This window comes from Micromonospora phaseoli (assembly GCF_900109115.1).
Classification (GTDB): Bacteria; Actinomycetota; Actinomycetes; order Mycobacteriales; family Micromonosporaceae; genus Micromonospora; species Micromonospora phaseoli.
The window spans coordinates 57,672-109,566 of sequence record NZ_FNYV01000016.1; the positions used below are offsets into that span (position 1 = coordinate 57,672).

44 protein-coding genes are annotated in these 51,895 nt (G+C 67.0%); 13 read left to right on the forward strand and 31 right to left on the reverse strand.

The window, feature by feature from the left end; all coding sequences use genetic code 11:
* Positions 1 to 419: 419 nt before the first annotated feature.
* The gene (locus tag BMY89_RS31405; RefSeq protein ID WP_269766894.1) at positions 420 to 548 is read right to left on the reverse strand and encodes a hypothetical protein; all 129 of its coding nucleotides are present in this window, start codon (positions 546 to 548) and stop codon (positions 420 to 422) included.
* Positions 549 to 834: 286 nt separating this feature from the next.
* Between BMY89_RS31405 and BMY89_RS27670 the strand changes: the two genes are divergently transcribed.
* On the forward strand, positions 835 to 1,296 hold the full coding sequence (locus tag BMY89_RS27670) for a hypothetical protein (RefSeq protein ID WP_232521581.1): 462 nt from the start codon (positions 835 to 837) through the stop codon (positions 1,294 to 1,296).
* A gap of 225 nt (positions 1,297 to 1,521) precedes the next feature.
* Here BMY89_RS27670 and BMY89_RS27675 read toward each other — a convergent pair whose 3' ends face one another.
* From BMY89_RS27675 to BMY89_RS27685, 3 genes are all read right to left on the reverse strand, one after another.
* Entirely contained in the window at positions 1,522 to 2,280 is a 759-nt protein-coding gene (locus tag BMY89_RS27675) for a hypothetical protein (protein ID WP_232521582.1), read from the reverse strand.
* A 131-nt stretch (positions 2,281 to 2,411) separates the two neighbouring features.
* Positions 2,412 to 2,996, reverse strand: coding sequence for a DinB family protein (locus BMY89_RS27680; protein WP_092383110.1), 585 nt, complete (start codon positions 2,994 to 2,996; stop codon positions 2,412 to 2,414).
* Positions 2,997 to 3,327: 331 nt separating this feature from the next.
* Entirely contained in the window at positions 3,328 to 3,756 is a 429-nt protein-coding gene (locus tag BMY89_RS27685) for a hypothetical protein (RefSeq protein ID WP_232521583.1), read from the reverse strand.
* 98 nt (positions 3,757 to 3,854) lie between these two features.
* Between BMY89_RS27685 and BMY89_RS27690 the strand changes: the two genes are divergently transcribed.
* Complete coding sequence (locus BMY89_RS27690; RefSeq protein ID WP_232521584.1) at positions 3,855 to 4,196, forward strand: hypothetical protein; 342 nt, start codon at positions 3,855 to 3,857, stop codon at positions 4,194 to 4,196.
* A 209-nt stretch (positions 4,197 to 4,405) separates the two neighbouring features.
* On the opposite strand, the gene BMY89_RS27695 is transcribed toward BMY89_RS27690, so the two are convergent.
* The 8 genes from BMY89_RS27695 to BMY89_RS27715 form a co-directional block, all read right to left on the reverse strand.
* Positions 4,406 to 4,759 carry a TIGR02391 family protein gene (locus tag BMY89_RS27695; RefSeq protein ID WP_092383112.1) on the reverse strand — a complete coding sequence of 118 codons (354 nt, stop codon included), beginning with the start codon at positions 4,757 to 4,759 and terminating at the stop codon, positions 4,406 to 4,408.
* Positions 4,760 to 4,869: 110 nt separating this feature from the next.
* Positions 4,870 to 5,106 carry a hypothetical protein gene (locus BMY89_RS30120; RefSeq protein WP_139218026.1) on the reverse strand — a complete coding sequence of 79 codons (237 nt, stop codon included), beginning with the start codon at positions 5,104 to 5,106 and terminating at the stop codon, positions 4,870 to 4,872.
* Between the two features lie 15 nt (positions 5,107 to 5,121).
* Positions 5,122 to 6,438, reverse strand: a complete 1,317-nt coding sequence (locus tag BMY89_RS27700) for a hypothetical protein (protein WP_139218027.1) — start codon at positions 6,436 to 6,438, stop codon at positions 5,122 to 5,124.
* Between the two features lie 478 nt (positions 6,439 to 6,916).
* Positions 6,917 to 7,948, reverse strand: coding sequence for a LacI family DNA-binding transcriptional regulator (locus BMY89_RS27705; RefSeq protein WP_092383116.1), 1,032 nt, complete (start codon positions 7,946 to 7,948; stop codon positions 6,917 to 6,919).
* Positions 7,949 to 8,010: 62 nt separating this feature from the next.
* Positions 8,011 to 8,226, reverse strand: a complete 216-nt coding sequence (locus BMY89_RS30125) for a hypothetical protein (RefSeq protein WP_139218028.1) — start codon at positions 8,224 to 8,226, stop codon at positions 8,011 to 8,013.
* Positions 8,205 to 8,537: a hypothetical protein gene (locus BMY89_RS27710; protein ID WP_092383117.1), complete on the reverse strand. Its 333-nt coding sequence runs from the start codon at positions 8,535 to 8,537 to the stop codon at positions 8,205 to 8,207. Before BMY89_RS27710 ends, BMY89_RS30125 begins: the two co-directional genes overlap by 22 nt.
* Entirely contained in the window at positions 8,531 to 8,962 is a 432-nt protein-coding gene (locus BMY89_RS30600; protein WP_170147779.1) for a hypothetical protein, read from the reverse strand. The genes BMY89_RS27710 and BMY89_RS30600 overlap by 7 nt, the downstream gene beginning before the upstream one ends.
* Before the next feature lie 10 nt (positions 8,963 to 8,972).
* A complete protein-coding gene (locus tag BMY89_RS27715) occupies positions 8,973 to 9,236 on the reverse strand; it encodes a hypothetical protein (RefSeq protein WP_175510441.1) in 264 nt (87 codons plus the stop codon).
* A 527-nt stretch (positions 9,237 to 9,763) separates the two neighbouring features.
* On the opposite strand from BMY89_RS27715, the gene BMY89_RS27720 reads away from it, so the two are divergent.
* A complete protein-coding gene (locus BMY89_RS27720) occupies positions 9,764 to 10,174 on the forward strand; it encodes a peptidase inhibitor family I36 protein (RefSeq protein ID WP_092383119.1) in 411 nt (136 codons plus the stop codon).
* A 573-nt stretch (positions 10,175 to 10,747) separates the two neighbouring features.
* On the opposite strand, the gene BMY89_RS27725 is transcribed toward BMY89_RS27720, so the two are convergent.
* Genes BMY89_RS27725 through BMY89_RS27740 form a run of 4 tightly spaced genes read right to left on the reverse strand, consistent with a single transcriptional unit; the run spans position 10,748 to position 14,554 of the window.
* A complete protein-coding gene (locus BMY89_RS27725) occupies positions 10,748 to 11,548 on the reverse strand; it encodes an ABC transporter permease (RefSeq protein ID WP_170147785.1) in 801 nt (266 codons plus the stop codon).
* A 5-nt stretch (positions 11,549 to 11,553) separates the two neighbouring features.
* Positions 11,554 to 12,390, reverse strand: a complete 837-nt coding sequence (locus BMY89_RS27730) for an ABC transporter permease (RefSeq protein WP_092383123.1) — start codon at positions 12,388 to 12,390, stop codon at positions 11,554 to 11,556.
* A complete protein-coding gene (locus BMY89_RS27735) occupies positions 12,390 to 13,406 on the reverse strand; it encodes an ABC transporter ATP-binding protein (RefSeq protein WP_232521585.1) in 1,017 nt (338 codons plus the stop codon). The genes BMY89_RS27730 and BMY89_RS27735 overlap by 1 nt, the downstream gene beginning before the upstream one ends.
* Entirely contained in the window at positions 13,394 to 14,554 is a 1,161-nt protein-coding gene (locus tag BMY89_RS27740; RefSeq protein WP_092383125.1) for a glycosyltransferase family 2 protein, read from the reverse strand. Before BMY89_RS27740 ends, BMY89_RS27735 begins: the two co-directional genes overlap by 13 nt.
* Positions 14,555 to 14,853: 299 nt before the next feature.
* Between BMY89_RS27740 and dcd the strand changes: the two genes are divergently transcribed.
* The 4 genes from dcd to BMY89_RS27760 are packed head-to-tail and all read left to right on the forward strand — an operon-like array spanning position 14,854 to position 17,409.
* A complete protein-coding gene (dcd, locus tag BMY89_RS27745) occupies positions 14,854 to 15,381 on the forward strand; it encodes a dCTP deaminase (RefSeq protein ID WP_092383127.1) in 528 nt (175 codons plus the stop codon).
* On the forward strand, positions 15,378 to 15,902 hold the full coding sequence (locus BMY89_RS27750; protein WP_092383129.1) for a dCTP deaminase: 525 nt from the start codon (positions 15,378 to 15,380) through the stop codon (positions 15,900 to 15,902). Before dcd ends, BMY89_RS27750 begins: the two co-directional genes overlap by 4 nt.
* A complete protein-coding gene (locus BMY89_RS27755) occupies positions 15,899 to 16,987 on the forward strand; it encodes a glycosyltransferase family 4 protein (RefSeq protein WP_092383131.1) in 1,089 nt (362 codons plus the stop codon). Before BMY89_RS27750 ends, BMY89_RS27755 begins: the two co-directional genes overlap by 4 nt.
* Complete coding sequence (locus BMY89_RS27760) at positions 16,984 to 17,409, forward strand: HIT family protein (RefSeq protein WP_092383133.1); 426 nt, start codon at positions 16,984 to 16,986, stop codon at positions 17,407 to 17,409. The genes BMY89_RS27755 and BMY89_RS27760 overlap by 4 nt, the downstream gene beginning before the upstream one ends.
* A gap of 14 nt (positions 17,410 to 17,423) precedes the next feature.
* Here BMY89_RS27760 and hppD read toward each other — a convergent pair whose 3' ends face one another.
* From hppD to BMY89_RS27795, 8 genes are read right to left on the reverse strand one after another with little or no spacing between them, the layout of a single operon-like run.
* A complete protein-coding gene (gene hppD / locus BMY89_RS27765; protein WP_307818729.1) occupies positions 17,424 to 18,506 on the reverse strand; it encodes a 4-hydroxyphenylpyruvate dioxygenase in 1,083 nt (360 codons plus the stop codon).
* Between the two features lie 29 nt (positions 18,507 to 18,535).
* Entirely contained in the window at positions 18,536 to 19,372 is an 837-nt protein-coding gene (locus BMY89_RS27770; RefSeq protein ID WP_092383135.1) for a phytanoyl-CoA dioxygenase family protein, read from the reverse strand.
* Complete coding sequence (locus tag BMY89_RS27775; protein ID WP_092383137.1) at positions 19,303 to 20,955, reverse strand: condensation domain-containing protein; 1,653 nt, start codon at positions 20,953 to 20,955, stop codon at positions 19,303 to 19,305. Before BMY89_RS27775 ends, BMY89_RS27770 begins: the two co-directional genes overlap by 70 nt.
* A gap of 42 nt (positions 20,956 to 20,997) precedes the next feature.
* Positions 20,998 to 22,296, reverse strand: coding sequence for an aminotransferase-like domain-containing protein (locus BMY89_RS30730; protein WP_232521586.1), 1,299 nt, complete (start codon positions 22,294 to 22,296; stop codon positions 20,998 to 21,000).
* Positions 22,297 to 22,305: 9 nt separating this feature from the next.
* Positions 22,306 to 23,379, reverse strand: a complete 1,074-nt coding sequence (locus BMY89_RS30735; RefSeq protein WP_111313877.1) for an alpha-hydroxy acid oxidase — start codon at positions 23,377 to 23,379, stop codon at positions 22,306 to 22,308.
* Positions 23,294 to 24,184, reverse strand: coding sequence for an HAD family hydrolase (locus BMY89_RS27785; RefSeq protein ID WP_170147784.1), 891 nt, complete (start codon positions 24,182 to 24,184; stop codon positions 23,294 to 23,296). Before BMY89_RS27785 ends, BMY89_RS30735 begins: the two co-directional genes overlap by 86 nt.
* Complete coding sequence (locus BMY89_RS27790) at positions 24,181 to 25,095, reverse strand: ROK family protein (protein ID WP_092383141.1); 915 nt, start codon at positions 25,093 to 25,095, stop codon at positions 24,181 to 24,183. The genes BMY89_RS27785 and BMY89_RS27790 overlap by 4 nt, the downstream gene beginning before the upstream one ends.
* Entirely contained in the window at positions 25,092 to 26,840 is a 1,749-nt protein-coding gene (locus BMY89_RS27795) for a non-ribosomal peptide synthetase (protein ID WP_092383143.1), read from the reverse strand. The genes BMY89_RS27790 and BMY89_RS27795 overlap by 4 nt, the downstream gene beginning before the upstream one ends.
* Before the next feature lie 337 nt (positions 26,841 to 27,177).
* Between BMY89_RS27795 and BMY89_RS27800 the strand changes: the two genes are divergently transcribed.
* A complete protein-coding gene (locus tag BMY89_RS27800) occupies positions 27,178 to 28,128 on the forward strand; it encodes a glycosyltransferase family 2 protein (protein ID WP_092383145.1) in 951 nt (316 codons plus the stop codon).
* A 64-nt stretch (positions 28,129 to 28,192) separates the two neighbouring features.
* On the opposite strand, the gene BMY89_RS27805 is transcribed toward BMY89_RS27800, so the two are convergent.
* From BMY89_RS27805 to BMY89_RS30605, 3 genes are all read right to left on the reverse strand, one after another.
* Positions 28,193 to 28,933, reverse strand: a complete 741-nt coding sequence (locus BMY89_RS27805; RefSeq protein WP_175510442.1) for a class I SAM-dependent methyltransferase — start codon at positions 28,931 to 28,933, stop codon at positions 28,193 to 28,195.
* Positions 28,934 to 29,696: 763 nt separating this feature from the next.
* Positions 29,697 to 30,992, reverse strand: a complete 1,296-nt coding sequence (locus BMY89_RS27810) for a helix-turn-helix domain-containing protein (protein ID WP_170147782.1) — start codon at positions 30,990 to 30,992, stop codon at positions 29,697 to 29,699.
* Between the two features lie 510 nt (positions 30,993 to 31,502).
* Complete coding sequence (locus BMY89_RS30605; RefSeq protein ID WP_175510439.1) at positions 31,503 to 32,036, reverse strand: hypothetical protein; 534 nt, start codon at positions 32,034 to 32,036, stop codon at positions 31,503 to 31,505.
* Positions 32,037 to 32,840: 804 nt separating this feature from the next.
* On the opposite strand from BMY89_RS30605, the gene BMY89_RS27815 reads away from it, so the two are divergent.
* The 5 genes from BMY89_RS27815 to BMY89_RS27835 all read left to right on the forward strand — a co-directional run bounded on the left by BMY89_RS27815 (position 32,841) and on the right by BMY89_RS27835 (position 38,872).
* Positions 32,841 to 34,403: an MATE family efflux transporter gene (locus BMY89_RS27815; protein ID WP_170147781.1), complete on the forward strand. Its 1,563-nt coding sequence runs from the start codon at positions 32,841 to 32,843 to the stop codon at positions 34,401 to 34,403.
* Positions 34,400 to 35,509, forward strand: coding sequence for a glycosyltransferase family 2 protein (locus BMY89_RS27820; RefSeq protein ID WP_092383153.1), 1,110 nt, complete (start codon positions 34,400 to 34,402; stop codon positions 35,507 to 35,509). Before BMY89_RS27815 ends, BMY89_RS27820 begins: the two co-directional genes overlap by 4 nt.
* Before the next feature lie 72 nt (positions 35,510 to 35,581).
* Positions 35,582 to 36,931 carry a DegT/DnrJ/EryC1/StrS family aminotransferase gene (locus BMY89_RS27825; RefSeq protein WP_198414146.1) on the forward strand — a complete coding sequence of 450 codons (1,350 nt, stop codon included), beginning with the start codon at positions 35,582 to 35,584 and terminating at the stop codon, positions 36,929 to 36,931.
* Complete coding sequence (locus BMY89_RS27830) at positions 36,906 to 37,820, forward strand: HAD-IIB family hydrolase (protein WP_092383157.1); 915 nt, start codon at positions 36,906 to 36,908, stop codon at positions 37,818 to 37,820. The genes BMY89_RS27825 and BMY89_RS27830 overlap by 26 nt, the downstream gene beginning before the upstream one ends.
* Before the next feature lie 14 nt (positions 37,821 to 37,834).
* The gene (locus BMY89_RS27835; RefSeq protein ID WP_092383159.1) at positions 37,835 to 38,872 is read left to right on the forward strand and encodes a Gfo/Idh/MocA family protein; all 1,038 of its coding nucleotides are present in this window, start codon (positions 37,835 to 37,837) and stop codon (positions 38,870 to 38,872) included.
* Between the two features lie 653 nt (positions 38,873 to 39,525).
* Here BMY89_RS27835 and BMY89_RS27840 read toward each other — a convergent pair.
* The 4 genes from BMY89_RS27840 to BMY89_RS27850 all read right to left on the reverse strand — a co-directional run bounded on the left by BMY89_RS27840 (position 39,526) and on the right by BMY89_RS27850 (position 51,053).
* Complete coding sequence (locus tag BMY89_RS27840; RefSeq protein WP_175510443.1) at positions 39,526 to 39,996, reverse strand: hypothetical protein; 471 nt, start codon at positions 39,994 to 39,996, stop codon at positions 39,526 to 39,528.
* Positions 39,997 to 40,299: 303 nt separating this feature from the next.
* Positions 40,300 to 40,725: a hypothetical protein gene (locus tag BMY89_RS30140; protein ID WP_139218030.1), complete on the reverse strand. Its 426-nt coding sequence runs from the start codon at positions 40,723 to 40,725 to the stop codon at positions 40,300 to 40,302.
* Between the two features lie 47 nt (positions 40,726 to 40,772).
* Entirely contained in the window at positions 40,773 to 47,216 is a 6,444-nt protein-coding gene (locus tag BMY89_RS27845; protein WP_232521587.1) for an RHS repeat-associated core domain-containing protein, read from the reverse strand.
* A gap of 231 nt (positions 47,217 to 47,447) precedes the next feature.
* A complete protein-coding gene (locus BMY89_RS27850; protein WP_092383179.1) occupies positions 47,448 to 51,053 on the reverse strand; it encodes a LamG domain-containing protein in 3,606 nt (1,201 codons plus the stop codon).
* Between the last annotated feature and the right edge of the window lie 842 nt (positions 51,054 to 51,895).

Below are 51,895 nucleotides of genomic sequence, written 5' to 3' on the forward strand. Positions count from 1 at the left end.
CGCGACGGTGTGCAGGATGTGGCCGCGGCCGCCATCGGAACTGCGATCCAGCCGAGATCCACGAGCGGACCACTGCCCATCGCGCCCTCGATCAGCTCACGGATGATGACGGATGGCACCACCACGCCGAACACCAGCAGCGCGGCGATCAACGTACGGGTCGCTCGCCTGAGTGGTGGGCGCGAGCTGAGCGGATCACCGGGCATGGCCCGCAGGATACGAGGAAGCAGCAATCGCCAACGCAGGGCAGCCGTCACCTCTACAAGTCCGAGGCTGCGCCGGGCCATCCACGGGGCAGTGCTCGGGAAACGCGGCGGTCACGAGTGGGCACCAGGGACACAAGATCCACCGCCGGCCGCAGGCGTTTCGGGCATCACAACCGGTTGTGCACGCTCTTCCAAACAGACGGTTCGGACGGATCACGGCAGCAGGCCGCCCGCTGAGCGGAGTGAGCGATCATACTGAGCCATGGTCATCACGTCTGACGGTTGTTCGACCATGGCGAGGACTTGAACGATCTCGCCGAGTGGATCAATATGCGAGATCATCCGATCCTCACCTCCTGCAGCAGGTCTAAGCCTCGCCTGCCGAAGGCCCTCCCAGCATCCGCAACTCGGCATGACCGCACGCTGGACGCCGCGGCCCTTGGTCACGTTCTGTGACGCCCGGTCGGCGGCGTGCCCGGACGTCAGGGTGCCCGGGTCCGTCGTGCCCGGCTACCCGGCAACGTCCTGAGTACGCGGACAGATGCACGGTTGCGGGCACCGATGTTTTCCTGAGGCGATGCCACAAGACACCGCTGCCACCCGACGGCCCTTCGCTTCGGATCAAGGGATGGTGACAGTCGCATGTGGGTTGCTGGCCTGCCTCGTCGTGCTGTCATCGGCTGGTTGCGCATCCGCCTCCGACCGTGCCCGTGAGCAGGTGCTGCAGCGGGCGAGGCAGATCGCCCACGAGACCGAGCCGTGGGCCACCGACTCGCACAACTTGGAGGGCTGGAAGAGCAACGAATCGGTACTCAACCGGCTGGTCCTCCAGACAGGTGGCACGCAACTCACGTCCGTGGTGCACAACTTCGATGACCACGGGGTTGGTCCACTGGCCACGGTCGAGGTCGTGATGACGGGCGCGGCCTCTGACGGTTGGTTGAGTGGGCAAGACGTCCACTACAACATCTGCGTGCGTTTCGTGATCAGCCGGGAAGTCACCGGGCCACGCGAGATCACTCCGACCACGATCCAATGCCCACCCACGGTCCCCGCTACTGAGTCACCCCGTGACGCCTATGACAACTGACACCGCGAACTCAGGTGACGTCCTATGCGTAGTCGTCCCAGTCGTCCGAGCGGAACCGGTGTTACCGGCACGGCGGCACGCTGTACATCTCATTGGCAGTTCCTGACCCGGGCGGCTGTCGCGTGTCGTAACACCACGTGACGCGCGGTCGGCGGCCAGAAGAGGATACTGGTCCACCGTTCGCCAGCGGCCGACCGAAGGCCGGCAAGAAATGCCTCGATTGCGCTAGATGTCGCCAGTCCAGGGTTTCCCGACGCCGGCGCGTACCGCGCTGCGCCCGGGCGGCAGGTCAAGAATGTTGATCAGGCTGGGGTCCTCGTCGACGGCATGGTGCAGGTGCCCGAGTTTGCCGGTGCTGCCTGTCGCGTCGGTGGCTCCGATCAGCTGCCAGACTCCGTCGTCCGCGTCGTGACTGATCAGCAGAACAGGCTCGTGGCGTTCGAAGACTTCAGGGGTCTGGATACAGGTGGTGCCCAGTAGCCAGTGCCGCATCCACCAGGCTCGCCGATCGTGTTGCATAACGTGGTCGGTGACCCACCAGACGAACGGCAGATCCTCGTGGGCGCGCGACTGGTCTGCGGTCAGGTCCGGACCGCCCTGCGGGACCCGCTCGAACGGCTCGTCGACGAGCGAGAACGCGTGCGCATCCTCGTTCGCGAACATGACGGCGTGGAAAGTGCCACCGCCAGGATTGCCGGCACCAATCCCGATGGACAGGCGGGCGACGTGCGGGTCCGAGCCGGTGGTCCAGCCGAACGCGTACGAGGCCAGCTCACCACCCGGTCCCACGAACTCGCCGAACGCACGCCGGTCCATGCCCGTGCCGTCGCCCGTCGGCACCTCAACGAGCGCACCCTCCAGCACCTGGATCTCCACGCCGGCAACATAGCTGATCGAGAACATCGCCCCGCAGGCGCACGCCACCGCCACCCACGACGCCGACTCGGCGACGATCACCGGCACAACGCCGAGCCGTTCTCTCACGGCTGTCGCTGCTCCGAAGCGCCCCGACTGCCAGATGAGTGCGGGCGTCCTCGTACTACTGAACCAGGCGCCGAACCCCGATACGGGCCCCGGACGCTTCGTCGCTGCGAACGGCGCGGGCCCTGTCTCAACTAGGCCTTGACTGGTGCGGCCGACCTGGCGGCCTGCTCGATCTTCGCGCAGTAGGCTGCACGGGCTTCCTCGTCGATCTGCTTCTCGTGTTCGGCGCGCAACCCGGTCCGACCGTCGAGGCCCTCGCGCAGGATATCGGCGTGCCCGGCATGCCGGATGGACTCGCCGAGGACATGAACCATGATGGCGAACAGGTTCGTGTCGGCATAAGACTCCGGCCACCACGGCACGTGGCCGGGGGCACCGAGGGGAAGCTCGTTGATCGTCGCGTCCGAGTGTTCCCACGTGCGCCGGTAGAATCCGATGATCTGATCGCGGGTCTCGTCCTCAGTCGCCCACAGATCGCTGCCGTTGGAGTCCTGCCACCGGGGCAACGGCTCCGGGGAAGGGCGGTCGAAAACCTCGCCGAAGTACCTGGCCTCGACGGTGGCCACGTGCTTGACCAGGCCGATAAGGTTGGTCCCGGTCGCTGTCAAAGGTCGGCGGACGTCGTATTCGGACAAGCCGTCGAGCTTCCAGAGCAGCGCCTTGCGGTCCCGCCGCAGTCTCCCGTGCAGGTTGTCTTTCGCGAATTCGTCGATCATGCGACATGAGCCTGCCATGGGCTGCTCGTGGTCTCAAGATCCCATACGCGGTCCGCAACGACTGGCAGAGCCGATCCTGGCCCTGCCCTGCCCTGCCCTGCCCTGCCCTGCCCTGCTACAAGAAGCTCGCGAAACTTGCCACTTGAGACAACCTCTAACGCTGCGACGACATGCAGGACGAGCCAACGCGCTGCCATCGGCACGTCCGGATGCACACCGTGAGCTGCTTACCTTGCGTGACGAGCGCTTCGCGGCATAGATGCGGATGTTTCCGTCTGCGTGGTCCGCCCATCCCAACCGGCAGTGTGGACCTGGTGCCGGCTGGCCGCTGTTAGAACCGCGCGGGTCGCCAGGACGGCCCCGCGATCTTCGGCGGCTTGATCAGCGTGGGCTTGATGGCGTGCCAGGTGGCGCGCCACTCACTGGGAGGAAGTGCCAAGGTGACGCACACCTCGCGCGCCACCTTTTCGGGGCTACGGCCACGCCACAGGGTGTCGACGAAGACCTGGTAGTCACCGTCGATTTGAAGGGCGACCCGGAACAGTTCGTGATCGCGGTCGTTGGCGACCCAACTGGTTTTGAGGACGTGAGCGCGCAACCGTTCGCGGTCCACGTCCGTCAGGACACGTCGTCCGGCTGTGCGCTCCGCCGTCTCCCACGAATGATCCGCGGCCACCCGTGCGACTTCAACGTCGTACTCGGCGGCCGAGAAGGAGACGCCGTGGTTCATGGGCACCTCGATCGACCAGTCCCAGTGCACCAGTCCGCCGTCCCGCGTAATGGTGACGTCTGTGGATCCACAGCGATACACGCCGCATCGCAGACGCCGGAGGCGACCCCGCCACCGTCGCCGCATGGATGACCGATGTCAACGCCCAACGGGCCGTCGCCGTCACTCAACGCGACCAAGCAGCAGCACAAGCACAAGTGCCACGCCGCCTCACCGAGGACGACATCCGGCACCTCATCGGCAGCCTCGACGACATCCACAACTCCCTGCGGAACGCCCACCACCAGGACAAGAGCAACGTCTACCGCGAGCTCCGACTCGCCCTCACCTACAACCCCGGCCAAAACAAAATCAGCGTCGAGGCTAAGCCTGACGCTGATTACTGTGGGGTATCTGTACGTGTCCGAGGATCGACACAAACCGATACCCAACGCGGATTGCGCCTTGTCGGGGCTATCCCGCTCGCCTGAAAATTACCTACCTTGATGGGTCCCGAGCCTCCGCCCGGGACCCATCTCGGCACGAGAGCGGCATCGGCCGCACGCGCCTCAGCGAGCCGATCCCGCGCACGCTCATAGCCGAGATGAGTATGCCGAAGCCCGAGCCGCAGCGATGGCAGGCAACCCGGCCAGACACCGTGAGGCGGGATCGCCTCCGACGGCGGGGTTCTGATCCGAAATCAGATTCGGTGCAGCAGCGCACTCGCCAACGCCAGGTACTCGATCGCTTCCGCTTCGGAGTCGGGCAGGTCCGCACCATGCGCCCGGGGATTACGAAGGCCAGCCATCGCCCCAGCGAATAGGAATCGGAATCCCTCGCGTTCGTCCTGCGCGTTGCGGCCGTCGTGTCGGGCGACGTCGATGATCGGGCTCTGGGGGTTGAAGGCGCGATGCATGAGCGGGACACCGGTTTCGGTCAGGCCGGATTTCGTCTGGACCTGCAGCTCCACGGCTTGAAAAGCGGCCAATACGGCCTTGCTGTAGTGGACGTCTGCGAACAACGCGCCTGCCGCCTGGTACACGGTGGGGTGCATCCCGGGGATTTCTACCCGCCGGTCAGCGGGTGCGGGCCGAGTTGTAACGGGCTCGATTTCGGCCGTTACGCGTTGGGCGGATTCCGGTAGTCCGCGCCGGCTGTGGTAGGTCACCCGTGTCGCTCGATACAGCTTGGCCTTTCCCGAGGGAGGGCGCTGCTCGATGAGATCCCCTCCTCAAGGTCGGTGTCGAGCAGGAATGTAGCCGTCTTGGCTGACATCAGGGCAAAGACATCGACACATGTCTCACCCTTGGAGCTGCGGCGGACGATGGCGACTTCTTCCATGTGACGCCCGAGTGGTCCGTTCAGCCGGGCGGCACGCATCTCCCCTGCGGGGGTACTCATCTTGTTCTCCTTGCCTCATCGGGGCGCGGACGGTTCGACGAAATACGAACCGCCCCGGCTCTCGACGGTCACCGCACCGCCGCCCATCGTGGTCGCCACCATCACATCGTCGGCCGGCAGCGCATACACCCGCGTGACGGCGGATCCGGTCGCGGTGGTGCCCGGATCGATCAGAACGGCGTACGTGCCAGCGGCCGGGATCGTGAACGGCTCGATGAGCATCGATGAGTAGAGGCCGGCCCCACCGACCAGCGTCGTCCCGTCCGGGCGACGCACCGACACCTGGGGAGTACCGCCGATGGTGTGGTTGGGCACCTGGACGCTGATCCGCTGTCCGGCCGGGGCGGTGAAGGTGACGGTCGCGTTCTGGCCCGGCATCGTGGTGGTCACGGTGGCCGGCGTTCCGTCCAGGGCGGCCACGGCGGTCGCGTCCGACGAAATGTCGAACACCGCGACGTCCACCTTCCCGGTCGCGCCCTTCGCCGGGTCGATGAAGATCGAGTAGGTGCCGGTGGAGGGCAGCACGAACTGATCGAAGAAGCGGCTGCCACTGACCAGTTGCCCGCTGACCAGCGTCATACCGTCCGGCCGCCGGAAGCCGACCTGGAGGCCCGAGGCGCCGTAGGTCGACCCGCTCACCGCGACACTGAGCCGCTGGCCGGCCGTGCCGAGCACCTCGACCGTCGCGTTCTGGCCGGGCACGGCCGTTGTCACACTGACCGCCGATCCATCCGCGGCGGCTCGCACCGTGACGTCGGCGGGCACGTCGTACGCGGTGACGACCACCTGCCCGGTCGCACTGCCCTGCGAGTCGATCAGCACGGAGTAGGCGCCTGCCGTGGGATGCGGCAACGGCTCCAGGAAAATGCCCGCGCCGCCGAAGCCGGTGGCGGAAACCGCCGTGGAGCCGTCCGGCCGGAAGATTGAGACGCGGGCATTCGAGGTGGAGGATCCGAAGGTGCTGCCCGTCAGCACAAGGCTGGTACGCCTGCCCACGGGGGCGGCGACGGTGAGCAGCGCGACCCGATCGGCCACTGCCACCGCAGCCGTCGCCGGTGTTCCGGTAAGCAGCCGACTGGTGAACTCAACGTCGGTCGCGCGCCAGGGCGAGCGCGCCACGTAGAGGTCGGCGCCGGATGTCCCGTTGCCTGCCGGCGTGGTGACCACCACCGGTCCGGACGTGGCCCCGGCTGGCAGGGTGATGGTCAGCCGGTCATCGGCGACCGGGGACACCACCGCGGGCACGCCGTTGACGGTCACCCCGCTGGATTCGACCACCACCGGGGCAAGCCGCGCCGTCGCAGGATCCGGTACGGCAAGGATCGACACCACGGTGGAATCCGAAGGTTCGGCCCGTGCCCGCTCTGCCAGGCATCGCCCGCCGCACCACCCAGCCGGACAGCCCGGCAGCCTAAACAAGATCACCACAGCGACCCTGTCCGTCGAATCGGGTCAAGCCCACTCACCGTCAGGTTCGCGCTGCGTGCCGGTAATGGCCACCGCACCAAAGACGGTTGGCTGTTCTCCGCGCCCGGCGACGGCGCCCGAGGAGTAGGCCCTGTACGCCAGCGGCCCCGGCGGCGAGTGCCATCACGGTCCCCGCCGGAGCTGCGGACACCCGCGCACTCACCGTGCCGTCCGCGACGGAGTTGACCGACTTCACCCGCGTGGCCTGGCACTCAGATGCGGCGGGTGTCGTCAGGGCGCAGACGGAAGGGCCCACAACTTCAGCCGGGACGACCAGTCTCCGTAGGCACGACAGAACGGCTTATCCTGACCATCGCCGGCGCGGTTGCATTTTCCCCATTCGTCATGCCGATTGCCGGAGGACCAAGGAGACGGGTAGTACGACCGCCGGTTCCACGACCTCGCCGCAACTGAGCCGCAATATCTGACGCACCAGTGTTCGGCCCATCTCCACGATATCCTGACGAATCGTGCTCAGCGGGGGATCGCTATACTGACAAATTTCCACATCGTCGAAACCAATGACAGCGACATCGTCGGGAACTCGACGGCCAGCCGCCTGCAGGGTCCGTAAGGCACCGTGAGCCATAAGATCCGACGCAACGAACACGGCGTCCAAGTCCGGCTCATCGGCCAACAACTCACGCATCGCAACCTCGCCCGACTGACGGGTGAAGTCGCCGGTTGCGACGATCGAGGAGCCTCCGGTCCGTGCGATCTCCCGTCGGTAGCCGATCAGGCGATCGATGCCAGCACTCATGTCCTGCGGACCGGCAATCGTGGCAATTCGCCGCCGTCCGGTCCCTACGAGGTGACGCACCGCCGCCGCTGCTCCCCCAACCGCATCGACTCCAACGTACGGAAAGTCGACGTTGTCGAGCACGCGCTCGTTGGAGATCACAGGGAGATCGGTGCCCCCCAGAGTGCCGGGCAGCGGATCTCCGCGGTGCGCGGACGCCAAGATGACGCCGTCCACATGCCCACCCAGGAGGTAGTGCTCGATGCGGCGGTGGGCAGCGGCATCCGACGACATCAGCAGCACAAGCTGCTTGTCAGCCGCGCCGAGTTCCTCGCTCAGGCCGCGAATCAGGCGAGGAAAGAACTGGTCGTCAGAGAAAACGCGGGTATGCGCCTCCGGCAGCACCAGAGCGTACGAGTTGGTGCTGCGCGTGACGAGGCTGCGCGCGGCGGCATTGGCGACGTAGCCCAGATCCTTGACGGCGCGCAGGACCGAATCGCGGATCGCCGGCTTGACTGTCTGCGAGCCGTTCACGACGCGAGAGACGGTGGCACGAGAAACGCCGGCCCTGAGCGCAACATCCTCAAGGGTGACTCGCGGACGCACGTTACTCCCCTTCCGCACTCCGAACACCATACAGCTTCGTAGGCTCGTGTCGGGAACAGCTTGAGCCCCAGGCCCCGAAGCCAGGGGCTTTGTTACGCCGGCGGATCGGCAGCGCACTCGGCCAAGGCTAAGATATTTGGCTCCTGAATCAGGTGGCCACGCTCCAGATGGGAAGCGGCAGGGAACACCGCGCAGGGCGACTGAAGTAAGCGCACCGGATGACGAAGCCGGCCCAACAGGCTCTCGTAGAGCAGCCGGCTCACCTCCGCGCCCGAGCCGCCGCCCATTACACCGTCCTCGATGACCATGACGCGTCCCCGCCGCGGCGAGACGGGACAGAACCGGATACAGCTAGGACGGAATCCAGCAGCTCGCAGGTCAGTTCCAGCTCCAGCAGTGCACGCCGCATCGCAGTCAAGGCCCGGGATGCCATGCCGCCCGGCGCGACGATCGCCCAGTCCGGTGGCGCGTCTTCGTCGAGGCCGACCCGTGCCCAGGTGGTGTCCGGCCCGACCGACCGGCTCCGGAACAGTCCGTCCCAGCTGCCGTTGAGATGCGCGGACTCGGTGTAGAGCACCTTGTCCTCGAAGAGGATGGCCGGTGTCCCGGAGTTCAGCATTTCGTCGAAGATCGGTCGCGGATCATGAACGCGGACAGTTCGTACAGGGCCAGGTGCGGCACGCCGACGAGGTGCTTCTGCGGACTCTGGCTGTGGGTGGGCCCGTAGCCGCGGTTGCCGCCCACCGGGCAGCGGAACACCACACGCGTCGGCGACCCGACGACTCGCGGGGCGGCGGCTTCACCAGCCCATCCGACGAAGGCGCCTTCGACGACGTTCGCGAGTCCTCGCGCCGCAACGCCTCCCCCTCCGACGCCCATTCTGCCCCGAGGTGATCGAGTCCAGTACAGGTCCCGGCAGGTCGACAGCGCCGTTGTGGCCGGACCGCCCGACGACGGCGCGGCGAGGTTCTCCGCGACCGCAGCACCTTCCGAACTTCGGCCGTGACCGGCGGTCGGCCCGGCCGCCGCGTCACGTAGGTCCATCGCCGGGTGATCAGATCCCCGGTGCCACCGCAGCAGCGTCGCCGGGGTGACGCAGAACGGCGCCCACCGCACCCGCGGCAGCAATGCGACAAAAGCCTGCCAGCACCACCGGGTCGGGTGGCTCCAGATCCAGGCGATGCACCTGGCGGCGTAGCACCGCGACCTGATGGCGCAAGACCAAGACCGCGACCGCGTTGGCCCGATCGTCGCGCGCCATCAGAATGAACAGCTGCAGTACCTGGCGGAGGATCAGGTAGTCAAGGGACAGGATCATGGCCGGCAGTTGTCGATCTTCCGGCGGACAAAGTCGCACCTCAGCACCCGTGACCGAGCTTCCGAACGGCACAGGACTGCTGTCCCGTGTCAACATTCTGGCAAGTCCTACAAACTTCCAGGACTTTTTAGGCACATGGAGTTGCCCAAGCTTGGCAGAATGGAGCTTGTGTGATATTTTCAGTCCTCGTCACGACGTCGGAATGATCGGTTCGCTGACCTCAGAAGTAGAGCGAGCCGTAGAAGTGCGGCAAGCAAGTGGATACGTGGACCGCCGTGGCCGTCGGCCCTGCGGTGATGAGGAGCACGCTTCGCATTCTGGCGGAAGCGCGAGTCTCGACGGCCCGACGCGCGGTCGCAGAGAATCCGCACAACAGCGTTTAATAGTACGAGAAAGCGAGACACCGGTGACCAACTGGCAGCCTCGTTACCGCAAACCGGCAAAGGCGTTCTGAGGCGATTACCCTTGACCGTCCTGGTGTCTTAATTCCCAATGTCGACCAGCAATCAACTGTCAAAGGAGTAACGATGAAGATCGGAACCAGGACAGCCTACCGGCTGGCCGGCACCGCGCTGTGCGCCGGCATCTCAGCACTGCTCCTGTCAGTAACGGCCTCCGGCGTGAACGCGGCTGCACCCGCACCCGCGCTGGAGATCAACAACACGTGCTCGTTCAGCCGTACGCTCTGCCTTTGGGACAGCGCGAACTTCACCGGGCAGCGCTTCACCGTACAGGCGATCGATCCCTCGGTCGGTGCTTGTGTGAACCTTGCCGCCTCCGGCTGGGGCAGCGGGCGGGCGAAGTCTGCTCGCAACACCGCCAGCCAGCCCGCTCGCCTGTACACCACCACAGACTGCACCGGGACCCCGTACGCGATCATGCCCGGCGGTGCCTACGGCTCGATCAGCTTCAACTCCAACAGCGTCTTCGTCCACTGATTCCCTATCGAGGATCGGGTGTCAAGAGGGCGCGGGTTGCTTGACGGTCCGTGCCAGATCGCGGGGGATTTGGGTGGGGGAGGGTCGACGCGATCGTACGCTTCGAGCGTTCTTGGGAATTATCCCGTAAGGACTTGGCGAGGAGCCTTCCCCACCCTAAGTTTGTCGTTGCCGCCGACGCGGATCCCGGACTGTCGTATAAGGTCCGCATCCCCTGGCCGGGATGACCTGAACAGTACCTTGCGCAGAGCAGCCACCTCATTGGCAGTTTCATGGCGATATGCATTGACCAAAGAGCGCTGGCCCCCGTGTCGATTGCGACTGCCGGTTGTCGGGAGCTGGGGCGCAGGCCAGGGAAACGGGCTAACGAACGCCGCCGAACGAGCTGTCTGCCGCTCGATGCCGGTCAGGTCGTAGACGATCTGATCGTGGTCGGCGGCGCGCAAGGCCGACCGTAGGTGTTCCGGCTCAGACATGGCCGTTCACTCCGTGATCATGACGAGAATTCACCACTACCACTACCACTGCCTGGTTAGGGCAAGCAACGGGCCTTGTATTGCCAAATATTGCTTGTCAGGCACCGACGCTCTGATATCCGCGCACCTGGTAGTGCCACCACCGGTAGGCGACGAGGAACCCGCAAAGGCCGACCAACGGCGCCGCGACCGCCACCGGCCCTGGGATGTGCAGGTCCCCGGTCCGCCCGAGGAGCACACCGGCCGGCAGGTAGGCCACCACGGCGACCGGCACCACCCAGGTCAGGGCCCAGGACATCATCGGGCCGAAGATGCTGGTCGGGTACGACCCGAACATCAAGTAGATGTTATCGGCGAGACGGCTGGCCGCCCAGGTCTGCACGAACCGGAAGCTCAGCGACGAGACGAACACCTTCGCCGCCCCCTCGGCCAGCGCTCCGCCAATCACGGCGAGTATGAGGTAAAGGATGTGCACCGGCGAGAAGTCGATCGAGACCAAGTTGACCGCGAGTACGAACATGACGACCGCCGCGAGCACGTCGCCGATCACGTTCATCTGGAACCGGGTGGTGATGACCTGGAGAAACGGGTTCAACGGACGGACCAGACAGCGGTCGAAACGCCCTTCGCGGATCGTGTCGTCCATGAACTCGAGCTGGTGGAAGGGCACCGCCCAAGCCGCGTGCGCGAGCAGCCGCAGCGCGTAGAGGAACGCCATCTCGCCGAACGTCCAGCCGGCGATAGTGTCGAAGGTCCGCAGCATAACCCAGACGGTCGCAATGCCGCTGCACTGATAGACCACCCCGAGCACGCACATCAGCAGGAAGTTGAGCCGGTACTGACGCTCGGCGCGGACGGCGATCCGGTAGAGCTCCAGGGTGAGCCGGAGGTCGTTCATCGCCGTCATCCGCCCTGCACCACGACGCGGTGCTGCGCCCGGGACCAGACCAAGCGGGCAACCAGCGCGAGCACGGCGATCCACACCAGCTGGACGCCGATCGCGCGGATCGCGTCGGCGCCTTCCAGATGTCCAACGTAGATAGCAACCGGCGTGTAGGTCGTCGCTTGGAACGGCAGATGCTCAGCAACCACGCGTAGCAGGCCCGGGAAGAAACTCAGCGGCACGAAGACACCGGCGAAGAACTGGCTGATCAGGGAAAACAGCATCATGGTCCCGTTGATCTCGGTGGTCCAGAATGCGCTGAGGCAGACCAGCAGGTTCAGCATGACGGCGACGCCGATGCCGCACAGCAGACTCACCAGCCACAGGCAGAACGCCGCGAGGGAGGCCGGCGCGCCGAGCGTACCGATGACCGCGATCACTGGCAGCGCCACTATGGCGAACGTCGTCATCATCAGCGCGCTGCCGACCAGTTGGGCGATGACCTGCGGGATGAACCCGGCGGGCCGCAGCAGGTCGAACGCGATCCGCCCCTCGCGGATCCGTTCCCACAGGTAGGAACAGACCGTCGAGTCCTGCACCGCCCACCCCTGCAGGTTCGCCAGCGTAAGGTAGAGCAGCATCTCGGACAGGGGGATCCCGTTGACCGTCCCGGCAGCGCCATACAACGCGGTCCAGACCCGGCTCAAGATGAAGATCTGGACGACCACGATGCCAAGGGTGAAGACGACGTTCTGACGGTAGGTCACGGCCGTCTTCATCCGGCTTCGGATGATCTGAGCGTACGCGGGAATGTTGCGCCCCGGCCCACCACGACGGGCCGCGGCTTCGATCGGCATCAGGCGGCCCCGCGGTCGCCGTAGAGAGTGCGGACCACGTCCTCGAGGTCGGGTTCGAGGATCGTGAGGTCGGCCATCGGGCAATGGTCGTTGACCGCGGCGATGATTTCCTGGGCGCTGACCCGGGCCGCCTCGAAACGGACCCGGAGCACACCGTCCTTTTCGGAGATCACCTCGCCGGGGAAGCGGGAGGACCGCAAGGTATCGGCGCGGGTGCCGGCCGGCACCGGTTCGGGGGCGAGCTGGGCGACCAGGATACGGTGCGGGGCGTACCGGGCCTTCAGGTCGGCGAGCTTCCCGTCGTACAGAACCCGACCGCTGTCGATCACCACGACCCGATCGCAGAGTGTCTCGACGTCGACCAGGTCGTGCGTGGTCAGGACCACGGTGGTGCCGCTATCCCGGTTCATCTCGGCGACGAAGTCCCGCATCCGGACCTTGGCAACCGCGTCCAGACCGATGGTCGGCTCGTCCAGGTAGAGGATCCGCGGCTCGTGCAGCATGGCGGCGACGAGGTCGCCGCGCATACGCTGGCCCAGGCTGAGTTGACGTACCGGCTGGTGCAGGAACGGCGTGACGTCCAGCAGTTCGACCAGGCGGTCCAGGTTGCGGCGGTACGCGACGCCCGGCAGCCGGTAAAGCTTGCCGAGCAGGGCCAGCGAGTCGATCAGCGGCAGGTCCCACCAGAGCTGGCTGCGCTGGCCGAACACCACGCCAATGTGCATCGCGTTGCGTTCGCGGTCGCGCCAGGGAACCGTGCCGTTGACCTCCAGCAGACCGCCGGTGGGGACCAGCACGCCGGTCATCATCTTGATCGTGGTGCTCTTGCCGGCGCCGTTCGGCCCGAGGTAGGCGACCAACTCCCCGGCCGACACCGTGAAGTCGACGCCGTTCACCGCCCGGGTCTCCTCGTACTGCCGAGTTACCATGGTGCGCAACGTGCCGAAGGGACCGTCGAAGCGGCGGGGCCGCCGGAAGTGCTTGGTCAGGCCCTCGGCACGGATCACTGGTGGCACGCGGTATCTCCTGACGGCGCGGTGATCCGGTGGGCCGCCAGGATCGCGGCGCGTTCCTCGTCCGCCGGGCGGTTGAAGTACGACAGTTCCCGCGGCGAGTCGAGACACTGGACTGTGACGGCGAGCTCGCTGTCACCGGTGTGGTCGAGCACGAGCAGATCCGCGTTCTTGGCCCGCTCCGGCAGACCGGACAGCACCTCGGCGAGATTGCCCGTGTTGACCTCGATCAGCTCGTAGTTGGCACGTTCCGGCAACCTGCCGTCCAGGGCCCGCACCGCCGCCTCGAAACGACGACAGCACTCCAGCCAGGTGAGGTCGCCGTTCACCGGATCGAACACCCGGTCCATCACCCACTGCGCGACGACGGCGGGGTCGTTCGAGTGTTTGCCGGTGAACCGGACAAGGTTGGCACGCCAGTCTCGGTACATGTCGTCGTTCATGATTTGGGGATGCTGGTGGAAGACGATGGTGTCCCGGCTATAAGCGAACGAGAGCCCCAGCCGGTGCAGGCGGTAGCCGAGCTCGCTGTCCTCCAGGCCCCAGCCGGTGAAGCTCTCGTCGAAGCCGCCGGAGGCAAGCAGGTGCTCGCGGCGCACCGAGACGTTGCAGCTGAACATGAAGTGCCAGGCCGTCGCCAGGTTGTTCAGGTTGTCCGATAGCGCGGCGAACACGTGGTCTCGTAGGTCCGCGCCGGCGAGCGGGACCAACTTCGCCCAGGCCTCGGCGCTGTCCGGGCCGTCCGGGCCGATATCTACACCGGAGAACCAGCCGCGCGGCCCGGTGACCACCAGATCCGAGCGACGGCGGTGGTAATCGAGGTGGGCAGCCAAGGCGCCGGGCGGAAGGAGCACGTCGGCGTCGACGAGCACCACGACCTCGCCGCTGGTCTGCCGGATGCCGTGGTTGCGTGCCGCGGAGCGCCCGGACGCCGCGGTCCGGGGCAGGAACTGGTAGCGCAGGTCGAAGGTCGGGCCTTGGCGGCTCGCCACATCCTGGACGACGTCCGCGGTGCCGTCGTCGGAACCGTCGTCGACGACCACCACCTCCAGCGCGTGCCCACTGCCCAGTTCTTGCCGGGTCAAGGTTGCCAAGCAGGCACGCAGCTGCGGGCCGGCGTTGTACGAGGGGATGACGACGCTGACCTTCATTTCCCAGCTTTCCCTATCGGTGGCTCACGGCGCACGCCGGCGGATCACCACGACCGATCCGCATCGCTGGATCATACCCGATTCCCCAAATGCTTCCAAGGTCCACGATGGATTGCACGTCGGATGCAATCCCGTTATCGACAAAGATCCATAACGGCTGTAGTATGCCTCCAGCTCTGCCATACACGGGGAGGTACGCCGATGCGGCGACGTTCTACGGCAGCCAAACGACTTTCACGAGGAACCGCGGAAGCAAACTTCCAGCAGAACGCAGGTGCCGGGAAAGCCATGAGGCCCGCATGATTCTCACTGGTCCACAAATCATCGATTCCACGACAAGCGGGCGCATCCGAATCTCGCCGTTCGAGGTTGCCCAGGTAAATCCGAACAGCTACAACGTGCGTCTCGGCAGCACGCTGCGGACATACCAGACCGACGTCATCGACGCCTACCGGCCAAACCCTACGCAATCGATCACGTTGGACAGCGACGGCTACGTGCTGCACCCCGACGAGCTGTACCTCGGGCACACCGTGGAGGAGGTCGGTTCCGACCACTACGTTCCGCTGCTGTTCGGCCGTTCCTCGGTCGGCCGACTCGGTCTCTTCGTGGAGATCACCGCTCCGATTGGGGACATCGGCTTCCACGGCCAGTGGACCCTGATGCTCTCCCCGGTACGTCCTCTGCGGGTCTACCCAGGCATGAAGATCGGCCAGATCATGTTCTTCGAGGCGTACGGCGACATCGAGCTGTACTCCGGCAAGTACCAGCGGGCCGCCGGCCCCCAGGAGTCGCGGTACTGGCACGACGTTGTGGGGACGATGTGATCCTGACCGGACCGGAGATCCGCAACGCCGTCAGTTCCGGCGACATCACCATCGTGCCGTACGACGCAGGCCGGGTCTCGCCGAACGCGTACGACTGGAGGCTGGGCGACACGATTCAGGTCTGCGACTCGGACCTGGACGCGGCCCGGCCGTCGACGTTCGTCGAGAAGGTGATCCCCCCGGACGGCATGGAACTGCAGCCGGGGAACCTGTACCTCGGCGTGACGCACGAGCGCACCCATTCCGAGCTTTACGCCCAGCTCATCAACGGCGACCACAGCCTCGGCGCCTTGGGCGTGTGGGTTCACGTGTCGGCACCGCTGGGCCACACGGGTCACGGCATCCGCTGGACCTTGGAGATCCGGGTGGCCCGGCGTACCCGGATCTACCCGCGGATGACGTTCGGGAAGATCATCTTCCTGCGCACCAGCGGTGCGATCGTCAGCTACCAGGACATTGGGCAGAAATACGTCGCCAGCACCGGTATCGACGTGTCGCGCCTGTACGAGGAAATGCGATGAGGATCCTCACCGGGATCGACCTCCCGTACGGCACGCCGGGCGGCAGCGTCGAGCTGCTACAAGACCTCTACCTCGGCGACTGTCCGCTGATCCGGTCGAACGTCTTCATGCTGGCACCGGCGGATTCCGGGGTTGCCGTCCCCGAGACCGGGCCCGTGGTGCTGGAGGTGGAGGGCAAGACGCTGGACGGCGCGGCGTTCCGGGCGTACACCGAGAAACTCGCTGCGGCCGTGGGCGAGCGTTTCGAGCCGGGGCAGCACGATGTCCTGCACCTGCAGCACCTGGCGTTCGGCGCCACGCCCGCGCTGCGGCGCGCGTTCCCTGGTCTGCCCGGGATCGCAGTCGTGCACGGCACCGACCTGCTCTTCGCCGAGAGCCACCCCACCCAGGCCGAGGTGCTGCGCCAGACCGCTGCGGAGGCGGACGCGGTCGTCGTGCCGACCCTCGCGATGGCCGACCGGCTGATCGCCCTAGGCGCGCCGCCGCACGGGCCGATCGTGCACATTCCGTGGGGCGTGCCGGACGCATTGATCGCCGCCGGGGCGGACGAACCCCGAGACCGGGAGGGACCGCTGCGGATCCTGTACGCGGGACGGCTGACCGCCGAGAAGGCGACCACGCCTATCCTCGCCCTGGCCGCTGGGCTGGATGGGGTACGGCTGTCGGTCGCGGCTCCACCCGGTGAGTACGCACGACTGGCCGCCACCCACAAGCTCGGCAACGTCTCCTACCTGGGCTGGAAGTCGCGTCCCGAGCTGTGGCGCGAGTTCCGCCACCACGACCTGCTCATCGTCCCGTCACTGCGGCTGGAGGCATTCGGCCTGGTCGCCGTCGAGGCGCAGGCGTGCGGTCTGCCGGTTGCCTACCAGGCCGTGCCCGGTCTCTCCGAGGTTCTCGCGGACAGCGCCGTGACCGTGGACTTCACCAGGCCCGCCGAGGTGGCGGCGCTGGTCGGCCGACTCCGGCGCGACCCGGCGTTGCTCCACGACCGGCGCGCCGCCGGGCTGGCGAACAGCGCCCGTTTCCCGCTGTCGGCGACCGCGGCCTCGCTGCTGACCCTCTCGGCCGAGCTCGCGCGCGCATGACCGGCGACTGCGTTTTCTGCGCGATCGCCGCCGGCACGCACCCAGCTCCGGTGGTGTACGAGGACGAGGACACCGTAGCGTTCCTGGACATCACGGCGGTGACGCCGGGACACACGCTGGTGGTGCCCCGGCGGCACGCGGCCGACCTGTGGGAGATCCGGCCGGAGGACTGGGCGGCGGTCGCCCGGACCGCACACCGGATTGCCTCGCGGATTCGCTCGGAGCTGGACCCGGACGGCCTGACGCTGTTCCAGGCCAACCGCGCGGCCGGTTGGCAGGATGTCTTCCACCTACACCTGCACGTGGTGCCCCGGGCCACGAACGACCGTCTGCACCGGCCCTGGGTGGCGTCTCCTGTCCCGCTGGAGCGCCTGGAGGGCATGCGGCGGCGCCTGGACCTGCGGACGACCGCCCAGAACTGACCCGCGAAAGCGGGTCAGTTCTGGGCGGCGCTGTGCGCAGCCAGACGTTCCGCCTCGACGGCTTCATAAAGGGCCTTGATGTTAGAGCTGCCGAACGTCTCGGCGCCACACCGCTCGATCAGTTCGAAGAACAGCGTGCCCCGATCGTGCCTGGACTGCGTGAACAGCTGGAACAACTGACCGCCGTGGTCCTCGTCGACCAGGATGTTCAGCTCCCGCAGGTCGTCCAGGGCATGCTTGCGTAGTTCCAGGCGTTCCCCGATTCGGCCGTAGTACGCCGCCGGCGTGCTCAGGAACCTGACGCCGCGGTCGGACAGCGTGCGGACCGCACGGGTGATGTCCTCGGTCGTGAACGCGATGTGCTGCACGCCCGCCCCGCCGTGGTTCTTGAGGAACTCGTCGATCTGGCCAGGATCGGCGCTCGGATCCGGCTGGATCATGGTGAAGGTGATCTGGCCGGTACGGCTCTGCACGACCTGAGAGATCATCGCCTGCGAGCCCACCACGATGTGCTCGGCGAAGATGTCGTCGAATCCGAAAGCCGCCCCGTAGAAGTTCACCGCCCAGTCCAGCTGACCCGTACCCAGGCAGATCGCGAAATGGTCCATCGTGTACAGCTGGGCGCCGTCGCCGGCCGGATCGTCCTCCCCGGTGGCCGGCAGCGCACGGAAGCCGGGAAGCAGACCGGTGCCACGCCGCTCGACGAGTGTGTGCACGACGTCGCCGAACCCGGAGACCACCGCGGTGACGGCCACGTCATCGCGGTCTCCGTACTCCTGGGGTTCGGCGACCGCCCGGGCTCCGCTCGCCACGACCTGCTCGTACGCGGCACGGACGTCGGAGGTGCCGAAGGCGATGTCGGCGACGCCGTCGCCGTGCGCCAGCACGTAGGCGGCGGCGGGATGCCCCTCGTCGGTCGCCTCGGTCAGCACCAGGCGCATGTCGCCCTGGACCATCAGCACCGAGCGGAAGCCCTCCGCCGGCGACCCGGCCACGGCCGCCTCCCGGAATCCGTAGTGGTCGTGCCACAGGGTGGTCTGCCGGTCCAGGTCCTGGACGTACATCACCACGTGGTCCAGCTTGAAGTCGTCGATCACGTCGTTTCTCCTTGTCGAACTCGGTGGAGTCACCAGGGGTCCACGCCAAGCAGCCGGCGACCGAGTGGCGTCATGGCGGCGAGCTGCGCCGGGCCGAACCCATTGGCACCGGGCCGGTCACCGGGGCGCTCCCCTACGCTCCACGGGGCGTCGTCGCGGGAGTAGCGCAGGAACTGGGCCACCCGGGTGGTGGAGTTGCGGTTGTGCGAGGCCGCGTGCGGCATCAAGTGGTGCATCAGTACGAAGTCGCCGGACGACCCGGTCACCTCGACTGTCTCCAGGCCGGGGATGTCGCGCCATTTGTCGTACAGCTGCCGGCCGGCCGAGACGCCCCGGGCTTTCTGCTCCACGAACCGGTGACCGCCGGGGACGACGTGGATGCCGCCGCCGCCCGGCTCCACGTCAGTGAAGTAAAAGCATCCGCCGATCTCGATTTCCTCCGGCGTGAAGAGGAAGTCGTCGACGTCCTCGGGCACCGCCGGGTCGAGGTGCAGGCGCTGACTCAGTTCGCCCGCTCGCCTCGCGTCGTTGCGCATCGTGATGGCCAGCGAGCCGTCCCGGACCAGCAGGCGCTCGGAGCCGAGCAACTGGGTCATCACCGCGTACAGCCGTTCGTTCTGGAACAGCGGGATGAAATCCGGGCCGTCGAAGGTCTGAACGCCGGGGGCCTGGAAGGGCTTGAGCCGGCCGTCGAAGGCCTGCCAGTGCTCCGGTATCCGGAAGTCGCCGGGCAGCAGGTCCCGGATCAAATCGGCGTAGTGCCGGGCCTCGTCCTGGCTCAGGGCGCCCCGGACGATCAGGAAGCCGTCGGACCTGAAACGGTCGACCTCCTCGGGAGTGATGACAGGTTCGGTGGTGACGGGCATGCGTTCTCCGTTCGATCGGTGATTTCGTAGCGGTCCGGGATGACCAGCAGGGAGCCGGTCCCGACCGCGGGAAGCAGAGCGGCATGCAGGTCGTCAGGGCGGGGATTCGTGCCGGGAGCGGCCATGACGTAGGCAATCAGCCGCGCCTCGTCACCGGGGTCGGTGCGCACCTCGGCACTGACGACATCGTTCCGCTCACACAGCATCCGGCTGATCGGGTCGACGTCGATCCAGCGGCCGCCGGCCCGGATCGCGGTGCCGGGGCGTTGCGGTGCGCTCAGCCCCGTCTCCCCAGCGATCCGTTCCGGCTCGCTGTCCCGGCCGTCCGCCCAGCGGACCAGCATCAGTTCGATGCCGCGGAGCAACGCCGCAGCATCACCGGGCGGCAGTGCCTCGGAATCGCCGTGGATCGAGATCCGGCCGGCACGGGCGTCCGCCCAACGCATTGACAGGCTGGCCGCGTACTCGTAGGAGACTTCCCCGGTGGTGGACCCCGTGATCGTCCCGTCCTGCACCGGCAGCGGCCTGGTGGCCCCAGTCAGTAGCGAGGTCCATCCCTGCGGCGGCGGTACGAAATTGAACGCCAGGTCGGGGGTTAGGCACATCCCCCGGCGTCGTTGCGCCCCGTCACGTTCCGCGATCAGGTCCAGCGGGTCGTACCGCCCGTACACAGGGTAGCCGTCCACGAGGACTCGTTGCACGTCGGCGGCGTGGGCACGCAACGTCCGGCCGGCACCGGAGAGCGTGACCGGGACGCGCTGCGCCGTGGCGCACAGAGTCAGCCGCAGCTCCCGGTTGTGCCGGTTGTCCATCGAGACGTTGACCGTGCAGTCGTCCTGGTCGCTGCGGACGCACATCAGCTGGGTGAAGGCCGCCAGGACCAGCGCCGACGGTAGCGTGTCGCCCGCCGCGAGAAGCTGCGCGAACAGCCGGTCGGCATCGGGAATTTCGAGCACCCTCCGGTAATAGCGGCCCTCGGCCGTGGCCCCGGGCGGCCGGCGCCGGTGCATGCGCGGCGGAGCGGTCGCGAAGTGGCAGCGGAGCATTTCGGCGGCGCGTTCTCGGTCCCGCGTGCCCCGCGTGCCGGCCTCGAGGGCGGCGGCCGCGAGCGGCTGGATGCCCTCCGCGCCGCCCAGGACGTCCGGCCCGGCGGGCTCGCCGAGAATCCGGCTGGTCTCCTGCTCGATTACCCGGTGGAAGGCGGCGTCGACGGCGACGTTGTCGGCGACCATGCCGAGCCACCCGCTGTCCGCGGTGCGCAGCAGGAAGAACCGGGCCAGCAGCGCGCCCGGACGGCCCTGCTGCTCCAGCCGGAACTCCTCGGCTAGCGCGGCCATCCGAGGCCTGAGCTCGTCGGGCGTGTCTAGGTCGATCACCCGGAGCGGGTCGCCGGTGTCGTGCAGGACCTGTCGTGGCTCGCCGTCGATGTGGTCGATCGAGGTGCGCAACACCTCGAACCGGGCCGTCAGGGCCGCCACCAGATTCCGGGCACCGGCCACCGAGGGATCGGGCAGCGCATGTACGCCTTCGGCGAGTCCCTTCTCGAGGTACCACTGGAACTTCTGGGCCCTGGTCAGGTTCATCGCCGTTCCTCCGGCCGTCCGGTGGAGCTCCCGTACCGCATGTCAGAGCAGCGAGGCCCGGTGGTCGCGAACGAGTTCGGCAAGACGGCGCACCCCTTCATCGATCTCCTCGGCGGACAAGGCGCTGCACGACAGCCGTATTGAATTGCGGCCGCCGTCGCCGAGATAGAAGAAACTCATCGGGGTCCACAGGACGCCGTATTCCGAAGCGGATATCTCCAGCAGTTTCTCGTCGGCCGTCATCGGAATGTCGACAACCATGAAGAAGCCACCGGCGGGTGCGTTCCAGCGCGCATCGGACCATGTGCCCAGATGGCGTTCCAGCGCGTCCTTGAGTGCCCGGAGGTTGCGACGATAGAACTCAATCTTGGAAGTGTTGGCACGGCGCAGGCTACAGTCCGATTCGATCAGCAGACCGCCGATGACGCCCTGCGCTATCGGTGAGGTGTTCAAGCTCAGCATGCTCTTGACCGTGGCCAGTTCCTCGGCCAGCAGCCTCCGGGTGCCGTCTGCGCCGACCACGGTCTGGTCGGCGATCAGGAAACCCACCCGGGCGCCCGGAAAGCACGACTTGGCAAACGATCCGAGATAGATGACCCGCTGATCGGTGTCAAGGGACTTGAGTCGCGGCCGAGGACGGTCGTCGGCGCCAAACAGCCCGTACGCGTTGTCCTCCAGCACCAGCAGATCTTCCTCGGCGGCGACCCGCAGCAACTCCCGCCGCTGGTGCACGTCGAGGCAGGCGCCGGACGGGTTGGCGAAGTCCGGGACCAGGTAGAGCACCCGGGGGTTGCGGCCGCTCGCGCGTACCGCGCGGGCAACCCTGGTCACGTCCGCCGGGTCGAGCCCGCCGGCGGCCTCCGGCACCCCGACCACCGGCACCCCGATCAGCCGCGCGGCGCCGGTGACGCCCACATAGCAGGGCTCGGAGACCAGAAGCACGTCCGCCGGATCGGCGAACAGCCCGCGCAGCACGATGGCCATCGCCTCTTGACAACCTGCGGTGATCGCTATTGCCTGGTCTGGTACATCGATATCCTCGTCGGTGCGCAACAGCCGGCTCACCAGTGGCTGTAGCTGCCCGTTGCTGGGCCCGTACTGCATCAGCGAACGGCGTACCTGCTCCTCGCCGTGACCCGAGTCCTCCAGGTGCCGGGTGTAGATGTCCAGGTAGCGGGTGATGTCCGCAGTCCGGTAGAACCCCTCGTACGGCCGCCCAGCAGCCAGGGAGATCGCGTCCGGGTACCGGTTCGCCACCTCATTGAGGAAGTTCATCGATGAGGCCACCGGATCCGTGACAGAGGCGTGCAGGGAGTCGCGGGACAGCTCAACGGTCGTCATCGCGGCATCTCAGGCGATCGCGGAGTCGTCGATGTCGGCCACCCGTGGACGTCCCGTCAGCGCCATGGTCTGCACGAATTCCCGGGTGAGAAGCCGCAGCATGTCGGCGACGCCGTCACCACCGCCGACCGCGAGCGACCACAACACCGGCCGGCCGACCAGCACCGCACGGGCGCCGAGGGCCAGGGCGACGAAGACGTCGCGGCCGCTGCGTACCGAGCCGTCGACCAGGACCGGGATCCGCCCGCCTACCGCGGCGACCACCTCACGGAGCGCGACCAGGGACGGTACCGCACCGTCGAGCTGCCGTCCGCCGTGATTGGAGACAATCACACCGTTCATCTCGGACTCTACTGCGAGCAGGGCGTCCTCAGCGGTCAGCACGCCTTTCAGCAGGATCGGCAGGGTGGTTAGCCCTCGCAACCACGCCAGGTCGGCCCACGTGATCGAGGCGTCGAAGGCCTGCGCGGCATGCCGAGCCAGGGCGGATTCGCCGTCGCGACCTTGGTGCTGCAGGTTCGCGTCTTGGTCGTCCAGGTTGGCCGGTGCGAGCTCCGGGTCGAGGGCAAATCCGTTGCGGAGGTCCCGGCGGCGCAGGCCGAGATGTGGCGTGTCCACCGTGAGCACCAGCGCGCTGAAGCCGGCCGCCTCGGCGCGCCGCACCAGGCGCGTCAGCTTCGCTCGGTCGCGCAGCCAGTAGAGCTGCAGCCAGAGCGGCCCGGCGGCGGACGCCGCGATGTCCTCCAGCGTACGGCTCGCGAAGGTGCTCACCACGAAGAGCGCACCGGCCACTCCGGTGCCGCGGGCGGTCTCCACCTCCCCGTCCGGGTGTGCCATCCGATGGTACGCGGTGGGTGCCACCCCGACCGGCACGGACAGCCCGGATCCGATCAGCCGCACGGCGGGATCCGGCTCCGCGACGTCCACCAGCACCCGAGGGCGCAGGCGTACCGCGTCGAAGGCGGTCCGGTTCGCGTCCACTGAGAGCTCGGAGCCGCTACCGCCCTCGATGTAGTCCCAGTTGTGCGCCGCGATCCGGTTGCGTGCCCGGGCCCGGTAGTCCTCTACGCACACGATCGCCATGCTCGTTCCCCGTTCGTCCGTCCATGACTGACTTCAGTACGCATGCCAGGCCATCCTCGGCGCAGGACCCGGTCACCTCGTTGGCCGCCGCCCGTACCTCGGCGGGCGCCTGCCCCATTGCCACCCCGCGTGCCGCCCACCGGAGCATCTCCAGGTCGTTCACGTGATCGCCGACCGCCACGGTGCCGTCCGCACCGACGCCCATGGCGATCCGCAGATCCTCCAGTGCGGAGGCCTTGGAGACACCGGGCGGGCCGACCTCCAACCCACCCGTACGGCCCGTGGTGTCGGCAACCGTGGCCAGGCCCAGCACTCCGGCGAGCGCCACGAACCGGGACCGGGCCATCCCCTCGACGATCACGCGGCGGGCACCGTACGCACCGGCCCGCTCCCACGACGCCACGGACACCGGCCCGGGCAGCTCACTGGCCGGGAACCCGGCGGTGACCCGGAAGCCGTGCTCCCCCGGCGGTTCGACGGCTGCTGCGCAGCCGGACGGATTCCCGGCCAGGACGGCCAGCAGCGGTCCCGGGTCGAAGATCCGCTCGGCGACCACGGCGTACCCGGCGTGACTGTCCTTCTCCTCCCGCACGGTGACGGCGCCGTTCGAGCAGACCGCGTACGCTCTCGTCAAACCGAGACCGCCGAGCAGCGCAACCGTGGCCCACGGCGACCGGCCGGTGGCAAGCACGACGTGGTGGCCAAGGTCGTGAATGGCGCGGATCGCCGCGTGGACCCGGGGCGTGACGGTTCCGTCGGGTCCGGCGATGGTGCCATCTACGTCGAGCGCGATCAGCAGCGTCATCGCGGTGACCCCCGGTGTCGCCGGGCGAGATCGGCCGCGCCGACGAGACCGGCCAAGTTGCCCAGTTCGGCCGCCCGGACCTGCGGTTGCGGCCATCCGCCCCGGTCACCGGACTCCTTGCGGTACACCTCGAGAAGCGGGTCCATCAGCACATCGCCGGCCTCGGCCAACCCGCCGCCGATCACGACAACCTGTGGGTCGAGCAGCTGGACGATGTCCGCCACACCACGAGCCAGCCATTCCGCAACCTGCCGGAACGCTCCCGTCGCCACGGGATCGCCCATCCGGGCGGCCGCGGCGACGGCCGTACCGTCGAGGAACCCTCCGTCCCGGGCGTACCGGACCAGGGCGTGCCCGCTGGCGTACTGGTCGAGGCAGCCGTTGCGGCCGCACCCGCAGAGCCGCCCGCCGCGAACGGCGACCATGTGACCGACCTCCCCGGCGGTCGTGGTCGCCCCGCGGACCAGTTCGCCCCCGAGGACGAAACCACCGCCGACGCCAGTGCCGACGGTCACCATGATCACCGAGTCGGTCGCGTCACGGGCGGCGCCGAACCGGAACTCCGCCCATGCCGCAGCGTTGGCGTCGTTTTCCACCAGCACCGGCACATCGCATGCCGCCTCCAGCAGTGCCCGTACCGGCTCGTTCCGCCAACCTAGGTGGGTCGCGAACAGGACGGTAGAACGGGCCGGATCGACCAGACCGGCGGTCCCGACGCCGATCGCCGCCACGGGGAACCGCTCGCCGAGGTCCCGTGCCACGGCGACGACGACATCCCGCAGCGCGTTCCCGCCAGCGGCGGGTGTCCCCCGGCGAATCGTCGAGATGATCGTCCCGTCCGCGTCAACGACGCCGCCGACCACCTTGGTCCCACCGATGTCCAGACCGAGGGCGAGCGGTTCCGCGGTCATGCGGCGGTCACCGCGAGGGAGAGCCGGCGGATCGTCGGATGCTCGAAGATATCCTTGACCGTCACCGTCCGGCCGGTGGCCTTCTCCACCGCCGTGGCCACGTGCACTGCCGCCAGCGAGTCGCCGCCGAGTTCGAAGAAGTCGTCGTCGGGGTGGACGTCCTCCAGGCCGAACGTGTCGCGCCAGAGCTCGGCCAGCATCGCCTCCAGCTGGCCGGCCGGGCCGTCCACGGTGTCCGGGACCTGTCGCGCCCGCTCGAACTCCGGCGGCGGCAGCCGATTCTGGTCCAGTTTGAGGTTGCCGGTCAGTGGGATGTCCGCAACGACGGTCAGCGTAACCGGGTGTTGGTGACCGGGCAGCGTCGCGCGGACATGCTCCCGGACCGCCGCCACCAGACGCCTGCGCTCGGTGAGATCGCTGAGGTCAACGGGGACCAGGTAGGCGTCCAGCCGTTTGTCGCCGGTCCCGTCCTCCCGGGCCACGACCACCGCGTCACGGACGTCGGGATGCCCGGTCAGCGCGCTCTCGATCTCGCCGGGTTCGATGCGATAGCCGCGTACCTTGATTTGCCGGTCCTTGCGGCCGAGGAATTGGATCGTGCCGTCCGGTGCGATCCGGGCCAGGTCCCCGGTACGGTAGCGGCGCGCGTCGGGTCCGCTCTGCGGGTCCGGCACAAAGCGTTCCGCCGTGCTCTCCGGCCGGTTCAGGTAGCCACGCGCCACGCCTCTGCCCCCGATCACCAACTCGCCCACCTCACCGTCGGCGACCGGCCGGCCCTCGGTATCCGTCACCAGGACCTCGACATTCCGGAGCGGACTTCCGATGGGTATGTGCGGAGCGCTCCCGGTCATCACTGCCAGGTCCTGGAAAGTGGCAAAGCCGGTGGTCTCCGTGGGGCCGTACAGATGGATGAGCCGTCCACCGAAGGACTCCCGGGCGCGGACGCCCAAGTCGTTCCGGACCGAGTCGCCGCCGAACAGGAGTGTGTGGACGTTGTCGAGCGCCGCGAAATGCCGTCCGTCGAGCAGCCGGAAGACCGCACTGGTCAGGTGCAGGATGGTGACTCGGTCCTGGCGCACCTTCGCGATCAGGGAGGCGAGTTCGTCGCCGGCGAAGTCGTACACCACGCAGGTCGCGCCGTTGACCAGCGGCGACCACAGCTCGAAGGTGGACGCGTCGAAAGCCAGGGTGGCCAGTGCGGCGACCCGGTCACCGGGGATGACCGACACGTAGTTCTGGTTGCTCACCAGGTTCGCCACATTGTCGTGTGTGACCAGCACACCCTTGGGCCGGCCGGTGGAGCCGGAGGTGTAGATGACGTAGGCCGGGTCGTCGGCCGTGACCGGCACGTCCACGTCGCCGATCGGGTATCCGCGGAACTCCTCCGGACGGTCGATCAGCACGACCGTCCCGTCGTGGGCTGGCAGCATCCCGGCGGTCCGGCTCCCACAAACGACTACGGGTGCCGCAGTGTCCTCGATCATCATGGTCAGCCGGTCGGCAGGCCACGTCACGTCCAGCGGAACGTACGCGCCACCGGCCTTCAGGACGGCGAGCAGCCCGAGCGGCATGTCGCACGTCCGGTCGACGCTGACCCCTACCAGGGTCCCCGGCCCAACGCCCAGGTCCTGGAGCCTGCGGGCGATCTGGTTCGCCCGCTCGTTCAGCTCCCGGTACGTTTTCGTCACGCCGCCCCCGATGACGGCCGGCCGGTTCGGGGCGGTGTGCGCATGGTGCTCGACCATGGCGTGTAGGGTCGTCCGCTGGTCCAACGAAGACTCCGTTCTGGCGGCGATCCGCCGATGTCGGTGGAGGTACGGCTGTCCCGTTCACGCCTTGGGGTCAATGTTGCCAAGCTTGTCACCAAGAAGCCCTCTCGACCATCCTGACCCTCACCAGTTTGCCAGATTCAGGCAATACGGCTGACCCGTCACGGCTGAGATACACCGGCTAGGCTGGCTCGACAGCGTTGCCAAGATGGCTAATATAGATCACGATCCACGCTACATCTACTTGATGCTTCGGTAAACATAGATTCCCCCGCGGAGCGGCCACGAGGCCCCGATCGAGACAAGGTTCATCATGCCGGCGCTCAGTATCGTCATGCCCTTCCACAACGTGCGGCCCTATCTGACCCGCGCGCTGGAGTCGATCCGCATGCAGCGGCACACCGACTTCGAGGCCGTTCTCGTCGACGACGGCTCGACGGACGGCAGCAGCACCATCGCGGCCGGGTTCGCCGACCGGGACCCCCGTTTCCACGTCGTCCGGCAGGAGAACACCGGGCCCGGGCCGGCTCGCAACCGCGGCATCGCCGAGGCACGGGGCACCTACCTCGCGTTCGCCGACGGCGACGACGAGGTGCCGCCCGAGGCGTACGCTTCGATGATCCGTTCGCTCGAAAACACCGGCTCCGACATCGCATGCGGACGAGTGCTGCGTTTTGTGGGCGAGGAACCACCGTTCCTCTCCGAACTGCACGAGGAGATCGGGCGTACTGCGGCCGACCGGACGCACATCACCCGCTACCCGGCATTGGTCGCCAATCGTACGATGTGGAACCAGATGTACCGGAAGGCATTCTGGGATGCTCACCGGTTTGGCTTCGATGCGGTGCTGTACGAGGACATCGCGGTGTCGGCCGAGGCGCACTCTCGGGCGTCCTCAGTCGACGTGCTCGCGGACATCGTCTACCGGTGGCGGATGCGGACCGCGCAGGAGACCACCTCGATCACCGGCGCGTTCGGCCACCCGGACAACGTCCTCGCCCTGATGAATGCGGTTGCCCGGACCAACGCGGTCCTCCTGGAGCTGGCCGCTGCAGCGAAATCGACGCACGACAAACTTATGATCAAGTACGACTTCGAGGCGGTCCTGGTGGCCCTGCCGCAGGCCGGCCCGGAGACCCGCAAAATGATCCTGTCCCGGGTCGAGGAGTGCATCGCCACCTTCCCGGCGGACATCGCCGACGATCTTCCGGCCGAGCAGCAGGATCGGTACGTACAGATTCGCGCCCTGCTTGCAGACGCGTAAGCTGCTGTCGTCCGTGCCGGCGTTCGCCGGCACGGACGACAGCAGGCGGGGACCACCCCTACCCTCACAGATCGGCGATCCGCCATACGCCGATGGACTTGTCGGGGAAGCGCAGTTCGATTTCCTTACCGTCCTCCTCGTACCGGTGCACCTCGGTGCAACGCTCGTTGATCAGCCGGATCGGTTCGGGCAGCAGGAACGGCGCCCGCCGCAAATTGAGCGGCCGCCACCCACCGGGCTCAATGTCGGCGGGGTTCTCCATCCGGTCGGTGAACGTGGTGGTCGCCAGGTACGTAGCGCCGCTGCGCCGGATGTTGTCCAGCGCCCGCAGGACGTCGTCGTTTCCGAGGTGGACCAGACAGTCGCGGGAGAAGATCAGGTCGACCGGTGCCAGAGGGTCCCGGGTGAGGTCGGCGACGCGGAACTCGCGGCCCGGACGACCGTAGCGATCCTGGTTTCGCTCGACGAGCCAGGTCACGATGTCGGCGCCGATGTAGCGGACGGGGCCTAGGTCTACCCGGGAGAACCAGTAGAAGTCTCCGCAGGGCACGTCGAGAATGCTTGTCACGTTCAGGTCGCGGAGCAGACGGGGGATCGCCGACCGCAGCGTCGCGGTCTGCTCAAGGTTCGAGCCGAGCCCGGACCGGGACTCGCCGTCGGCCACCGCCGGGTCATCGTCGACCAGGGTCCAGTCACCGCTGGCGTAAATGCGGGTGAAGGTGTCCTGGAGCGTGCCGGGACCGGCACCCGCTTCGGAGAGCACCGCTGAGCCGTGTCGCGGCGACTCGTTCACATCGTCAGACATCATTTTCCTCCTGGGCTGTCCGCACGGATCCGAAAGGGGAGGAGACATACCGCCGGGACGGCTGTTGCCGGCTTGCCAGGCCACGAGAGGGTCGCCAAGTGCCCCACACCGTAACCGGGTGCATTCCCGGCGGCGGCTCACGCCTGGCCGGGGATGCGGGAACCCTAACAGATCCGCATGCTCTTCGATGGACACAGTGGACGACGGTCGGCCGTCGGCGTTGCTCAGCCGCTCTCTGCGCGCGGCGAAACGGGCAGGACGAGCGTCTCGGTGATCAGGTATGGTCGGACTCACGTCGGCACACCGCCGAGACGTCAGTTGAGTCACCGCTCAATAACGCACCGCCTAGCGACACCTGGCAACTTGTGCCAAACTTGCCAGCCGACAGCCATTGCGTAGCCGGCAATGGCACGTTGCTGCTCGCCGGAGCGCCGCAACGTATTCACGCACCGACACGGGGGCTAGTGACAGTGCATCTGAACCTCGCTACCAGGCGGCATGCCCGTCAGGCGATTCGCTCCGCTCATCGGGAGGTGGTGCTGACACTTCCGGACGAGGCGTGGGGCGCCTACCGGGCACCCGACCTACTCCGGGCACGACGATCCGCACATCGCAGCGTGGCGCTCCGCGTTCGGACCTGCTCCGCCGCACCGGCACCTGTGGCGCTGCCGATCCTGGCCCGGCTGATGGACCGGTTGGACGCGCGGTGCCTTTCTCAGTTCGGGTACCAGGCGGCGATGAACGACCGGGCATGAAGCTCCCGTTACGTCGGCAGCACCGACGGCGGCGAGATGAAGTACGCCCTTGCCGCACTTCCGGTGCGATGCTGCGCCCGGTCTGCGCCGGGACCGGGCGCCTGGGACAACACCTTGGCCAGACTACGCCAGACCGTCGCCGCCAACTCCACGTTCCGGGTGTCCTGTGCCTCCTGCGCCAGCCCCTCGATGTGTCGGATACCGGCCTCGCGCTCGCCGGCCAGGATCATCAGCAGCCCGTGCAAAGTCTGCTGTCGGATCCGGTCGCGGAAGGCGAGCAGCACTGGCTGCCCGTCCACCTCGTCGCAGAGTTCCCGGGCCTCGTCGATCCGACCTTCCTCAAAAGCGAGTTGAGCGCAAAGCGTAGACAGTTGTTGCCGGTACAAATCCGTCCCCACCAGACGGATGATCGGGTGAACCTCATCCAGGCGCAGCTGCGCCAGGTCGGTCCGCGGCGGCATGGTCTGCAGATACAACGACGCGGCGCCGAGCCGCAGCCGGGCCCAGAGCAGCACGTCGACGGCGTCGCTCAGGTGGACCAGCGCCTGTTCCAGAAGTTGACTCGCCATTGCGTAGTCCGCCTGCCGAGTGCGGACCGTGGCCGAGGCCCACAGCGCTTCAACGTGGAGCACGCCGGCCGCTTCCCGGGTCAACTCGCACAGTTCATCAGCGTGCTCACGTGCCTCGACCAGCTGGCCGAGCTCGGCCTGGGCGAGGATGATCGCGAGCAGCGCGGCGGCGCGATCGGCCACCGGCAGGTCCTCGGCCAGCAGGTAGGCGCGGGACGCGTACTCCAGGGACTGGGCGACATCGCCGCGGACCGCGACGCACCTGGCCAGCGCTGTGCAGGCGCGCGCCCACAGGCCAGGGTGGCCGATCTCCTCACTGAGCACGTTCAGCTCCACCAGCAGCTCGAACTGCTCATCGAGGCGTTGCTGCGCCGAACGCATCCGGGCGAGTTGCCACAGGCCTTGCCATCGCAGTGCCGGATCGGCCGCGGCGTCGGCGCGCAAAGCCTCGGCGAGAACGTCAGAGAGGTCAAGACTGTCCGGTGCGGACTGCACCGCAGCGAGCACGTGAGCGAGTGCGGACGGACTGGGCGCCGGCGTGGGCTCGGCGTCCAGCGGGACGCCCAAGCGCTCGCTGAGGTAGTCGACGGCGTGCTTGGTCGGCCGGCGTGCCCCGGACTCCAGTCGGGACAGGTATCCGGTGGACATGCCGTCGCCCGCCAGCGCAGCCTGCGACAGGCCCATCTCTAGCCGGAGCGCTTTCAGTCGTTGACCGAAGGAGAGCTGTTGAGCCATTTCACCTCGCATAGTACTGGGACACGACCACGGAGGAGGACCTCCAGCGAGACGGGGAGCGCTGTCAGACGACGTCCACGAGTGCTCAGGCCGGTGGCAAATCCCGACGAGTATCGCACACGTCTTACCAGAATTTGACTAGGGCGTCGGTTCTCAAACGGCCAGCTGAGCGGCTACCCGGAAGGTTTCTGGCGCCGTGCCGCCCGCGCTCACCCACGACGCGCAGTCGTGCCCCAGTGACGGAAGCCAAACCCGGACCGCGCTGTTTAGGAAAGACACTGTGAATCTTGGTCAGCGATTGGAAAGAGAGAGCGCTCTCCATCTCCGCGTACTGCCTGACGCATTCATGGGATATGTCAGCTATTCAGCTACTGATTGGTGATTTGACATTATGTACGCCAGCGGTCATCCTGCAGTAAGTTGGCAACGCCAACGCCCCCTTCCGCCGCATGGTTCCGGCGAGATCGACTGGCCATGACTTAGTAGTCTGGGCCGTAAGTCCTTCGAGGGCTATGCGGTGAGGGTCAGTGCGGCAGGCTGGTGGTCGCGGTCGGGGACTGTTGGAGGTTCTGCTCTTTCTGTTCGTGTCTCCATCCGGGCCAGGAGGTCCTCGAGGTCGGCCGGGGTGGACTTCCATCGGAATGGCCGGACGGTCGCGTTGTAGCGCTGTTCGAAGGCGGCGAGTCGGTCTTCGACCTGGTCAAGGCTGGTGCGCTTCGCGGAGGCGTAGGGCTCCTGGGTCATGAGCTGCTCGGCGAGGTCATGAACGGGATGAGGTTGGTCGGCTCCTGTGCGCCGGGTTCCGTGAAGATCCCGGCCTTGCAGAACGCCTTCACCAGCGCCAGCACACGCTTGTCCTCGATCCGTCTGCGTACCCCGGTCCATCAGGGCCGGGTGCGAGTTGTTGTCGAAGTACGCCTCGATGTCCGCCCGCAACTCCTCCAAGAATGCTTCCGCCGCCGGCTCGATGTGTCGAGCGGTTATCCCGTCCACGCCGGGCGTACGTGACCCGGCCACCGCGGGCTCAAGGAGCAGTTCGCCCAAGCCTATCCCCGGGCCGACCTGGATGATCGGAGTCGTGGACTGGCGCGAGATGGTTCCCACGTTCACTGTTGACCGTTCGTCGGATTAGGTGTCCAGCGATGCCCCTGCGGCATCGCCCTGACTACGCCGTAATCCTTCACCAGGGACGTTCCGACCGACCGCGACACCGTGCCCAGGAGTTCCCGCCGTCAACCGGCGGGTGCGCGCCGCAACCCAGCCCAGATCCGTTCCTCACCTACACCTTTCCCACTCGTTTGCCGGGCCCGCGCCGTCTGGCAGTACCGACGCGTCCCGTCGCTGGGTTGCTCCCACCTCACCCGCGTCTCCGGGCTCAGGCTGCCCCCACAGGCGGCCTGCTACGACAGACCGCCGCCGGAGTCCTTTCACCTCCGCACGGTCAAACAGCGCCTCGTGGCGCACACCGCGCCCGCTTCCGCTCCTCGCCGCTGCGCGGCTGTGGTGCGGGTCGGCTTGGTCTCGAACCACTACCGCAGCACTCGTCGAGGGCTGCGTCGACTCCGGCGGATCGGGTGAGCGCGAGCTTGGCCTCCCCGCTGGGCCGATGGAGGGCCCTGCACCAACTGATCAATGCCGAGTCGTCCTGATCATGACGGCGTGCACGGGTACGGCGGACTGGCCCCGTTCGGTAGTATGCGGCTGGTCCCGTTCATCCGTACGCCGACAGCTGTGGGCGGTGGAGACCCGCTTCGCTTTTCGCGTCGGTGGTCGTGGCTCGCGCCCTGGTTGCTACTCACCATGCTGGTCCCTACTCCTTGCTGCCCGAGGCCGTGGTCAATACAATGCATGCTCGAGCCGGCTCCTGCTGCTATTGACACGCATGTTTTGATGGGACCGTTCGCACGGGGGCGGCGCTTGCCACAAGTTGCCGCAGGCGTTTTGCTGCGCCCTTTCATCCCTGGCGATGCTGCAGTAGTGAATGCGGGGGAAGGTGCAGTAAAAGTGGACGATATTGCCACGAGATCAGTGCCACGAATCTATTCATTGACTTGGCCACTGTTCCTGCAGATGCTCTTCATGCATCTCATCGGACTTGTTGACATTTTTGTTCTCAGCCGCATTTCCGATGACGCGTCGGCCGCTGTCGGTGCGGTCAACACGGTTATGACCTTCGTCATCATGATGTTCTCCTTCATGGGACAGGGCGGAAGCCTGGTGTACGCCCAGTGTCTGGGAGCTGGGCGGCCCGACGACGCGCGGCGCTACTACAGCGCCTCGCTGGTCCTGCACCTGGCCGCCGGCGTAACCGTGAGTCTCCTGCTGTTCGTCTTCGCGCCCGACATCGCACGCCTGCTCGGCCTCGGCGGCGTGCACTTCGAGTACGGCGCCACATACCTGCGGGTGGTCGGCGGCGGCATCGTGTTCTACGCGGTGGTGTCAATGTTCGCGGGAATCATGTCGGCCAACGGTCACACCAGGCAGATGATGACCGCGTCTGTGCTGACCAACGTGCTCAACACCGGACTGCTGTACGTGCTGGTGCTGAGTCCGGCCGGCCCGCAGTGGGGCGTGGCCGGCGCCGCGTGGTCCACCGTCACCGCCTCGTTCGTCGGGCTCGCGTACAACGTATGGCTGGTGGCGTTCCGGCTGCGGATCCGCTTCGCCGTGGCCCTGTCCCTCCGCGACCTCGTCCGGGATGGCCGGATCCTGCTGCGGTACACCGTGCCCACCACCCTGGAGCCCATGCTCTGGCAGGCCGCGCAGATCGTCGCGACGGCGATCATCACCGCGCTGGGCCCGGTGGCGCTCGCCGCGCGGATCTACACCCTGACGATCACGAATCTGATCGGTATGTTCAGCTCGGCGCTGTCGCAGGGACTCCAGATCACGGTGGGGCACCTCGCCGGAGCGGGCGATGCCGCAGCGGTACGTCGCACCTACCGCTGGGTGGTGTGGATCGGTCTAGCCGTGGCGGTGCTGCTTGCCGCGATGGCCGGACTGCTCAGTGGACCGATCATGCGGATCTTTACGGACGACCCCGATGTCGTTCGAGTCGGCCAGTTGCTGCTCGCGATGGGACTGGTCTACCTGCCGAGTTCCGCAGTGATCATGAATACGGCCGGGGCGCTGCGCGGCGTCGGTCAGGTTCGCTATCCCGCGCTGGTCGGCATCGTCGTCCTGTGGACGGTCTTCCTGCCACTGGCCTACACCCTGTCGCTCCCTCTGGGCCTTGGAGTCCTCGGGGTCATGATCGCCATGGGAGTGGACGAGAACCTACGGGCGGTCCTGCTCGTACTCCGTTGGCGCCGCCTGATCGCCTCACCGGACGGCACCGCCCTGCTCGCTCGAACCCTCATCAGCCCGTCCAACCGTCGATCCACCGTCCCATCGGAGGTCGCCTCGCAATGAAGGCAAGTTTGGTCATCCCTACCTACAACTCCCGTCACCTGCTGGAGGCATGCCTGATCTCCCTCAACCACCAGAGGGTCGCTCCAGGAGACTCGTTCGAGGTGCTGCTCGTCGACGACGGCTCCACCGACGGCACCGGCGAACTCGTACAGAAACTGGAGGTCGACTACGACCTGCGGTACCTGTTCAAGCCGCGTACGCCGGAGTCGTGCCGCAGCGCCGCCCGCAACCTCGGAATCAGCAACGCCGAGGGCGAGGTGGTGGTGATGATCGACGGTGACCAGGTGCTCACGCCGAACTTCGTGGGCGAGCACCTGCGCGCCCACCGCGACCGCTCGGATCTCGTGGTGATCGGGTTCCGCACCTACCTGGAGCCCGGCGTCGTGGACCTGGCAGCCCTGCGGCGTGGCTTCTCGCTCGCGGCACTGCCGCCCATCGCGGAGGATGACGAACGCGAGACGATCATGGAGAGGCTGTCGCAGAACCTGCACAACCTGGCCACGCGGTGGCACTTTCTCTACGGCTGTAACGCATCGGTGCGCCGCGAGCACCTGCTCGCCGTCGGTGGCTTCGACGAGGCGTTCAAGCGGTGGAGCTTCGAGGATGTGGAACTGGGCTACCGACTGCACCAGCGAGGGCTGGTCTTCGTGCACCACCCGTACGCGGTCCTCTACCACCAGCACCACGGCCACTCGGCGGTCCGACAGCACGCGGACTGGCGGGAGAACTTCGCGCTCTTCACCGCCAAGCACCGGCAGCCCGAGGTGGCCTGCCAGTGGATTTTGGACCGCTTCTTCGACCCGGATGAAAACGATCTGACCTGGACGGAGCTGTATCTGCGGCTCGAGTACGCGGTGCGGGGCCTGCAGGGTCGCCTGCCAACGACCGGCGCCGTTGAGGTTCTACAGATCACCGACGATCCGGCCGGGGCCTTGCGCGCCATCACCGAGCGTGCGCAGGAGGGCCACCTGCTCGTTGTCGACCGCACCGACGACCGGGATCTGCCGCTGCTCGTCCAGGCGGTGGCTACGCCTCACGAGCTCTTCTACTTCAAGGAGCCCGACCCGACCGCCGCCGCCGCGCTGATCGACCAGTACACGGCGTGACCGGGCCCCGGCGGCGTCGCCAGGTTCCGTACCTTCTCGAAACGGGGGACACACACCTTGCCCTACTCACCTGTGGCTGAAACGACGTCGCCGACGTCGGACGTGGCCGACCTCAGCGGCGACAGCTCGGGGCTGCACCGGATCGTGACGGATCTGACCACAGCCGCGCGACCGAGGTACCAGTTCCGGCCCGGGCCGGCGAACAGCCGCCTAGCCGCCGCCGTGCTCCGCGAGGGTCGGCTGCGGCCCACGTCCGACCTGCTGGCAGACCTGTTCACCGTTCGTCCCGATGACGGGCGCACCAGGTTCCTGCCCAAGGAGAGACTGCTCTCCGACGACGAGAAGGCGCTTGCCGTGGCCGCCTTCGAGCGTGCCGTCCGTGCCGGTGACATGACCAGTGGCCCTCAGATCGAGCAGTTCGAAGCCGCACTCGCCGGCCACCTCGGGCTGCCCGAGGTGATCGCCACCAGCAGCGGCACCCACGCCCTGGTCATCGCGCTCCTAGCCGTCGGTGTCGGCGCCGGCGACGAGGTGATCATCCCGGCGAACAGCTTCGCGGCCACGGAGAACGCGGTCCTCGCGATCAACGCCGTTCCGGTCCTCGCCGACGTCCGGAGCGACTTCACCCTGGACCCGGCCGACGTCGCGACCCGGATCACCGACCGGACCGCAGCGATCCTGCCTGTCCACCTCTACGGCAAGCTGGCTGACATGCCAGCGCTGGCGGATCTGGCCCGCGGGCACGGGCTCGCCCTGGTCGAGGACGCCTGCCAGGCCATCGGCGTGACCGGCGTGGGTGCACACTCGGACGCGGTAGCGTTGAGTCTCAACCCGTTCAAGAACGTCGGACTCTGCGGCAAGGCGGGAGCCGTCGTCACCCGCGGCGCGGAACTCGCCGCCCGGTGCCGGGTCCTCGCCTACCACGGCTTCGCGGTCGGGCGGAAGAACGTCAAGACGGCCGACTTCGGGTTCAACGCCCGCATCGACAACACCCTCGCCGTCATCGGGCTCGACCTGCTGCCGTTGGCGCACGTCAACGGGCTGCGGCGAACCTGGCTGGCGCAGCGGTACCGGGAGGCGCTGGCGCCGCTGGCCGAGCAGGGCATGCTCGGTCTGCCGGAGTTCACCAGCGACCATGGCTGGCACCTGTTCGCGATCCAGGTCCTCGACGGGCCGAGCCGCGACGGTCTCCGTGACTGGCTGGCCGAGCACGCGAGGGTCGAGACGGACGTCTTCTACCCGGTGCTCACCCACCGGCAACATACGCCGCTGCGCAACACCGCTTTCGCCGACGTACGCCTGCCGGTGACCGAGCAGCTCCACGAGCGGGTGCTGCACCTTCCGCTGCACCAGCACCTCACGCTCGCCGAGCAGGACCGCACGATGGAGGGGCTCTATGCCGCCTTCCGCGCCCACCGGTGAGCTCCTGTGCCACCTGGTCCGACCGGACACGGTGCGCCGGGTGGCGTTCTGCGACTTCGACGAGACGTACCTCGCCCACCAGCCCACGGCGGCGCAGCGCCGATCCCTGCGGGAGCTGGAGGCGTACCTGGTCCGATCCGCGGGTCAGGGGCTGCTCTTCGGGTGGGTGACAGGTAGCTCCCTGGTATCCGTGACGGCCAAGGCCCGCCGCCACGAACTGGCCGTCATGCCGCACTTCGTGGCGGCGGCGCTCGGCACCGAGCTGGTGTTCTTCGCCGACGGTGTGCCGGTTCCCGATCCGGTGTGGCAGCAGCGAATCGCGGCCAGTGGTTTCTCGGCCGACCGTGTGGACCTCGCCGTGGAGGCGTTGGCGGCGCGGGGTATCCGGCTCACCCCCCAACCGACCAGCGTCGAGAAGGAGTACGTGGCCAGCTACTACCACCAGGCCCGTGGCACCAGTGCCGACCGGGCGGCGCTGGTCGGTATCCGGAGCGAGGCCCGGCGGCACGGGCTCGGCGTCAACATCAGCCGGTGCAACCCCCTCGCAGGCGACCCGGAGGACGCCTACGACGTGGACCTCCTGCCTGACTGCTGCGGCAAGCGCAACGTGGTGCGTCACGTTTGCCAACGGTTCGGAGTTCCGACCTCGGTGGCGTACGCCTTCGGTGACAGCGGCAACGACCTGGAGATGCTCGCCGCGGTGGGCCACGGGTTGCTCGTCGCCAACGCCACCGCGGAGGCGCGGTCGCGCCACGAGCGGGTCTCCCCCCACCCGTACGCGGAGGCGGTGCTGCACGCGCTGCAACAGGCCCCGAGGACGGTGACTGATCACACCGGGAGGCGCGCGCCCCGGAAGACCTCCCAATTCGACGACTCGTCCGAGAACTAGCGGGAAGGAAACCTGTGAGAATCGGCATTGTCGGGGCCGGCAACATCGCCCGGGCCCACGTGAACGCGATCCATCTGCTTCCGCACACCGAACTGGTCGGGGTGCACGACATCGCGCCGGACCGCGCAGCTGCGGCCGCCACACGCTTCGGCTGCTCCGCCTTCGACCGCCTGGATTCGCTGTACGACCAGATCGACGGGGTGATCATCGCTTCGCCCAACCACACCCACGCCGAACTGGCCACGGAAGCGATCGCGCGGGGGAAGCACGTGCTATGTGAGAAGCCCATGACGGTCACCGTCGGTCAGGCGCGGGAGCTGACCGACATGGCGGAGGCGAGTGGACTGAGCTGCGGCATCAGTTTCAACTACCGGTACCTCGACGTGGTGCATGAGGTCCGGAGGATCGTCGACGACGGGGTGCTCGGCCGGCCGCTGTTCATCGAGGTGTCATTCCAGCGCAGCAGTGCGCTGACCCGGCGCCACTTCACCTGGCGCGACAGTGAGGTGGGCCTGTCCACCAGCGGCGCCCTGGGCGACCTGGGCGTGCACCTGCTGGACCTGCTCCCGTTCATGTTCGGCAGCGCGGTGGAGGCCCGCAACTGTCGTATCAAGCTCCGCACCAACGTGCCGGAGCGTGAGGGCCGCCCGGTGCGGGTCGACGACTACGCCTTCGTCGGGGGGCACCTGACCAACGGCGTCTACTTCACCATGGTCGCCTCGAAGTCCGCTCTTCCCGAAGACGTCGGACTGTCCCTACGGATCGTCGGCGAGGGCAGTGAATTCTCCTACCACTCCCGCGACGGGGCGGCCTACCATCTCAGGTCCGCCGTGCGGTGGGAACGCCGGCCGCTACGGCAGCGCCGGCCGCTGGCCGACCCGGTGGGCGAGGTGACAGGCTGGGGAAGCACCTTCCACCACCAGCTGCGGGAGTGGTCGGACCTGGTGCACGGTCGCCGTCCGCGTACCCGATTGGCGGACTTCGCGGACGGGCTGCGCGCCCAGACGATCCTGGCGGACCTGCTGGAGCAGGGGCAGTACGCGCTGGTGTGAGGCCGTGGTGGCGGATCCGGCACCCGCCGGATCCGCCACCACCGACGATCCCGCCGGCCGCCCCGGTTAAGGGTTCCAGCAGCGGCTTACATGCCGCCACATCGAGCTTGAAGAATAGACTGAGGGTTCCCGCTAGTGTCTGACCTGCGGAAACCCTCACGCTGTCGGGACGGCCGGATTCGAACCGACGACCCCTTGGCCCCCAGTAGTCCGGTGGCCCAGCGGCATGCTCACGCACGTTTGTCCAGGTCGCATCAAGCATAAACCAGCCGTGTAAAGGAGTCGTCCTACCACCCCGCAGCACCAGTTGGCCCTTCCAACCACCACCCGGGCGAGCCACCCGTTACCTCACCGCCGGTTCCAGCAGTGGGACCGACCGGCGCCGCGCCGAAATGGCCGGTTGTCGCATGGTGATCCTGCAGGGCACTCCTCGTTCGCTTGCACAGCGCTCCGCCCGCTGGCCAGGAGCCGGAACGCAAGCTGCGGATAGGGGCACACGCTGTGCCGGGTGGCCGGTCGTCCACATGCTGCTCGCATCCGCCTGCCGCTTGCCCGGCGCGCTCGCCAGCTTCGGAGTGTTCGCCCTGGACCCCGCCTGGTACGCCAGCCACCCAGCACGCCATCGCCGACCTACCGAGCCGCCCGCCATCAACTCACGTGGTCACCGGCTCCGGTAGGTAGGCCTGGTACAACTGCTTGACGAGCGAGTTGAAGGCGTAACCCCACAACCTGGTTCCCCGGAAGGTCCACACTTTGCCTGCCTTCACGTCCACGACGGCGGGCTGCGCCATCGCCGCGAAGCCGTTCACATTGAGGCGGTACGCCTTCTGCGTCAACGCCACAGCAGCCGAATCCACCGACTCGGTCACCAGGATCGGCAGCACGATCACGCCCGACTGCAAGCCGCGCCACTGACCCTTACGTCCCAGGCCCAGATTCACCACGTCATCGACATACGCCCGAAGGCCAGCCTCATCGACCCGCTCCACCTGGGCCGCAACCGCGAAGATGTGAATACGCGTCAGCAGCCGGACCCTGGCCCGATATCCGACCACCACCGGCAACGATCCGATATTCTCATCAGTTACCGCACATCCATCGGCAACGAATCGCTGCCGAACAATGCCCATATACCGATCCGCTGAGTCCATGGTCGGGACGCCCTTTCATGGCTTGCCGCCTGCCGAGCAACGAGAAGTACGCCAAAGCGCCCAGAAAAAGCCCTGAAAATGGGATCTACCCGGGCTTGGCTACGATTTCTGGAACTTGAGGGTTGAGACGGCGCGCTCGCCGAGGGTTTGGAGGTTGCGTGATTGTGGTTGACGGATTTACCGCAGGACGGGCGGGTGCGGCGGCGTTTGAAGGGGTCCATATTGTGCCGTGAGCAGCTCACTAGCCTTTTCCACGAAAGTCAGCAATTGGCCTGACTAAGCACTTCCTGGATGCCTGACTACCTTCTTATGCGAGAACAACCGAATAGCCTTCGCCAATATCCCAGATTGAGAATGATAGATCCATTCGCCACTGTCGCCCAGATGCATTTCCGACGAAACAACCCGACCACCGCAAACTACGTCCACCTCATAGTAATTGCGCCTCACATAGTGATCGACCACCTCCAGCATTTCGACAATCGTGTCGATTCTCTCATTTTCCGAGTAGACGGTCGAATGATCCCGGTATTGCCCGCTTGCCAACTGCAACAGGATCACCTCGCGCGTTCCAGACATCTCGACACTGGCACAGGCTTGATCGCCAGCCCGGAATAAAGTGAGTTTAGCCTCACTTTCGTCCGCAAGTTCGTATCGATCCAGAACACCATCGGCAGCAAGAGAGCGGGCGAGATTGTCCATAAGCCGCCTAGGAGCCGGCGACGATCCTGAATGATTCATATCCACGTCTAGTTTTGCCACCATGTCCAGTTTCGGGGAACGAGCTTTGGCTTCTTTCCATTCGACAATTTGGTAAACCAGTTGAAATCGATCCCCCCATATTTTCTCTCCATATGAATGTGAACAGGATTAAGAGCTCGCCCAACAGGGCCAAGCTTTTTGTAATGATTATACGCCGGCCCCATCGAAACCCTAAAAGGGGCCGCGGGATTCGGTGGCCCTATACGAAGAAAGTTGTTTCCGTTCGCCACCTTTTGGCTTGCATGCGAGAGAAGATCACGGACTCCAACGCCTACCTTACCGAGTGAGGCTCGTAGCCCCACCCCGGTGGCGAGGCCTGTAGCCCCTGCGCCGAGGGCGGGCAGGAGGACTGCGCCGCCTGCGCCTAGCAGGCCGCCGATGGCTCCGCCGAGTAGGGCTTCGCCGGCGAGTTGCCCGCCGCTTTCGTCGTCAGCGTCGAGACTGTTACTGACCAGGGATCCGACGGCGCCGCCGACGAACCCGCCGATCGCCGCGCAGCCGACGGCGCCCACACCGAAGCTCGCCGCGGTGCAGGCTCCGCCGACGATGACACCGGCGGCGACACCGGCGACCGCACCCACCGCCCCGGCGTTGCGGCACCAGAAGCTGGCTTGGCATTCGCGTTGTTTGCGTTCTGCTTCGGCGCGTTCGTTGCTGGCCTGCCGGTACGTTTCGCGTTGTTGTTGGCAGCTGGGTCCGCAGGCCGGGGGGACGTACTTCTTGACGATCTTGGTTACTCGTTCCCCGGAGGGAGTGGTGTCGACGTAGGCGCGGTCGCCGGTATCCTCGCCGTTCTCGGTGTGGTAGAGGCCGGTGGGGTCGGCGTTGTCGATGGGGTTGTTGCCGCCGTACTGGTAGGCGTTGTACTGGTCGGGGTCGTCGGCGACGAGGACCGGGTCGACGGAGATGAACCGGCCCAGGATCGGGTCGTACTGTCGGGCGCCGACGTTGGTCAGGCCGGTGGGGTCGATGTCGCCGCCGACGAAGCCCTTGTTGTTGACCCAGGTCGGGTTGGCGCCGCGGGGTGCCCCGTACGGGGTCTGTCGGCGGATCGACACGGCCTGGGTGCCGGCGTTCACCGCGACCTGTTGGGTGCCCTGGTGATCGTCGAACAGCCAGGTCAGGTTGGTGGTTGCCGAGCCGCCTGTGCGGGAGGCGCAGACGGTGCCGGCGAAGCTGTAGTAGCGGGTGCCGGTGTTGACGCCGCCTTCGCGGCGGATCTCCTGCCCGGGCAGGTAGAGGGTGGTGCCGCTACTGTCCCGGCGGATGATCCTGACGCCGTCGGGGTCGTAGACGTTGGTCTCGACGGTCTGGCCGCCGGCCGAGACGGTGGCGAGTTTGCCCTCGGCGTCCCAGCCCAGGGTCTGACTGTTGGAGCCGGCGCCGCAGTTGTTCGCGGCGGTGCCCGTCGGCCGGCAGGTCGTGTTGCCGGCGGCGTCGTAGGCGTAGGTGTTGACGACGTCACTCTGGCCGGGTGCCTGGGTGGTCATCGCGGTGACGGCGTGCGGCCGCACGACGCCCTGTCCACCGGTGGACACGGTGTATGTGCGGGTGGTGTCCCCGGCGGTGGTGTGGCTGGTTTCGGTCAGCCGGGAGGCGGTGCTGTTGAACGTCCAGTCGTGCCAATACGGCGCCGGGCCGCCCAGGTTCGCCACCGTCGGGTCGGTCTTACAGTCCACCCCGGCCTTCGGGGTCCAGGCGCTGGTGAGCCGGCCGAGCAGGTCCTGCCGGAAGCACTGGGTCTCCGCCTGGCCGATCTGGGGTTTCTCCTCGATGGAGGTGATGTTGCCGATGTCGTTGTAGCGGTAGTTGCGGTCGGAGACCGTGCCGACGGTGGTTTCTCGCTGCACGGTGGTGCGGTCGATGCGGCGGGTGGCTTCGTCGCGGTAGACGGTGTCCTGGGTCCACACGCCGCCGGGCATCTTGTAGATCGCACCGCTGCGCTCACCGTAGGCGGTGTAGCTGGCGGTGGCCATCGTGCCGGCGAAACCGGTGAGGCTGGTGTCCAACCGGACCGGCATTCCGGTGGTGGCGTCGTAGTCGGTGGTGACCTGCTCGGTGACCAGGCCACCACCGGCCGGGTAGGAGATCGACGTGGGGGTGCCGGTCGCCGCCGAGTAGCCGTAGGCGTAGTTGTAGGTGCCGCTCAGGCCGGTCTCGCTGGTGGGGATGACGTAGTTGACGCCCTTGGGCTGGTAGCGGCCGTCGAAGCTGACCACCTGCCACCGGTACGCATTGCTACTGCCAGCCGGTTCGTAGCGGATCGCTTGGGTGAGTTGGCCCTTGAATCCGCTCTGACCGGTGTAGAGGGTGTCGTATCTCCATTCGGCGCGCAGCGCTCCGGTAGCGGAGTCGTCCCGCAGTTCCTTCTTCCGCCCGAGCGCGTCGTAGACGTACCAGAGCACCTCACCACGGGCGTCAGTGGTCTTGACCAGTTCGTTGCCGTCGTTGAAGGTGCTGGTCGTCACGCCCTTGTCGGGGTCGGTCGTGCGCCACAGGCGGCCCTTGGCGTCGTACTCGTTGACCCACCGGTTCCCGGCCGGGTCAACAGTCCTGACCAGCTGGCCCTTGCGGTTGAAGACGTACTGGGTCTCCTGGTATGCCCCACCGACACCGGCTGTGGTGATGTGCTGACGCAGCTTGACGACCCGGCCCTCGATGTCAGTCACCGTCGTGGTCGGGGTACCGCCCTGCGGCGGCGTCACCTTGGTCAGGTCACCCTCATGGGCGGTGACGGTGCGCCACTTCTCGACCAGGTTCGTTTCGCCGTCACCGGCAAGGAAGATCGTGTTCGTGGGCCGGGATGCCCGGTCGAAGATGGTCTTGGAGACGGCCGGCAGCGACCACTCCGGCTCCCACCACAACGTGCCGGCGGGTGCCCCGGGTTCGGCGTGTGCTCCGTAGGAGATTGCGGCGCGGCCGAGGCTGTCGTAGAGGGTGTCGTTGACCACCCGGTTTCCGGTGCCGTCCGCCGCCAGGGTCTGGGTCTGCCGGGGCCGCAGCAGCCCGTCGAGGATCTCGTAGGAGGTGACGTAGTTGCCGTCCGCGTTCAGCGTCTGCGCCCTGACGGACGGATAGGCGTTGCGGCTCGGGGCGAACGTGTACGTGTACTGCGCGGACGGGGTGGTCGGGTTGGCTGCCTTGGTCCAGCCGAGCCCCCACGCCTTGCTGACGCGGCCGAGCGCGTCGTACTCGACGTCCGAGATCACCCTGTTGTTCGGGTCGGTGGCCTTGACCGTGGAACCCCAGTAGGGGTTCATCTCCACAGACGAGGTCCAGTTGAACGGCGCCGGACCTGTCGTGGTCACCTTCGTGACCGGCCCGCCCACGGCCGGCGTGTACGCGGTCGTGGAGACGTTGCCCCTGATGTCAGTCGCGCTCACCGGACGGCCGGTGAAGTCGTAGCTGCCCTGCGACGTGACCTGCCAAACAGTGCCGGTGCCGGCCGTCCAGTCCTTGAGCTGCTCGGTCTTCGTCACCAACCCGAACGCCGGCACGGTGTCGACGCTGCTGGCCCCGTCGTAGTAGCTCCGCGCGTCGGAGACCACGTCATCGACGGTGGAGGGGTTCGTGCCGCAGGCCAGCGAGGTGGTGGTGGTCTGCTTCACCGTGGTGGTGAGGTTCTTGCCGGTGTTGCGGTTGTAGCGGTAGGTGATGCACTTCTCGTCGCCGGTGACGGCGATGTCGCCGTCGTCCTGCGACCAGTTGACCGTGCCGTACGTGTGATCCAGATTCTTGGTGCCCCGCGAGGTCCGCCAACCCCGACTACCGTCCACACCCAGCGCCGTCGCCGTGTAGGTGGTCTGCGTGTCCACGAACCGGGCCTCGACGGTGTCACCGTTGATCGTCCGGCTCGCGGTCGGGTTCGACCGCCACGGCACGTTCACCGTCTTCGACACCGGCTTGGTCTCTACCCCGTTGTAGACGACCTGCTCGCGCACCTGGCCGGCGAACTGGTCTTCGTCGTAGACAGTTTCGGTGCCCAGTGAGGCTGGGACTGTCACGTTGCGGGTGCCGCCGCTGGGGCTGGCCTTGTCGCCGTGCATACCCCGCATGAAGGTTGTCACGGCGAGTGTCTGGGTCGCCGAGTCGTCACCGACGCGGGTCTTGACCTGCGCGTAGCCGCGCCATTGCGACCATGTCTTACGTTCCGGTCTGGTCAGACCGTCGTCGTCGGCGTAGTGCCAGGCCGGCGATCCCACGTACTGATACCAGGTGTGCTTGGAGGGCGCCTGGTGCCCGTCAGCGAGTTGGATGTCGTCTTCGGCGACGTGCTCGACCCGATGCTTGTGCCACCATTCGGTGATGAGCCGCTCACCGGTGGGGTCGGCCGGGTCCGGCACCCGCACCGGGTAGCACCGTTTGGTGTTCGTGTGCGGGTCCAGCGTCTCGACGATCGTCTCGGTGCACTCCGGCTGCGCGTAGTCGACCTTGATCCGGGAGCCGGTCTCGGTCACGATGCTGGAGATCCGTAGCCAGTTGTCGGTCGTACCGTGCTCGGTCAGCACCCGGTTCGGCAACGACTCCGCCTCGAAGGTCACCGGCGGCAGGCTGACGGTGCCGCCCACGTGCCCCGCGTGGTCGATGCGGTTCAGCCACAGTCCGGTGTGCGTGGAGTCCGCCGTGGCCGCGAAGGTGTGCGACAGGGTCCACGACTCGACGTCCTGCCACTCCGGGGTGGGTCTGGTGGTGTCCCACACCCACGTGGTGATCTTCTTCAGCCGCTTCGTCGTCCAGAACGTCGGCGAGTACTGCTGCGCACACGACGTCGCCGACGCCTTGCACTCCTGATCCCAGGGGGTGTCCTTCCACGACGCCTTCACCGGGCTCGACTCGGTGCCGCAGTTCGAGAAGCACCGCATGTCCGTCTCGAACACCACCTGCGCGTACGGACTGGTGCTGCGTTCCGTCACCCCGTGGATGTCCGACGTGCGGTCGTAGGTGCCGTAGTCGATCCGCTCCAGATACCCTGCCCGGTCGTAGGACACGTCGTCGGAGTCGGTGTCGTTGCGGGCGTACTTGTTGGTCTCCTTGCCGTACCACAACGACATCGTGTTGCCGCGCGCGTCGACGACGTAGTCCACATTCCACCGCCACGCCTGCTGGCAGTCGGAGTTGGCGAAGGCCGCGGCGTGGCACGGCTCACCCGTGTGGTTGCCGAACACCGGCACGGCCAGGGTCGAGTTGGTCTTCGCCGTGTGGCCCGGCAGTGAGTGCAGGCCGAAGAAGTACTGGGTGCCGTCGGTGGTGGTCACCTTCCAGTGCTCGCCGTTGTTGTCGCCGTTGCCCGACGCGCCGGTCAGCTTCTCGATCTTCGATCCGTCTTCCGAGCGGGTATGCCACCCCTTGCCGGTCTCGAAAACGAGCTCGGTGCTGCGGCCGTTCAGGTTCATTGTCGCGTTGTCCGAGTGCCAGCACAGGTCACCGGTGTCGGCGGTGTTGTTCGCGCCGCTTGTCTTCCGGTCCTCCGCGCAGGGCACGTACCGCCGCTCGATGAACCCGGGCGAATAGTCGAAACCCTCGCCGATCCACGACGGCTGGTTGTTCGTCACCTCGGAGCGGCCGTCCACGGAGGCCGACGAGTACGCCAGGGCGACCGACGGCTCCGGGCCGGTCGCCGGCGGCGTACGCAGCGGATAGTTCCACGAGAAGTCACCGGACGAACCGCCCGCCGACCAGGTCGACGACGGCGCGAGACCGGTGGCGGTGAAGTCGCCGTCCGCGCCCGACCCGGCCGCAGCCAAAGCGATGAACGAGCCACTGGCCGGGGTTGTCTCCCCCGACAGCCGGGCCAGCTCCCTCGGCATCGTTGAGGTGGGGGCGGTCACCTCAGCGGTCGCAACTCCCGTACCGAGGTCGTTCCTCGTGGGCAGCGGCACCGACCGGCAACCTGGCGCGTCCGGTGTCGACAGGGCACAGGTCGGGACCTGCCACAGCCGCAGCCGCGACGCCCAGGACCCGCCCACCGCGTGCCGGAACGAGTTGTAGTCCACCGACACCTTCGCCGTGCCGGCCGCAGCCCCGGCCGGCGCCGTCACCCTGAGCACCAGGCCGTCCCGCCAGCTGCCCGGCAGTGAATCCCGATCCACCACCTGCACGTCAACGCTGGTAACCCGCGCACCGGCCGGACCGCTGCCGCGAGCGACCCACACCGGAAGGGCATCCGCCCTGACTCCCCGACCTGGCGTACTCGGCGAATCGAGGGTCACCCGGGCGGTACTGGCCGTCGGCCATGCCGGCTTCGGGAGCGGCGTGTCCTGCATCAGCTTCTGCGTCCACGCCCGGCCCGACACCGAAGCGCCGTGCGTGTCGAGTTTCTCTGCCGTCGGCCGCACCGGCTCTGCCTTCGGCGCGACCGCCTCGGCCGGCACACCGACCAGCAGCGACGCCGCCACGGGAACCACCGTCAGACCGGCGACCCACCGGCGCAGGCGGCCCGCGGGATGCAAGCTCCGTCGTGGCTGCCGCGAATCGTGGGCAGGTGGTGCAGAGAACATGCTTTCTCCCCGGTCAGGACAGCCGCATGGAGCAAGGGTGCAGATGGGTCATATCGGCAGTTGCAAGGTCTGGAGGGGATGTGTTCGGGCCAGCAGCGGAGCGGCCTGCGTTGGTCGGCGGCGCCCCGAACACCGGAGCGGGCGGTGACCTGGCCCGGCTGCGGGCTAAGAGTCGTACAGCAGGTACACCGCGGTGTCCGTCAGCGCACCCTGGAACACCGCCACGTCGTCGATGCCGCCAATCCACGGATCCACCAACTGGCCCTGCCACAGGACCCGGCCCACCAACAGCGGACCTGTCGACACCGTCGGGGTGAACGTGATGTTCTGCGTGACCCCTTCGAGCTCACCGTTGACGTATAGGCGAATCTGCTTCCGCCCGGCGTCGTAGACGCCAACAAGGTGCGTCCACACGCCCTCCTCGGCCGTCGACGTCGACGTGACGCTGGCCGCCGCTGTGGTGATGGCATCCTCATCGCTGATGGCGAACTGCCACTTACCCAGAGTGGAGTTGAACTTGAGCCAGCCGCCGCTGGAATGCTGCCCCCGCTGGGACACCGCCGTCCGCATACCGTCGAGCCGGTCGAGCATCACCCAGGCCGACATCGTGAACGACTGATCGGTACGCAGGACCGGCTTGTCCTGCCACTGGGTGAACTCCAGACCATCGGCGTCCGGCGGCGTGGTCCCCGCCTTCACCGCACTTCGCCCGTACTCAGCGGTGTTCTCGGTGAAGCCATCCTCCGGGAAGTACTCGTTGTCGAGCCACAGACCCGAGCCGTCGGTGGAATAGCCAGCGCCCACGGCGGAACCGCGCGTCAGTGCCAGCCACCTATCCCAGGCCGTCACCGTGTCGCGTACCTGGCAGGTGTCCCGCAGGTCGGTCAGGTAGCAGGGAATCGCGAACTCGAAGTTCCAGTCACCCACTTTCACCGGCGTCAGGATCCCCGGCTCATGGAACCCACCGGATGCTGGGTCGTCGGCCAGTTGGCCGGTGAAGTCCTGCGGAACGAGCACTCGGTCGTACAACTGGACGTCGGCGATCTGTCCGGACCAGAAGTTGACGAGGTCACCGTTCCAGAGCTCGCGACCAATCGCGATCCGCTGCCGGTTGGGCCAAGCTTGGATGCCGGTGGCCGCAGCCGAGGCCGGCGACTGCCCGTTCACATATATCGTCGTCGTACCGCTGGTCGCGTCATACACCCCGGCCAGATGGGTCCATACGCCCGTCATTACCGGGATGGTGGAACTCGCCATCCCGGTCAAGGCCGGACTACCCAGATCGTGGACGTGCATCCACATGGACCATTTCTTGGCCGTAGCGTGATAACCGAGCGCGAAGCTGCTACCTACACCACCGTCCTGGGATACCGCAGTGCGGTGCCCGGTGGGAAGTGGGTCGCCGACATTACCCAGCTTCACCCAGGCTGAGACGGAGAACGACTTCGTCGGGTCGATGACGGGCTCAGTCGTGAAGGCCCGGCTTGAGCTGCCGTTGAATGAGATGGTCTTGCCGCCGTTCATGCGGACGTCGTCGGTCCAAGTGACGTTGGACGTGCCCAGGTCTGACTTGCCCGCCAGACTGGGTTGCTGGTCGGCGAGCGCGGCGACCTGGTCGACGCCGGGATACTGCTCCAGGCCCCACTTGGCGACGGCCGGTGACGGGCGGGGCGCGGTGAAGGTGACAGAGCCTATATTGCCGAGATTGCCGGTAGCGTCGATGCCGCGAACCCAGAAGGTGTTGCGGCCAAGGCTGGGCACGGTGACAGTGACCGTGGCAGTCTTCAAGGTCCCGAAGGCGCCGTCGCTGGCGGCGATTTCGGTCGTGGGCGGGTTCGACCAGCCATAGCGGAACTTGGTCACGTCCATGGCGCCGGTGGAGAACGTGAAGTTCATGGGCTTGCCCGGACCGGCGGGAAACAGGTATTGGTTGAACGTCGGCGCAGGCGGAACGGTGGTGTCTACCGCGAATCGGCACCACGACGACCAGTCACCCGTGATCGAGTACGGAGCCTTGTCGGTGCCCTTGGCCCGGAACGCGTAGGTGGGTCCCTTCGCGATCGTCACCGCCGCGCTTTCGGCCCTGCTGCCCGGGGTGAGTCCCGTTCTCGCCGGTGGCGGGCTCTTGCGAGTCGGGTAGGTGTTGGTCACCGTTCCCATCCCCCCGGCTGGCACCTCGATCCATTCGAAGGTGCCGGTCAGAGAGTCGCTGTCGTCGGCGTCGGGGAACACAGCAGCGAACTTCGGCGTCATCGTGCCAATCGTCAACACCCCGGAGCCGCAGACGACACCAGCGACCTGCAGGGTGTGCGGAGCTCCGGGCTTGCTGTCGTAGTCAACAATCAGCTTCGCGTCGTTGGGGAAGAACTTCTTCCAACGATCCTCCGTCGACTCCCCAGACCCATCGGCCGCACGCGCTGTGAACGCCACAGTGATCGAGTTCCATTTCCCGGTCGCGGCGGCCTGCACCTGGTTGGTGGTGTTCGACCCTCGGAAGTTCATGGTCATGTCAGGTTGAATCGACGAACATCCACCCGCCTCGTTCGCGTTCCCGGTTGCCGTATTTAGGAATGTTTTCAACTTCATCGTCGACCAACTCGCCTTCGGCGTCGCGTTGATCGCCGGAGTCAGGTACATCGACGTCACCGTGGGGTCGCACGACCACGAGTGGTCCAACTCCATCTGCACGTACGCCGACTCGATGTGCTTGCCCTTGAGCGACACACCGTTAGCCGTCGTCGGGAACGCAAAGTACGACCGGAACACGGCACCGGTGTCCGGGTTCAGCCCCACTCGCGCGCGACTCGTGTCCGAGTTCGACGACCCGTTGTTCGTCCCATACGCCCACTTGCTCTTGAACACCGACCACGCCGGGTCCACGAACAGCGGGAACACCGCATCCGGGTGGTCCAGCAGCGTCTCATCCGGACGCAGCACCAGGTGGTCGCCGGACACCCCGACATCGACCTTGCCGGTCCGTGCTGCGTCCCCCGCCTCGGTCGCGGTCGACGGCGGGCTCTCGGTCGACGCTCCCCGCGCCGAGACGCCGTCCACCGCCCCCGCCCGGGAATCCCACATAACCGCCGGCTCCGCCGAGGCGACCACAGCACCACCTGCCATCGCTCGCAGGCCGCCATCCGGGCCCGCCACGACCTCGACGTCCCCGCCGATGCGGAACCGCGACTCACGGACGTCAGGATGCGTCGCTGCCGCCCGCGTCTTGACCACCAGCACGTGCGTGAAGCCCGTCCGCGTCGCCCGTACCACCAGATCCACGTCGGCAAGCACGTCCGCGTAGGTCAACGAATCCCCCGACACCGTCGGCGCCGGCAACGTCCCCGGCCACGAGAGGGTGACCGTCCGCCCGCCTCGCGTCAGGGTCACCATCGCCCCGTCCCCGCCACCCGAGAACACCACATCTGCGACCGACACCCCGGGCCGCCACAACCCGTCCCCACCCCGGGCCAGGTTGAGATCGATGTCCCGCCAACCGCCAGCCTCGTGCGCACGCTGCGGCACCACCGCCGAGGCGAACTGCAGCCGACCGTCCGGCAACGCGGTCACCTCGGTGAACTCCGTCCGCGACCCGTCCACCACCACCGGCCGTCCACAGGAGGCGGCCAGCACCCTCGCCTCAACCTCGGAGCCGGCGATATCCGCGCACTGCGGTCCGCCCGCAGCGACCCGCTCCGGCGCCGGAACACCGATGACCCCGGCAGCCACCACAGCCGCTACCCCAGCGGACAACCCACGCCGCCACCGAACGCCCAACACACACCCCCCGCGAGAGCAAGCAGTGGCAGCGACAGTAGAGCCTCGACCTCCCCTCAGCCGCCCCGCTGCGCCACGACAAAACCGTCACCCACCACCAAATATCGATCGTTGGTGATGTATGGATGAACATGACATCGCTTGATCACTGAGGGCGACGGGAAGCCGATCGATTAACGTCAATATGTGATCAGGAGCACACTTGTGCGCCGCCATGCTCGCCTCTAGCGTGCCCTCCCGCGGAGGCGCTGGCGCACTGCGGCGGAGATGGCGACCCGCCGCCACCGGCGCTCGACATCGCGTTGGCGATCTAACTGCCCCTGGCGGCGGTCACCGTCAGCACGTCCGGTGCCGCTCGTAGCCGCCTGCACCCCACCGCCGACCCACGTGAAACTGCAGCCGGACAGTGCTGGGCGTTCCCAGTGCCGGCGAAGGTCGACGAGGGCACCTCAGGCGAGGCGTAGCTGGATGTAGGCGGCCCGCACCAATCACGTCCACCGGTCGGCGTCGTATGGGTCGACTGCGCCCGTTTTACCCAAGAATCGTCCACTGTCAAGCGGTCCAACAACACCTACAGCGACACTGACTCTGCACGCCTACCAGGCGATTCTCAGCCGCGACAGCCAAGATCGGCTCGCAAGACCACCCGAGTCAAGGGTTCCAGCAACGGCTTACCCGCCGCCCCGTCGAGCTTGGATAACAAACTGAGGGTTTTCGCAAGTCTCTGACCTGCGAAAACCCTCGTAATGTCGGGACGGCCGGATTCGAACCGACGACCCCTTGACCCCCAGGACGACTCGCCACACGTCCACGCACGTCACGCACGCTATCCCTAAGATCAG

Coding starts and splice junctions, on each gene's coding strand:
- BMY89_RS27730 (WP_092383123.1), bottom strand. CDS start 12,390: ATGCCGATCGAAGCCGCGGCCCGTCGTGGTGGGCCGGGGCGCAACATT.
- BMY89_RS27755 (WP_092383131.1), top strand. CDS start 15,899: ATGAGGATCCTCACCGGGATCGACCTCCCGTACGGCACGCCGGGCGGC.
- BMY89_RS27760 (WP_092383133.1), top strand. CDS start 16,984: ATGACCGGCGACTGCGTTTTCTGCGCGATCGCCGCCGGCACGCACCCA.
- BMY89_RS27740 (WP_092383125.1), bottom strand. CDS start 14,554: ATGAAGGTCAGCGTCGTCATCCCCTCGTACAACGCCGGCCCGCAGCTG.
- BMY89_RS27805 (WP_175510442.1), bottom strand. CDS start 28,933: ATGTCTGACGATGTGAACGAGTCGCCGCGACACGGCTCAGCGGTGCTC.
- BMY89_RS30600 (WP_170147779.1), bottom strand. CDS start 8,962: ATGGACCTACGTGACGCGGCGGCCGGGCCGACCGCCGGTCACGGCCGA.
- BMY89_RS27815 (WP_170147781.1), top strand. CDS start 32,841: ATGCTCGAGCCGGCTCCTGCTGCTATTGACACGCATGTTTTGATGGGA.
- BMY89_RS27800 (WP_092383145.1), top strand. CDS start 27,178: ATGCCGGCGCTCAGTATCGTCATGCCCTTCCACAACGTGCGGCCCTAT.
- BMY89_RS30140 (WP_139218030.1), bottom strand. CDS start 40,725: ATGGACAATCTCGCCCGCTCTCTTGCTGCCGATGGTGTTCTGGATCGA.
- BMY89_RS27680 (WP_092383110.1), bottom strand. CDS start 2,996: ATGATCGACGAATTCGCGAAAGACAACCTGCACGGGAGACTGCGGCGG.
- BMY89_RS27830 (WP_092383157.1), top strand. CDS start 36,906: ATGCCGCCTTCCGCGCCCACCGGTGAGCTCCTGTGCCACCTGGTCCGA.
- BMY89_RS27690 (WP_232521584.1), top strand. CDS start 3,855: ATGACCGATGTCAACGCCCAACGGGCCGTCGCCGTCACTCAACGCGAC.
- dcd (WP_092383127.1), top strand. CDS start 14,854: ATGATTCTCACTGGTCCACAAATCATCGATTCCACGACAAGCGGGCGC.
- BMY89_RS27670 (WP_232521581.1), top strand. CDS start 835: ATGGTGACAGTCGCATGTGGGTTGCTGGCCTGCCTCGTCGTGCTGTCA.
- BMY89_RS27790 (WP_092383141.1), bottom strand. CDS start 25,095: ATGACCGCGGAACCGCTCGCCCTCGGTCTGGACATCGGTGGGACCAAG.
- BMY89_RS27785 (WP_170147784.1), bottom strand. CDS start 24,184: ATGACGCTGCTGATCGCGCTCGACGTAGATGGCACCATCGCCGGACCC.
- BMY89_RS27770 (WP_092383135.1), bottom strand. CDS start 19,372: ATGCCCGTCACCACCGAACCTGTCATCACTCCCGAGGAGGTCGACCGT.
- BMY89_RS27695 (WP_092383112.1), bottom strand. CDS start 4,759: ATGCACCCCACCGTGTACCAGGCGGCAGGCGCGTTGTTCGCAGACGTC.
- BMY89_RS27810 (WP_170147782.1), bottom strand. CDS start 30,992: ATGGCTCAACAGCTCTCCTTCGGTCAACGACTGAAAGCGCTCCGGCTA.
- BMY89_RS30730 (WP_232521586.1), bottom strand. CDS start 22,296: ATGACGACCGTTGAGCTGTCCCGCGACTCCCTGCACGCCTCTGTCACG.
- BMY89_RS30125 (WP_139218028.1), bottom strand. CDS start 8,226: ATGGTCATCGAGGACGGTGTAATGGGCGGCGGCTCGGGCGCGGAGGTG.
- BMY89_RS27775 (WP_092383137.1), bottom strand. CDS start 20,955: ATGAACCTGACCAGGGCCCAGAAGTTCCAGTGGTACCTCGAGAAGGGA.
- BMY89_RS27715 (WP_175510441.1), bottom strand. CDS start 9,236: ATGATCCTGTCCCTTGACTACCTGATCCTCCGCCAGGTACTGCAGCTG.
- BMY89_RS27820 (WP_092383153.1), top strand. CDS start 34,400: ATGAAGGCAAGTTTGGTCATCCCTACCTACAACTCCCGTCACCTGCTG.
- BMY89_RS27725 (WP_170147785.1), bottom strand. CDS start 11,548: ATGAACGACCTCCGGCTCACCCTGGAGCTCTACCGGATCGCCGTCCGC.
- BMY89_RS27710 (WP_092383117.1), bottom strand. CDS start 8,537: ATGCTGAACTCCGGGACACCGGCCATCCTCTTCGAGGACAAGGTGCTC.
- BMY89_RS27720 (WP_092383119.1), top strand. CDS start 9,764: ATGAAGATCGGAACCAGGACAGCCTACCGGCTGGCCGGCACCGCGCTG.
- BMY89_RS30120 (WP_139218026.1), bottom strand. CDS start 5,106: ATGAGTACCCCCGCAGGGGAGATGCGTGCCGCCCGGCTGAACGGACCA.
- BMY89_RS30735 (WP_111313877.1), bottom strand. CDS start 23,379: ATGGCGATCGTGTGCGTAGAGGACTACCGGGCCCGGGCACGCAACCGG.
- BMY89_RS27795 (WP_092383143.1), bottom strand. CDS start 26,840: ATGGTCGAGCACCATGCGCACACCGCCCCGAACCGGCCGGCCGTCATC.
- BMY89_RS27705 (WP_092383116.1), bottom strand. CDS start 7,948: ATGGTGTTCGGAGTGCGGAAGGGGAGTAACGTGCGTCCGCGAGTCACC.
- BMY89_RS31405 (WP_269766894.1), bottom strand. CDS start 548: ATGATCTCGCATATTGATCCACTCGGCGAGATCGTTCAAGTCCTCGCC.